This is a genomic window from Nocardia sp. CA-107356 (assembly GCF_050946365.1).
In the GTDB taxonomy this organism is placed as follows: Bacteria; Actinomycetota; Actinomycetes; order Mycobacteriales; family Mycobacteriaceae; genus Nocardia.
In genome coordinates this window covers 288358-344751 of record NZ_CP191992.1, presented here as the reverse complement: position 1 = coordinate 344751, position 56394 = coordinate 288358, and the positions used below count along the sequence as shown (strand labels likewise).

At 66.0% G+C, this 56394-nt stretch carries 55 protein-coding genes, 4 tRNA genes and 1 pseudogene (2 of these 60 cut by a window edge); 30 read left to right on the top strand and 30 right to left on the bottom strand.

Translation table 11 applies throughout. From position 1 onward, the window contains the following. A protein-coding gene (locus ACQP1G_RS01585; RefSeq protein WP_433197639.1) for a TetR/AcrR family transcriptional regulator crosses the window boundary here: on the bottom strand, positions 1-216 show its 5' portion. The gene continues 378 nt to the left of window position 1, outside the view; the window shows 216 of its 594 coding nt (coding positions 1-216); the start codon lies at positions 214-216; its stop codon lies off the left edge, out of view. A 241-nt stretch (positions 217-457) separates the two neighbouring features. Between ACQP1G_RS01585 and ACQP1G_RS01580 the strand changes: the two genes are divergently transcribed. Both ACQP1G_RS01580 and ACQP1G_RS01575 read left to right on the top strand, forming a co-directional pair. Next, entirely contained in the window at positions 458-2755 is a 2298-nt protein-coding gene (locus ACQP1G_RS01580; RefSeq protein WP_433197637.1) for an MMPL family transporter, read from the top strand. Positions 2756-2807: 52 nt separating this feature from the next. Then, a complete protein-coding gene (locus ACQP1G_RS01575) occupies positions 2808-2960 on the top strand; it encodes a hypothetical protein (RefSeq protein WP_433197635.1) in 153 nt (50 codons plus the stop codon). Positions 2961-3032: 72 nt separating this feature from the next. Here ACQP1G_RS01575 and ACQP1G_RS01570 read toward each other — a convergent pair whose 3' ends face one another. The 3 genes from ACQP1G_RS01570 to ACQP1G_RS01560 all read right to left on the bottom strand — a co-directional run bounded on the left by ACQP1G_RS01570 (position 3033) and on the right by ACQP1G_RS01560 (position 3989). After that, positions 3033-3284, bottom strand: a complete 252-nt coding sequence (locus tag ACQP1G_RS01570) for a hypothetical protein (protein WP_433197633.1) — start codon at positions 3282-3284, stop codon at positions 3033-3035. An 81-nt stretch (positions 3285-3365) separates the two neighbouring features. Further along, the gene (locus ACQP1G_RS01565) at positions 3366-3566 is read right to left on the bottom strand and encodes a hypothetical protein (RefSeq protein ID WP_433197631.1); all 201 of its coding nucleotides are present in this window, start codon (positions 3564-3566) and stop codon (positions 3366-3368) included. Between the two features lie 207 nt (positions 3567-3773). After that, the gene (locus tag ACQP1G_RS01560; protein ID WP_433197629.1) at positions 3774-3989 is read right to left on the bottom strand and encodes a hypothetical protein; all 216 of its coding nucleotides are present in this window, start codon (positions 3987-3989) and stop codon (positions 3774-3776) included. A 145-nt stretch (positions 3990-4134) separates the two neighbouring features. Between ACQP1G_RS01560 and ACQP1G_RS01555 the strand changes: the two genes are divergently transcribed. Further along, positions 4135-4422, top strand: coding sequence for a DUF6191 domain-containing protein (locus ACQP1G_RS01555; RefSeq protein WP_433197627.1), 288 nt, complete (start codon positions 4135-4137; stop codon positions 4420-4422). A 15-nt stretch (positions 4423-4437) separates the two neighbouring features. After that, a pseudogene (locus tag ACQP1G_RS01550) lies at positions 4438-4560 on the top strand (type II toxin-antitoxin system death-on-curing family toxin); the annotation flags it as partial. A gap of 95 nt (positions 4561-4655) precedes the next feature. Here the strand turns inward: ACQP1G_RS01550 and ACQP1G_RS01545 are convergent. From ACQP1G_RS01545 to ACQP1G_RS01535, 3 genes are all read right to left on the bottom strand, one after another. Beyond that, positions 4656-4746 (bottom strand) — tRNA-Ser (locus ACQP1G_RS01545). A gap of 111 nt (positions 4747-4857) precedes the next feature. Beyond that, complete coding sequence (locus ACQP1G_RS01540) at positions 4858-5292, bottom strand: nucleoside deaminase (RefSeq protein WP_433209519.1); 435 nt, start codon at positions 5290-5292, stop codon at positions 4858-4860. A 37-nt stretch (positions 5293-5329) separates the two neighbouring features. Further along, entirely contained in the window at positions 5330-5869 is a 540-nt protein-coding gene (locus ACQP1G_RS01535; protein ID WP_433197625.1) for a tRNA adenosine deaminase-associated protein, read from the bottom strand. 58 nt (positions 5870-5927) lie between these two features. Between ACQP1G_RS01535 and ACQP1G_RS01530 the strand changes: the two genes are divergently transcribed. After that, entirely contained in the window at positions 5928-6878 is a 951-nt protein-coding gene (locus tag ACQP1G_RS01530) for a prephenate dehydrogenase (RefSeq protein WP_433197623.1), read from the top strand. Between the two features lie 115 nt (positions 6879-6993). Here the strand turns inward: ACQP1G_RS01530 and ACQP1G_RS01525 are convergent, their stop codons facing one another. The 5 genes from ACQP1G_RS01525 to ACQP1G_RS01505 all read right to left on the bottom strand — a co-directional run bounded on the left by ACQP1G_RS01525 (position 6994) and on the right by ACQP1G_RS01505 (position 15069). Beyond that, positions 6994-7599 (bottom strand): putative glycolipid-binding domain-containing protein, encoded by a 606-nt coding sequence (locus tag ACQP1G_RS01525; RefSeq protein ID WP_433197621.1) that lies wholly within the window; start codon positions 7597-7599, stop codon positions 6994-6996. 36 nt (positions 7600-7635) lie between these two features. Then, complete coding sequence (locus ACQP1G_RS01520) at positions 7636-9687, bottom strand: ABC transporter ATP-binding protein (protein WP_433197619.1); 2052 nt, start codon at positions 9685-9687, stop codon at positions 7636-7638. After that, complete coding sequence (locus tag ACQP1G_RS01515; protein WP_433197617.1) at positions 9684-11504, bottom strand: ABC transporter ATP-binding protein; 1821 nt, start codon at positions 11502-11504, stop codon at positions 9684-9686. The genes ACQP1G_RS01520 and ACQP1G_RS01515 overlap by 4 nt, the downstream gene beginning before the upstream one ends. Before the next feature lie 288 nt (positions 11505-11792). Beyond that, positions 11793-13712, bottom strand: coding sequence for a long-chain-fatty-acid--AMP ligase FadD32 (gene fadD32, locus ACQP1G_RS01510; RefSeq protein ID WP_433197615.1), 1920 nt, complete (start codon positions 13710-13712; stop codon positions 11793-11795). Between the two features lie 106 nt (positions 13713-13818). After that, positions 13819-15069, bottom strand: a complete 1251-nt coding sequence (locus ACQP1G_RS01505; RefSeq protein WP_433197613.1) for a KasA/KasB family beta-ketoacyl-ACP synthase — start codon at positions 15067-15069, stop codon at positions 13819-13821. A 308-nt stretch (positions 15070-15377) separates the two neighbouring features. On the opposite strand from ACQP1G_RS01505, the gene ACQP1G_RS01500 reads away from it, so the two are divergent. The 3 genes from ACQP1G_RS01500 to ACQP1G_RS01490 all read left to right on the top strand — a co-directional run bounded on the left by ACQP1G_RS01500 (position 15378) and on the right by ACQP1G_RS01490 (position 18064). Next, a complete protein-coding gene (locus ACQP1G_RS01500) occupies positions 15378-16511 on the top strand; it encodes a DNA cytosine methyltransferase (RefSeq protein WP_433209516.1) in 1134 nt (377 codons plus the stop codon). Positions 16512-16524: 13 nt separating this feature from the next. Next, the gene (locus tag ACQP1G_RS01495) at positions 16525-16947 is read left to right on the top strand and encodes a very short patch repair endonuclease (protein ID WP_433197611.1); all 423 of its coding nucleotides are present in this window, start codon (positions 16525-16527) and stop codon (positions 16945-16947) included. A 406-nt stretch (positions 16948-17353) separates the two neighbouring features. Then, positions 17354-18064 (top strand): DUF998 domain-containing protein, encoded by a 711-nt coding sequence (locus ACQP1G_RS01490; protein WP_433197609.1) that lies wholly within the window; start codon positions 17354-17356, stop codon positions 18062-18064. On the opposite strand, the gene ACQP1G_RS01485 is transcribed toward ACQP1G_RS01490, so the two are convergent. Then, on the bottom strand, positions 18061-19629 hold the full coding sequence (locus tag ACQP1G_RS01485) for an esterase-like activity of phytase family protein (RefSeq protein WP_433197607.1): 1569 nt from the start codon (positions 19627-19629) through the stop codon (positions 18061-18063). The two genes, ACQP1G_RS01490 and ACQP1G_RS01485, sit on opposite strands and share 4 nt — an antisense overlap. 168 nt (positions 19630-19797) lie before the next feature. Here ACQP1G_RS01485 and ACQP1G_RS01480 point away from each other — a divergent pair, with 168 nt between their 5' ends. Then, positions 19798-20526, top strand: coding sequence for a maleylpyruvate isomerase family mycothiol-dependent enzyme (locus tag ACQP1G_RS01480; protein WP_433197606.1), 729 nt, complete (start codon positions 19798-19800; stop codon positions 20524-20526). Positions 20527-20537: 11 nt separating this feature from the next. Here ACQP1G_RS01480 and ACQP1G_RS01475 read toward each other — a convergent pair whose 3' ends face one another. From ACQP1G_RS01475 to ACQP1G_RS01455, 5 genes are read right to left on the bottom strand one after another with little or no spacing between them, the layout of a single operon-like run. Beyond that, a complete protein-coding gene (locus ACQP1G_RS01475) occupies positions 20538-21002 on the bottom strand; it encodes a hypothetical protein (RefSeq protein ID WP_433197604.1) in 465 nt (154 codons plus the stop codon). After that, positions 20999-22300, bottom strand: coding sequence for a molybdopterin-dependent oxidoreductase (locus ACQP1G_RS01470; RefSeq protein ID WP_433197602.1), 1302 nt, complete (start codon positions 22298-22300; stop codon positions 20999-21001). The genes ACQP1G_RS01475 and ACQP1G_RS01470 overlap by 4 nt, the downstream gene beginning before the upstream one ends. 19 nt (positions 22301-22319) lie before the next feature. Next, a complete protein-coding gene (locus ACQP1G_RS01465) occupies positions 22320-22985 on the bottom strand; it encodes an SAM-dependent methyltransferase (RefSeq protein WP_433197600.1) in 666 nt (221 codons plus the stop codon). Further along, the gene (locus ACQP1G_RS01460; protein WP_433197598.1) at positions 22982-23677 is read right to left on the bottom strand and encodes a TIGR04282 family arsenosugar biosynthesis glycosyltransferase; all 696 of its coding nucleotides are present in this window, start codon (positions 23675-23677) and stop codon (positions 22982-22984) included. Before ACQP1G_RS01460 ends, ACQP1G_RS01465 begins: the two co-directional genes overlap by 4 nt. Further along, complete coding sequence (locus ACQP1G_RS01455; protein WP_433197596.1) at positions 23674-24345, bottom strand: glycosyltransferase family 2 protein; 672 nt, start codon at positions 24343-24345, stop codon at positions 23674-23676. Before ACQP1G_RS01455 ends, ACQP1G_RS01460 begins: the two co-directional genes overlap by 4 nt. Before the next feature lie 123 nt (positions 24346-24468). Here ACQP1G_RS01455 and ACQP1G_RS01450 point away from each other — a divergent pair, with 123 nt between their 5' ends. Genes ACQP1G_RS01450 through ACQP1G_RS01440 form a run of 3 tightly spaced genes read left to right on the top strand, consistent with a single transcriptional unit; the run spans position 24469 to position 27526 of the window. Beyond that, entirely contained in the window at positions 24469-25809 is a 1341-nt protein-coding gene (locus ACQP1G_RS01450; RefSeq protein ID WP_433197594.1) for a hypothetical protein, read from the top strand. A 3-nt stretch (positions 25810-25812) separates the two neighbouring features. After that, on the top strand, positions 25813-26508 hold the full coding sequence (locus ACQP1G_RS01445) for a response regulator transcription factor (RefSeq protein ID WP_433197592.1): 696 nt from the start codon (positions 25813-25815) through the stop codon (positions 26506-26508). After that, positions 26501-27526: a sensor histidine kinase gene (locus ACQP1G_RS01440; RefSeq protein ID WP_433197590.1), complete on the top strand. Its 1026-nt coding sequence runs from the start codon at positions 26501-26503 to the stop codon at positions 27524-27526. The genes ACQP1G_RS01445 and ACQP1G_RS01440 overlap by 8 nt, the downstream gene beginning before the upstream one ends. A 1-nt stretch (position 27527) precedes the next feature. Here ACQP1G_RS01440 and ACQP1G_RS01435 read toward each other — a convergent pair whose 3' ends face one another. From ACQP1G_RS01435 to ACQP1G_RS01420, 4 genes are all read right to left on the bottom strand, one after another. Then, positions 27528-28586, bottom strand: a complete 1059-nt coding sequence (locus ACQP1G_RS01435; RefSeq protein ID WP_433197588.1) for an NAD-dependent epimerase/dehydratase family protein — start codon at positions 28584-28586, stop codon at positions 27528-27530. A gap of 167 nt (positions 28587-28753) precedes the next feature. Then, the gene (locus ACQP1G_RS01430; RefSeq protein ID WP_433197586.1) at positions 28754-29371 is read right to left on the bottom strand and encodes a carboxymuconolactone decarboxylase family protein; all 618 of its coding nucleotides are present in this window, start codon (positions 29369-29371) and stop codon (positions 28754-28756) included. A gap of 1 nt (position 29372) precedes the next feature. Then, positions 29373-29783 carry a hypothetical protein gene (locus ACQP1G_RS01425; RefSeq protein WP_433197584.1) on the bottom strand — a complete coding sequence of 137 codons (411 nt, stop codon included), beginning with the start codon at positions 29781-29783 and terminating at the stop codon, positions 29373-29375. 48 nt (positions 29784-29831) lie between these two features. Then, positions 29832-30905: a nitric oxide synthase oxygenase gene (locus ACQP1G_RS01420; protein WP_433197582.1), complete on the bottom strand. Its 1074-nt coding sequence runs from the start codon at positions 30903-30905 to the stop codon at positions 29832-29834. 784 nt (positions 30906-31689) lie between these two features. On the opposite strand from ACQP1G_RS01420, the gene ACQP1G_RS01415 reads away from it, so the two are divergent. Next, the gene (locus ACQP1G_RS01415) at positions 31690-32754 is read left to right on the top strand and encodes an alpha/beta hydrolase (protein ID WP_433197580.1); all 1065 of its coding nucleotides are present in this window, start codon (positions 31690-31692) and stop codon (positions 32752-32754) included. A gap of 76 nt (positions 32755-32830) precedes the next feature. Here the strand turns inward: ACQP1G_RS01415 and hisC are convergent, their stop codons facing one another. Continuing rightward, the gene (gene hisC / locus ACQP1G_RS01410; RefSeq protein ID WP_433197578.1) at positions 32831-33913 is read right to left on the bottom strand and encodes a histidinol-phosphate transaminase; all 1083 of its coding nucleotides are present in this window, start codon (positions 33911-33913) and stop codon (positions 32831-32833) included. Positions 33914-34009: 96 nt separating this feature from the next. Between hisC and ACQP1G_RS01405 the strand changes: the two genes are divergently transcribed. The 4 genes from ACQP1G_RS01405 to ACQP1G_RS01390 all read left to right on the top strand — a co-directional run bounded on the left by ACQP1G_RS01405 (position 34010) and on the right by ACQP1G_RS01390 (position 35701). Next, a complete protein-coding gene (locus ACQP1G_RS01405; RefSeq protein ID WP_433197576.1) occupies positions 34010-34750 on the top strand; it encodes a dienelactone hydrolase family protein in 741 nt (246 codons plus the stop codon). Positions 34751-34841: 91 nt separating this feature from the next. After that, positions 34842-34931: transfer RNA gene (locus ACQP1G_RS01400), tRNA-Ser, on the top strand. Positions 34932-34971: 40 nt separating this feature from the next. Then, positions 34972-35044: transfer RNA gene (locus ACQP1G_RS01395), tRNA-Arg, on the top strand. A gap of 60 nt (positions 35045-35104) precedes the next feature. Continuing rightward, positions 35105-35701 (top strand): Uma2 family endonuclease, encoded by a 597-nt coding sequence (locus ACQP1G_RS01390; protein ID WP_433197574.1) that lies wholly within the window; start codon positions 35105-35107, stop codon positions 35699-35701. 32 nt (positions 35702-35733) lie between these two features. Here the strand turns inward: ACQP1G_RS01390 and ACQP1G_RS01385 are convergent. The 3 genes from ACQP1G_RS01385 to ACQP1G_RS01375 form a co-directional block, all read right to left on the bottom strand. After that, a tRNA-Ser gene (locus tag ACQP1G_RS01385) sits at positions 35734-35818 on the bottom strand. Between the two features lie 59 nt (positions 35819-35877). Continuing rightward, complete coding sequence (locus tag ACQP1G_RS01380) at positions 35878-36378, bottom strand: MarR family winged helix-turn-helix transcriptional regulator (RefSeq protein WP_433197572.1); 501 nt, start codon at positions 36376-36378, stop codon at positions 35878-35880. A gap of 273 nt (positions 36379-36651) precedes the next feature. Then, positions 36652-37827: a lactate 2-monooxygenase gene (locus ACQP1G_RS01375; protein WP_433197570.1), complete on the bottom strand. Its 1176-nt coding sequence runs from the start codon at positions 37825-37827 to the stop codon at positions 36652-36654. A gap of 119 nt (positions 37828-37946) precedes the next feature. On the opposite strand from ACQP1G_RS01375, the gene ACQP1G_RS01370 reads away from it, so the two are divergent. Next, the gene (locus ACQP1G_RS01370; protein WP_433197568.1) at positions 37947-38951 is read left to right on the top strand and encodes an NAD(P)H-quinone oxidoreductase; all 1005 of its coding nucleotides are present in this window, start codon (positions 37947-37949) and stop codon (positions 38949-38951) included. A gap of 77 nt (positions 38952-39028) precedes the next feature. On the opposite strand, the gene ACQP1G_RS01365 is transcribed toward ACQP1G_RS01370, so the two are convergent. Beyond that, a complete protein-coding gene (locus ACQP1G_RS01365; protein WP_433197566.1) occupies positions 39029-40231 on the bottom strand; it encodes a cysteine desulfurase-like protein in 1203 nt (400 codons plus the stop codon). A gap of 228 nt (positions 40232-40459) precedes the next feature. On the opposite strand from ACQP1G_RS01365, the gene ACQP1G_RS01360 reads away from it, so the two are divergent. The 8 genes from ACQP1G_RS01360 to ACQP1G_RS01325 all read left to right on the top strand — a co-directional run bounded on the left by ACQP1G_RS01360 (position 40460) and on the right by ACQP1G_RS01325 (position 48336). Beyond that, entirely contained in the window at positions 40460-41059 is a 600-nt protein-coding gene (locus tag ACQP1G_RS01360; RefSeq protein WP_433197564.1) for a bacterial proteasome activator family protein, read from the top strand. A 295-nt stretch (positions 41060-41354) separates the two neighbouring features. Then, positions 41355-42194: a galactan export ABC transporter permease subunit Wzm/RfbD gene (gene wzm, locus ACQP1G_RS01355; RefSeq protein WP_433209513.1), complete on the top strand. Its 840-nt coding sequence runs from the start codon at positions 41355-41357 to the stop codon at positions 42192-42194. Between the two features lie 13 nt (positions 42195-42207). Further along, entirely contained in the window at positions 42208-43047 is an 840-nt protein-coding gene (gene wzt, locus ACQP1G_RS01350) for a galactan export ABC transporter ATP-binding subunit Wzt/RfbE (RefSeq protein WP_433197562.1), read from the top strand. Positions 43048-43118: 71 nt separating this feature from the next. Further along, complete coding sequence (gene glfT1 / locus ACQP1G_RS01345; RefSeq protein ID WP_433197560.1) at positions 43119-44240, top strand: galactofuranosyltransferase GlfT1; 1122 nt, start codon at positions 43119-43121, stop codon at positions 44238-44240. 203 nt (positions 44241-44443) lie between these two features. Continuing rightward, a complete protein-coding gene (gene rsgA, locus ACQP1G_RS01340; RefSeq protein ID WP_433197558.1) occupies positions 44444-45499 on the top strand; it encodes a ribosome small subunit-dependent GTPase A in 1056 nt (351 codons plus the stop codon). 124 nt (positions 45500-45623) lie between these two features. Then, positions 45624-46358 carry a hypothetical protein gene (locus ACQP1G_RS01335; RefSeq protein ID WP_433197556.1) on the top strand — a complete coding sequence of 245 codons (735 nt, stop codon included), beginning with the start codon at positions 45624-45626 and terminating at the stop codon, positions 46356-46358. 186 nt (positions 46359-46544) lie between these two features. Then, a complete protein-coding gene (locus tag ACQP1G_RS01330) occupies positions 46545-47396 on the top strand; it encodes an SDR family oxidoreductase (RefSeq protein WP_433197554.1) in 852 nt (283 codons plus the stop codon). A 436-nt stretch (positions 47397-47832) separates the two neighbouring features. After that, entirely contained in the window at positions 47833-48336 is a 504-nt protein-coding gene (locus ACQP1G_RS01325) for an O-acetyl-ADP-ribose deacetylase (protein ID WP_433209510.1), read from the top strand. Positions 48337-48444: 108 nt separating this feature from the next. On the opposite strand, the gene ACQP1G_RS01320 is transcribed toward ACQP1G_RS01325, so the two are convergent. After that, a complete protein-coding gene (locus ACQP1G_RS01320; protein ID WP_433197552.1) occupies positions 48445-50340 on the bottom strand; it encodes a glycosyltransferase in 1896 nt (631 codons plus the stop codon). A 119-nt stretch (positions 50341-50459) separates the two neighbouring features. After that, the gene (locus ACQP1G_RS01315) at positions 50460-50987 is read right to left on the bottom strand and encodes a GtrA family protein (protein WP_433197550.1); all 528 of its coding nucleotides are present in this window, start codon (positions 50985-50987) and stop codon (positions 50460-50462) included. Between the two features lie 129 nt (positions 50988-51116). Here ACQP1G_RS01315 and ACQP1G_RS01310 point away from each other — a divergent pair, with 129 nt between their 5' ends. Both ACQP1G_RS01310 and ACQP1G_RS01305 read left to right on the top strand, forming a co-directional pair. Then, entirely contained in the window at positions 51117-52169 is a 1053-nt protein-coding gene (locus tag ACQP1G_RS01310; RefSeq protein ID WP_433197548.1) for a glycosyltransferase, read from the top strand. Further along, entirely contained in the window at positions 52166-53815 is a 1650-nt protein-coding gene (locus ACQP1G_RS01305; RefSeq protein ID WP_433197546.1) for a DUF2142 domain-containing protein, read from the top strand. The genes ACQP1G_RS01310 and ACQP1G_RS01305 overlap by 4 nt, the downstream gene beginning before the upstream one ends. A gap of 48 nt (positions 53816-53863) precedes the next feature. On the opposite strand, the gene rfbB is transcribed toward ACQP1G_RS01305, so the two are convergent. Continuing rightward, the gene (rfbB, locus tag ACQP1G_RS01300; RefSeq protein ID WP_433197544.1) at positions 53864-54871 is read right to left on the bottom strand and encodes a dTDP-glucose 4,6-dehydratase; all 1008 of its coding nucleotides are present in this window, start codon (positions 54869-54871) and stop codon (positions 53864-53866) included. 306 nt (positions 54872-55177) lie between these two features. Here rfbB and ACQP1G_RS01295 point away from each other — a divergent pair, with 306 nt between their 5' ends. Together ACQP1G_RS01295 and ACQP1G_RS01290 are read left to right on the top strand one after the other, a co-directional pair. Beyond that, on the top strand, positions 55178-55891 hold the full coding sequence (locus ACQP1G_RS01295; RefSeq protein WP_433197542.1) for a hypothetical protein: 714 nt from the start codon (positions 55178-55180) through the stop codon (positions 55889-55891). Positions 55892-56065: 174 nt separating this feature from the next. Then, positions 56066-56394, top strand: partial view of a hypothetical protein gene (locus ACQP1G_RS01290; protein WP_433197540.1) — the beginning only. 373 nt of this gene lie beyond the right edge of the window; 329 of the gene's 702 nt are visible here — the first part of the coding sequence; the start codon lies at positions 56066-56068; its stop codon lies off the right edge, out of view.

The following is a 56394-nucleotide window of genomic DNA, read 5'->3' as shown; positions in this document are numbered from 1 at the left end:
ATCGATGATCGGATCGACGATCGCCAGGAGCAGATCGAGCTTCGAGGCGTAGTGATAGTAGAGCGAAGCCTTTGTGATTCCTACCGCATCTGCGACTTCGCGCAGGCTCGTCTGCTCGAATCCCTTGGCGCCGAATAGCTTCACCGCGGCATCGCGAATTGCCAGTTTTGTGCCGCCACCTGCGACAACAGTGTCGCTTGCGTCGCGAACAGTCATGGGATGATCCTCTCATCGCTCCTGCGCTGAGCTAACGTTGCCACCAGAATTGAGGTTGTACCTCCGCTTAGCTCCTAGGTAGTCTACCTACCGCACGGTAGGCAGAAAGCGTCAATTGGAGGCGGGGTACAGCAGGGCAACCCCGCGGAGTGCTGTCTACGTGCCCGAACCAGCACGTACCCAGCCATCACGCGCGACTGCTTTGCCGGTCGCTCGCAAAGGTCCGCTTAGGAGACCCCTCGTGTCCGTTTATCTCTATAGATGGGGAAAGTTCGCTTTCCGAAGAAAATGGATAGTGCTTCCGGTCTGGCTTGTCCTGTTCCTGCTGCTCGGCGGTCTCGGCGCGCAGCTGAAGGAGCCGATGACCAATGACTTCAGCATGCCGGAGCTGCCGTCCGCGCGTGCCAATGACATTCTCGACAAGCACTTTCCCGGCGCCTCGGACGCATTCAAGTTCGACGCCGTCACCGGAACCTATGTCATCGCCGCGCCCGAAGGTCAGAAGCTGACCGATCCGGCGAACCGTGCGTCGCTGGACGCGTTCATCGCCGAACTCGGCACGCTCGACATCGTCGACCACAGCAAGCCGGTGATGAATCCCATCGAGGCCGCGGAGAAGTCGGGCTGCATCGCGGATCCGGACCCATCCAAGTGCAGCGGCGCACCGTTGAACGTGCTGAGCAAGACCGATCCGGATTCGGTCGCCTTCTTCAGCGTCCCGTTCGCCATCAAGAAGTTCACCGACGTCACCGACGCGCAGCGCGAGGCGGCCTACAACGTCGCGAGCGACGCCCGCAACGCCGGGCTGCAGGTGGAGATGAGCGGTTCGATCGCGCAGAAGAACGAGGGGCCCAGCGGTAAGTCCGAGCAGATCGGCATGGGTATCGCGCTGATCGTCATGATCATCGCGTTCGGCGCCATCGTGGCCGCCTTCGTGCCGATCATCACCGCGATCATCGGCCTCGGCGCGGCCACCTCGCTGATCTTCCTCGGCACCTCGATCATCGAGGTGCCCAGCTTCACGACCTTCCTCGCGTCCATGATCGGCATCGCCCTGTCGATCGACTACGCGTTGTTCATCGTGTCGCGCTACAAACATGAACTGGCAGTGCAGGATTCGCCGGAAGAGGCGGCCGGAACCGCACTCGGCACAGCGGGTTCCGCGGTGGTGTTCGCCGGTCTGACCGTCATCATCGCCCTCGGCGGCCTCAGCATCGTCGGCGTGCAGTTCATGACGTTCATGGGTCTGGGTGGTGCGATCGCCGCCGGATTCGCGGTGCTCACCGCCATCACGCTGATGCCAGCGCTGCTCGGTGCGTTCGGCCGATTCCTGTTCAAGCCGAAGCTGCCGATCGTCGCCCAGCACGATCCCGAGGACGATAAGTCGGTCACCAACGGTATGCGCTTCGGCCGCCTGATCGGCAAGGCGCCCGCGGTGACCCTGCTGCTCAGCGTGGTCGTGCTCGGCCTACTCGCCGCACCGGCCGCCGGCCTGAACCTGGGCCTGCCCGGCGACGACAGCCAGCCGAAGACCTCCACCATCCGCAAGGCCTACGAGCTGCGCACCGAGGGCTTCGGCGAGGGCAGCAACGGCGTACTGAACGTCGCGGTCGACCTCACCAAGGTGCCCGCCGAGCGCCGCGAGGCCGCCGTCGACGCGCTGCGATCCAAGCTCGCGTCCTACTCGGGCATGGATTACGTGACCGAGCCGAAGTGGAGTGGCGAGGACAAGGCCGGTGCGCTGCTCGACGGCGTGCCGAAGTCGGGCCCGAACAACCAGGCAACCAAGGATCTGGTCAGTGACGCCCGCGAGGCCGAAGCACAGATGCAGACCGAGTACGGCATCGAATACGGCATCACCGGCACCACGGCGATCTTCGCCGATGTCGACCACGTGCTGCTCAGCAAGATCGTGCCGTATCTGGCAATCGTGGCCGGTGCCGCGTTCCTGCTGCTGATCCTGGTGTTCCGCTCGATCCTGGTACCGCTCACCGCGGCACTCGGGTTCCTGCTGTCCATGGCGGCCACCTTCGGTGCGACCGTGCTGATCTTCCAGCAGGGCAAGCTCGGCCTGATCGAGGATCCGCATCCGCTGGTCAGCTTCCTGCCGATCATGCTGATCGGTCTGGTGTTCGGCCTGGCCATGGATTACCAGGTGTTCCTGGTGACCCGGATGCGCGAGGAGTTCGTCAACGGCAAGTCGCCGAAGGAGGCGATGGTCGCCGGTTATCACCACGGCGCCCGGGTCGTCACCTCGGCCGCGGTCATCATGATCTCGGTATTCGGTTCGTTCCTGCTGGAAACCGATGTCACGGCGAAGTCGTTCGGCTTCGCGCTGGCGGCGGGTGTGCTGATCGACGCGTTCATCGTCCGGATGGTCGTGATCCCGTCGCTGCTGGTGCTGATGGGCAAGTGGTCCTGGTGGATTCCGAAGTGGCTGGACCGGATCCTGCCGGATATCGACGTCGAGGGCGCGAAGCTGCGTGAGCTGCAGCAGCGGTCCGCGGAGACGGTGAAGGTGCCGGTCGGCGTCAGCTGATCGGAGTTGATCGACCGCTCGGCCCCGCACCCGGATTCGAGTGCGGGGCCGAATGCGTTTCGGGACTGCCCCTGGTGACGCGGATGCGCGAGGAGTAGGGCTGGACAAGATCGTGCTCGATATCGATGTGGAAGGGGCCGAGTTGCACGAACTCCGGGGGCAGCCGGTGCCCGATGCGGGGCGGCAGCCGGTGCGGGGCGGCTGAGCTTCGAATTCACCGCGCTTCCACTGGAATTCGGACCGGTGTCGGAATTCCAGTGGGGGCGTATCTATTTCATCACTGGCTCGGCTGCGGCAGATTACATTCGGCAACCTTTGGGTTAACCCCCATATAGTTGAGTGGACCGGCCAGCGCCGTCACCGCGATGGTGCCGTAGCCAGCACAGTCGATCGGGCCACTGTCGAAGTTGTGACGCTGCCCCGCGGCGACCATGCCGGTCACCAGCCAGGCCATCAGCAGTAATCCTATGAGTCGCGCACCGGCGGGGTGCGCGGGTCTGCGTTCGGTTGCACGCTCGCGCATCGTCATCGCTTCCTTTCGCACTCGCGTACCAGAGGGGATACCCGGATGCTGGGAGATAACTCAAACCAGGCGCTACCGGCTCGACCGCTAGGGGCTCGGCTGCGGCACGTTGCAGTCGGCGATCTTCGGATTCACGCCCATATAGTTGAGCGGACCAGCGAGAACGGTGAGGGCGATGGTGCCGAATCCGGCGCAATTGATCGGGCCGCTGTCGAAATAGTTGCGCTGTCCAGCCGCGATAACGCCGACGACCAACCAGATCACGATCAGCACGGTGCCAAGTTTCATCAAGGGCTCGCTCATATGTCTCCCGCGGAGCATGCTCGCACGGTTGGTTATGCGCCGAATTATCGCATCGCACCCGACCCGCACTCAGTCATTCGGCACATACCCGCGTGCGGACGGGCGCGCCCTACCGCACGGCATGTCGCCGCCCGGCAGAGCACGCCCCGAGCATCCGAGGTCGGCCAGATCCCCGGCGCTCAGCCGTGGTGGTTACGGACTAGGTTGCGGCACATTGCAATCCGCGATCTTCGGATTCACACCCATATAGTTGAGCGGACCGGCCAGCGTGGTCACCGCGATCGTGCCGAATCCGGCGCAATTGATCGGACCGCTGTCGAAATAGTGCCGCTGGCCCGCGGCGACCACCCCGATCACCAGCCAGATCAGGACCAGCAGACTGCCAAATCGGAAATAGGGCTCGTTCATATGACTCTCACGCATCAAATCCCGCGCGGCTGGTCACGCGACACATCTTCGCATCGCGTCCCCGCCGCACTCGCTTAGTCGGCGTATACCCGCTCCCGGCCCATCTACCCAGGAACTCCCGAGCTTGCGGAATCGTTTGTGCGACATGGCGGATTTGCTGGCATGGAGCATCCCCAGCTGGGTCCTGGCGCTGATGGCGGTCGCACTCTACGAGGCACTGACCCGAAAGCGCCGCAAACGCCGAACCCCGGTCTCCGGCACCTTCACCGACGAGTTCACCGCGATGTTCTACGGCACCAAACGCATGGAACTCGACCACCGAGATTCGGTATCGATGCTGCGTGACGAACAGAACCAGGGCGCTCCGCCACAGGTCGGCGTGGACCTGGACCGCCAAACCGCCGTCCTGCGGCGGAACGATCCCGAGGAGTGACCCAAACGAATTCGAGCGGCCGTGTTCCGTTATCGGACAACTGTTTTCGGCGAAGATGCTTATCCGAGTGTGTTCGACAAGGCCGCCGACTCGCTCGAGTCGCTGGCCCGCAATCGCGCGCTGGTCGATGGCAACAAGCCATCGAAGAGATCGCCGCACGCCCGGCGAAGTTCGCCGGACCGGCACAACCGCATGAAAAAGGCTCTGACTTGGACTTACCAAGTCAGAGCCTGTGGCGGTGGCGGAGGGATTTGAACCCTCGGAGGGGGGTTACCCCTCACACGCTTTCGAGGCGTGCTCCTTAGGCCGCTCGGACACGCCACCGCCGACAACCATACCGGACGGGGGGCGGATCGCTAAATCGGCTGTAGGGGCGGTCGGAGCGGTGATCCAGGTGGGTGTTGGGAGCGGAAGGTGCGGCCATTGGGCGGCTGCTCAGCGTTGGGCACGGAAGAATTCGTCGAGCAGCGCTGCGCATTCGGCTTCCAGCACGCCGCCGCGCACTTCGGGGCGGTGATTGAGGCGGCGGTCGCGGACCACGTCCCAGAGGGAGCCGACGGCTCCGGTCTTCGGCTCCCAGGCACCGAACACCAAGCGGCCGACGCGGGCGAGTACCAAGGCGCCGGCGCACATGGTGCACGGCTCCAGCGTTACCGCGAGCGTGGTGTCTTCCAGGCGCCAACCGTCCCCGACGACCGCGGCGGCGCGGCGTAGGGCGAGGATCTCCGCGTGGGCGGTCGGGTCGCCGAGGGCTTCCCTGGCATTGGCCGCGCGAGCGAGTTCGCGTCCGGTGGCATCGAAGACGACGGCGCCGACCGGCACATCGCGATCGCCCGCATCGGCCGCCGCGGCGATCGCGGCACGGACCATATCGGTGTCGGAAAGTCCGTCGGCGAGCAGACCCACGTCAGCGGGGCAGCTTGTCCAGCACCGCCGAGAGTTCATTGGCGAAGCCGAGCCGCTGGGCGATCATGCCGAGCTGCTCATCCGGATACAGGTCGGTTTCGGCGAGGATCACGCTGAGCACCGGTTCGGGTAGGCCGAGATCGGCGAGGACACCGAGGTCGCCCTCCTCCCATGGCTCGATATCGTCGAGTTCGTCCGGGTCGATGTCGGGAATGTCGACATTGAGGGCCTCGAGTACGTCGGCGGCGATGTCGTAATCGATCGCGGCCGTCGCATCCGAGACCAGCATCCGGGTGCCGCTCGGCGCGGGCCGGAGGACGATGAAGAATTCGTCATCGATATCGAGCAATCCGAACACCGCACCGGAACTGCGTAATGCCTTGAGTTCTGTTTCCGCCGCGGACAAGTCGGTGAGCGCGGCCTGACTCAACGGACTACACCGCCATTGTCCTTCTTCGCGGACAACCGCCACTGCGAACCCATCCACGTCGTCGTAATCATCCGACGCAGCCTTGTTCGTGCCCGAGCGCTGTGCTGCCATGGCCGCAACGGTAGTCGGCTCGAGCCGAAATGTTGAAGTCGTATGCGAATCTGTTCCGATGACTCGTGACCAGAAAGCACCGGTGTGTGTCCTCGGGACGGGCTTGATCGGTGGATCGCTGCTACGCGCTGCCGTCGGCGCGGGCTATAACGCCTGGGGTTACAACAGGTCAGAAGGGGGTGCGCGGGCCGCGCGCAGTGACGGATTCGATGTCACGGGTGATCTGCTCGGGGTGCTGACGCGGGCCGCCGATACCGATGCGCTGATCGTCGTCTCGGTGCCGATGCCCGCGGTGGACCACATCCTCGCCGCGGTGGCGAGCTTCGCGCCGCGCTGTCCGCTCACCGATGTGGTGAGCGTCAAGGCGCCGGTGGCCGAGGCGGTGCACCGACATGGGCTCGCGGCCCGCTACGTCGGCGGCCATCCGATGGCCGGTACCTCCGAATCCGGTTGGGCGGCTACCGATCCCGGCCTGTTCCGAAATGCGGTGTGGGCGGTCGGGGTGGACGAGGGCACCCACCCCGAGCCGTGGCGCCAGGTGGTGCGGCTCGCGCTGGCCTGCGGCGCGGTGGTCACCCCGGTGGTCGCCGACGAGCACGATCGTGCGGTGGCCCGGATCTCGCATCTGCCGCATGTGCTGGCGGAGGCGCTGGCAGCGTCCGGTGCGGCGGGCGGCGACCTGGCACTCGGTCTGGCAGCTGGTTCGTTCCGCGACGGCACCCGCGTGGCCGCCACCGCCCCCGACCTGGTCCGCGCCATCTGCGAGCCCAATGCCGCAGCCCTGCTGGACGTGCTGGAGGAGACGCTCACCGTACTGAGCGCGGCACGCGACAGCCTGCGCGACGAGGGCACCCTGGTCGACCTCGTCGAAGCCGGGCACGACGGCCGCGAACGCTACGAAACCACGCAGCGCTGGGAAATCACCGACATCCACCCCGGCGACCACAACTGGCTGGCAGCTTTGCGCGACGCAGGCCAGCGTGGCGGAGTAATCACCGAGCTTGAGTGACCCGCCCCCGCGCTGCGCACGACTTCGCCTGCCGCGCATCAATGTGCCCGGCGAATGTGTGCGCGGCGCGTGAAAAGACTGCGCGGCAACGCACGGATGCCTTCGGACTCGGTGCTCAGATGCGTTCGGCGAGACCGGGATAGTCGAGGAGGAAGCCGTCGGCGTCGACTGTGACGGTGGCGCTGGAGACGGGGGAAAGGACGCTGATGCCGGTGGCGCCGCTGCTGTAGGTGAGGCTGGCTTCCTGGACCAGCAGGTCGGGGAGGCGGACGTAGACCACCGGGACCTGGATGTTGTCGACGGCGTTCTGCAGGGCGAAGCGGCGGATGGGGAGGGTGTTGAAGAACGGGCTGAGGACGACATCGACGTCGAGGGCGCCCCCGAAGGTGGAGCGGACGTGACTGCCGCCCGCATCGACGAGCCAGTAGTTCTCCTCATCCCTGGCGATCGAGGCCTGACGTTCCCCGGCGGCGGTGGTGCTGCGCAGGGACAGGCGCTTGGTGACGCCGTTCTCGTCGGTGACCAGGTCATAGGAGGCGCTGAACGCGGGATGGTCCGCGCACGCGCCGCCGATCATGCGACCGGCGGCGCGAATCCGGTTGCCATTGAGAGTCACGCGGACGGACTCCATCCGCGACGCGTTGTGCGCGCGCCACGTCAGGATCGCCGGCCACCGGGATGCCGCCGGATGGCTGTCGGGGCCGAGGGCTGGGTTCGTCACCTATCTACCGTAAGCGACGCAGCCGATGCGCCCGCATCACACCAGCGACTCGCGCCACGCCGCGTGCAGACTGGCGAACCGGCCGGTGCCCGCGATGAGCTCGCTCGGCGAGCCGTCCTCGACGATCCGGCCGGACTCCAGCACCAGGACCCGGTCGGCGATCGCGACGGTGGAGAGCCGGTGCGCGATGATCACCGCGGTGCGATCGTGCAGCACCGTTTCCAGTGCTCGCTGGATGAGCCGCTCACTGGGAATGTCCAGGCTCGAGGTTGCCTCGTCCAGCACGATCACCGCCGGATCGGCGAGGAACACCCTGGCGAACGCGACCAGCTGACGCTGGCCCGCCGACAATCGCCCGCCGCGCTTGCGCACGTCGGTGTCGAAACCCTCCGGCAGTGCGGTGACGAAGTCGTACAGGCCGACCGCGCGTGCCGCGGCGAACACCTCGGCATCGCTGGCATCCGGTCGTCCGAGCCGAATGTTGTCGGCCACCGACCCGGAGAACAAATACGACTCCTGCGTGACCATCACGACATTGCGCCGCAGATCCACATCCGAGAGACGACGCAGGTCGATGCCGTCCAAACTCACCGTGCCGCCGGAGGGGTCGTAGAACCGCGTCAGCAGCTTGGCCAGCGTGGACTTGCCCGCACCGGTCGCACCGACCAGCGCTATCACCTGCCCGGCCGGGATCTCCAGTGAGAACTCCGGTAACACCGGACGACGTGCCCTACCGCGCTCCCCGGCCTGCGGCGCAATGACTTCGAGATCGGCCACCGCCCCGTCACCCCGCGTTGCCCCGGCCACGCTCGACTCCACCGCATCAGGGCGCTGCGACACCTGACCAGTGCGTCCAGCGGAATCCAACACTTCGAGCACGGCTTCCGACGGCTCGGGTACCGGCGGGCCACCGGCAGGCGATCCGTAGCCGAACCACACGTGGTCCATCCCGACCGCGCCGGTTGCCTTGGCCAATGCGATCGGGTCCGTGGGTTCCTCGACCGAAGGCTCCTCCTCGAGGACGCCGGAGATCTTTTCCAGGGCGGCGGCCGCGGACTGGTAGGCGTTGAATACCTGGGCCAGTTCGTCGAGGGGGCCGTAGAACTCGTTGAGGTACAACAGGTATGCCGCGAGGACGCCGACGGCGAGGTTGCCCTCGATCACCTGCCAGGCGCCGACCACGATGACGATCACCGTGGTCAGATTGCCGAGCAGCCGGGTGAGTCCGGCGTAGTCGCCCATACCGCGCATGGCGGCGGTGGTCGCCTGGAAGTATTCGGCGTCCTCGGCGGCCAGTACGGATTCATTGCGGGCCTCGCGCCGGAAGGCCTGCACGGCGCGCATGCCGCCCATCGACTCGACGAATTGCACGACCACCTTCGCGATGGCGCCGCGAGTGCGCCGGTACCCGGCCCGCTGCCTGCGCTGCGCCCAGCGGGTGACCAGCGCCAACGGCACGAATCCGAGCAGCACGATGGCGGCGAGCGTCTGATCGAGGTAGACCAGCAGCACCGCGATGGTCAGTACCGAAAGGATGGCGCTCAGTGCCTGATTCAGCGCACTTTCCAGCAACTGCTGCAGCGTCTCGATATCTCCGGTCAGCCGAGCGACCACCTTGCCGGAGGTGTACTGCTCGTGGAAGGCGACGCTGAGCTGCTGCATATGCGCGAACAGCCGGACCCGCAGATCGAAAAGCACACTCTGGCTGAGCCTTCCGGAGATCCGCAGGAAGACGAAGGTGGTGCAGACGCCGAGCGCGATCGCACCCAGGTAGCCGGTGACGGTGAGCGCCAAGGGCACCCAGTTCCCCGCGACCCCCTCGGCGATACCGGTGTCGAGCCCGTGCGCGACGAATAGCGGCGCCGAGACCATCGCGGCGTTATCGAGCACGATCAGCACCATGGCCAGGATCGCGAGCTTGCGATACGGCCGGACCAGGCTCAGCAGTAACCGCCGGGATCGACCGGCGAGCACCAGATTTCCGGTCTCGGTCACCTCCTTGTCCTCATTGGCGATGCCGCGCCAGTCGGTGACCTCGTCGCGGTCGGCCGAATCGTCAGCGGGGACAGCGGTTTCGGCTGTGGTCATGATTCACCTCCCATCAGTTCGCGGTAGCGACTGCTGGTCTCGAGCAGTCGGTCGTGCGCGCCCTCCGCGACGATCCGGCCGTCCGCGAGCAGCGCCACCCGGTCGGCGAGTGCCGCGGTCGAAGGCCGGTGCGCCACCAGCAGAGTGGTGGCACCCGCCAGCACCGTGCGCAACCGTTCCTGCACGCGTTCCTCGGTCTCCACATCGAGTGCGGAGAGCGGGTCGTCGAGCACCATGATGCGAGTCCGCTCGTGCGTACCCTCGCGAGCGAGCACCGCGCGGGCCAGGGCCAGCCGCTGACGCTGACCACCGGACAGGCTCAGCCCCTGCTCGCCGATCCTGGTGTCCAGACCCCACGGCAGGTCCTGCACGAAATCGGTGGCCTGGGCGACATCGAGCGCCCGCCACACGTCGTCGTCGCTGGCCGCCGGATCGCCGAGCGCGACGTTCTCCCGCACACTCGCGGAGAAGAGCACCGGCTCCTCGAACGCCACCGAGACCAGCGAGCGCAGGTCGGCGACCCGCATGGACGCGATATCGATACCGTCGATGGTGATGGCGCCGTCGGTCACGTCGTAGAGCCGCGGAATCAGGTTGAGCAGCGCCGTCTTTCCACTGCCGGTCGCACCGACGAGCGCCACCATCTCGCCAGGGCGCACTTTCAGCGAAATATCATGCAGTACTTCACCTTTCGCTTCCGGGAAAGCGAAACGCACACCGTGCAGCGCCAATTCACCGACGATCCGCTCCGGCAGCGCCACCGGATCCGCGGGATCGGTGATATCGACCGGGGTGTCGATGATCTCCCAGAACCGGTCGGCGGCGGTGCGCGCGTCGTTCCACTCGGCGAGCAGGAACCCGGTCCAGATGATCGGCCATTGCAGGAAGGTCGCCAGGGTGATGGCCGCGACCAGGGTGCCGAGCGTCATCGTGTGCTGCGCGACGGCGTAGCCGCCGTAGCCGAGCGCGAAGGCGATGGCCAGTTGCGGCAGGCTCACCATCGCCGACCAGAGCGTGGCGTCCAGCCGCACCTTGAGCAGTTCGGTCTGTTGCAGCTCACGCGACTGCGCGGTGAACCGCCCGCCGAAGAACGCGCCGCGACCGAATGCCTTCAGCACCCGGATGCCCTGCGCCGACTCCTCGGCGGTGGTGGCCAGATCGCCGGACTGATCCTGTGACCGCCGCGAGGCCACCGCGTAGCGCCGCTCGAACCGCAAGCAGACATAGGTCAGCGGCAGCGCGACCAGCGCGAAGATCAGCCCGATCCGCCAGCTCAGCGCGAACAGCACCAGCAGACCGACCGGGATCACTATGCAGTGGATGATCAGGAACGGCCCCGCGAACGCGACGAACCGCTTCATGGTGCCCATATCGTCGATCGCGCGCGACAGCAGCTGGCCGGACTCCCAGGCGTCGTGGCGTCCGATCGACAGCGTCTGCAGCTTGCGGAAGATCTTGGCACGCATGGCGATCTCGAACTGGGCCGCCGGTCTCGCGATGAGCCACCGGCGTCCCCATACGCCGAACGCCTCCAGCAGACCGAGCAGCAGCACCATCAGCACCGGCACCACGACACCCGCGAAATCGCGCCGCTGGATCGGACCGTCGATGATCCGCGCGATGACCAGCGGGATCATGATCGCCGTCAAGGCGGCCGCCGCCGCGAGTGCGGTCGCGCCGAGCAGTGCGGCCCGATGCGGCCGCAGGTACGGCAGGAACCGGCGTAGCGATTGCAGGCGACCCGACGCCGCGGCGGCAGGTCGCTCGGGTCTGTCGACCTCGGTGTCGACCGACGGCGTATCGAGTGTGACGGACAAAGCTCCCCCTCGTAGTCCCGTGGTTTGGCTGGTGTCGCGAACGGATCTCGCGGCGATGTTCGCACCGGGGTCCGACATTCCAGCGTGGCATCGGTCCCGAAATCGGCCAACCGATTTTCCGCCACGCCCACAGCCAACAACCTCGAGCAACCTCGAGGTCAAGAAACCCCCGGCAACACCCCCGATCAGCACCCGGTCGCCCCACCCGCAGACGATATCGGCGCCCGGATCCCGGGCGCCGATATCCGTTATTCGATTGTACCGAGGGGAGTCACCGCCAGCCCACGCTCAGAGGGTCGCGTGCTCGTGCTCCGCCGGGGCATCCGGGAAGTCCTGCTGCCGATACCCCCCGCGCAACGTGCCCTCCAGATATGCGGCGCGGCAGGCCCGTCGGGCGATCTTGCCGCTGGAGGTGCGCGGAATCGAACCAGCCGGGACCAGCAATATGTCGCGCACGGTGACGCCGTGGCGCTGTGCGATGGCGCCGCGCACGATATCGGCGATCGGCTCCGGATCCAGTTTCGCCGCACCGGTGCCACGCTCGGCCACGATGACCAACTGCTCCGAGGTGTCATCGGCGTCGAAAGTGAGCCCCGAACGACTGCCCTGCTCGAAGACCAACGGGGGCAACTGATTCGCGGGCACCGAGAACGCCGCGATGAATCCGGGCCGCAGCGCGGTGCTGGATTCCTGGGCCGAGAACTCCAGATCCTGCGGATAGTGGTTGCGTCCGTCGACGATCACCAGATCCTTGACCCGGCCGGTGATATACAGCTCGCCATCGAGGTAGACGCCGAAATCGCCGGTGCGCATCCACTTCGCGTCCGGATCGGTGCCCTGTGCGTGACTGTCCTGCGGCAGTCGCCGCGTAAGCCTGTTGTGGAAGGTCGCCGCGGTCTCCTCCGGCCGACCCCAGTATCCGATGCCCATATTGTCGCCGTGCAACCAGATCTCGCCGACCTCGCCGTTACCGCGCTCGATACCGGTCTCCGGATCGACGATCACCGCCCACTGCGATAGCGCGACATAACCGCACGACACCTGCGCGATCGAATTCTCGGCGCCCTTGGGCACTTCGACCATGCGGCCCGCGTTGAGCTCACTGCGATCGGCATAGACGACCTTCGCCGCATCCTCGGCCTTGGTCGCCGAGACGAACAGCGTCGCCTCGGCCATGCCGTAACAGGGCTTCAGCGCGGTCTCGGGCAGGCCGTACGGCGCGAACGCCTCGTTGAACTTCTGCATCGACGACACCGACACCGGCTCACTGCCGTTGATCAACCCGATCACATTCGAAAGGTCGAGTTCCTCACCGGCTTTCGGTTTACCACGGGCCGCGGCATGCTCGTACGCGAAATTCGGTGCGGCGGCGAAGGTTCCGGCACCGTCGGAGGCGGCGGCCAGTTCCTTGATCCAGCGGTAGGGCCGTCGCACGAACGCACTCGGCGACATGATCGTGATGAAGCCACCGCCGACGGTCGGCAGGATCACCGACAGCAGACCCATATCGTGGAACAGCGGCAGCCAGGTGACGCCGCGTGAATTCTCTTGTACGCCAATGGCATCGATCATCTGCAGCAGATTGGTGCCGACCGCGCGGTGGGTGATCTCGACACCGGCCGGTGTCCGGGTGGACCCCGAGGTGTACTGCAGGTACGCGACACTATCGATATTGATCTCCGGCCGTACCCAGGTGGATCCGACGCTATCGGGAATGGCGTCCACCGCGATGATGCGCGGACGCTGTGCCGCCGGGAGGTGCCGGAAGAAGTTCCGCACACCCGCCGCGGCCGAGCCGACGGTCAGAATGGCCGATGGCGTGCAGTCGTTCAGCACCGCACGCAGGCGATCGGTATGGCCCTGCTCCTCCGGATCGAACAGCGGGACCGCGATATTGCCCGCGTAGACCGCCGCGAAGATCGAGACGACATAGTCCAGCCCCTGCGGGGCGAGGACGGCCACCCGATCGCCCGGCCGCGTGACCTGCTGCAGCCGAGCCGCGACGGCCCGCAGCCGTACGCCGAATTCGTGCCAGGTGAGCTCGACGTACTCGCCATCGCGTTCGCGCGAGTAGTCGATGTAGCGGTAGGCGAGGCCATCGCCGTTCTCCGCGCTGTGCTTGTCGACGAAGTCGATCAGTGTCTTGTCGTCACGGATCCTGATGTTGCCCTGATCGTCCAAATAGTCGTCGAAGGTCTCGTCGATCATCGCCTTATCCTTTTGCCATCGCAGGCACTCAGGCCGTGCGGTTACACCGAACACAGGTCGATAACGAAGCGTCGGGAAGGCTAGCAGGTGCGCCGACCCTACGTGCTCAGTAGCGCCCGAAGGCGATCGCCACGTTGTGTCCGCCGAAACCGAACGAGTTGTTGACGGCGTAATCGATCCGACCGGGTCGGGCCTGTCCCTTGACCACGTCGAGTTCGATCTCCGGGTCCTGATTGTCCAGATTCAGCGTCGGCGGCACGATGCTGTCACGCACCGTGAGCACCGTGAGCACCGATTCGAGGGCCCCGACCGCGCCGATCGAATGGCCGAGCGCGGATTTCGGCGCGTACACCGATGCGTGATCGCCGACGGCGGCATTGATGGCCTGCGCCTCGGCGGTATCGCCGATCGGGGTGGCGGTCGCATGCGCGTTGACATGGGTGACATCGCGTTTGGAGATTCCGGCCTTCTGCATGGCGCGTGTCATCGCACGCGCGGCACCCTTACCCTCCAGATCGGGTGCGACCAGATGGAAAGCGTCAGAGGTGATTCCGGCGCCCATCAACCGGGCGTGGATGGTCGCGCCGCGCGCCCTGGCATGCTCTTCGGTCTCGATGACCATCATCGCGCCCGCCTCGCCGAAGACGAATCCGTCGCGATCCTTGTCGAACGGTCGCGAGGCGGCCCTCGGATCCTCGTTGCGGGTGCTCATCGCACGCATCATGGTGAACGCCGCGATCGGCACCGCCTGGATGGAGCCCTCGACACCGCCGGTGACCACCATGTCGGCATCGCCCATGACGATCATCTGCCAGGCGTTGGCTATCGCCTCCGAACCCGACGAGCAGGCCGAGACCGGGGTGACTACGCCCGCCCGCGCACCGAGTTCCAAGCCGACGCAGGCGGCCGAACCGTTCGGCATGATGCGCTGCACCGTCAGCGGCGACACCTTGCGGTAGCCGCCGTTCTGCAGTCGGTCCCGCGCGTCGGTAATGAATTCGCCGCCGCCGAGTCCGGTGCCGATGGCGACGGCGAGCCGCTCCTTGTCCACCTCCGGACTGCCCGCATTGCGCCAGACCTCACGGGCCAGCACCACGGCCATCTGTTCGACGTAGGACAGTTGTTGCGTCTCCTGCCGGGTGAGATTTTCCGACGGCTTGACCTTCAGGTGTCCGCCGATGCGCACCGGTAGTTCGAACTGCTCGATGAAGCCGTCGTCGAGCACATCGATACCGCTCTCACCGTTGAGCAGTCCCTTCCACGTCGAGTCGACATCACCGGCGATCGAAGTGGTCGCCGCCAGACTGGTCACGACAATGTCGGGATAGTTCCCGTTCTTGGTAGACGGAATCTGCATTTCGCTCACTTTCCTGGCGTCACACTGTGGGATAAACCGGGAACTGCGCGTCGACGCTGGAGCGCCGGAGGGTCAGCAAGAGCGAGAGCTCGGAGAATGCCTGCTGCCGTCGAACGGTCGTGCACACGCGATTTCGACCGTGAGCATTTGTGGGCATCCGGTCGGATCGGGTGCATGACACACTACCGTGGCCGTCGCCGGTCGTCGCGAGGACTTCTCGAGTAACCTGCTCAGCGGATACGCAGCGCTGGTGGTTCCGAGCGATCCGCGAGCAATCATGAGAAGGGAAGACTGTGACGGGCGGGCGGATGGTCGGGCTGTTCGCCGGTATCGGCGGGCTGGAGCTCGGCCTCGGCAGCCACGGCTGGCATACCGAGTTGCTCTGCGAAATCGATCCCGGTGCGCAGGCGGTGCTCGCGGCGCGCTTTCCCGGAATCCCGTTGCACGCCGACATCACTCGGCTGCGCGCCCTGCCCGCCGGCACCGAACTGGTCGCCGCCGGATTTCCCTGCCAGGACCTTTCGCAGGCCGGGCGCACCGCTGGCATCACCGGAAAACGCTCCGGATTGGTGGACGAGGTGTTCCGCCTGGTGCGCCGACAGCGCGGGCCGCGCTGGCTGTTGATCGAGAACGTGCCGTTCATGCTGCAGTTGGGGCGCGGTGCGGCCATGCGGCATATCACCGAGGCGCTGGAGGAGCTCGGCTACACCTGGGCATACCGGGTGGTGGACGCGCGCGCGTTCGGGCTGCCACAGCGCCGCCAGCGGGTGCTGATGCTGGCCTCGCGCACCGAGGATCCGCGCCGGGTGCTGTTCGGCGACGATGCCGGATCGCTCGATCTCGGTGACCCGGAACAGGATCCGTGCGGCTTCTACTGGACCGAGGGGGTGCGCGGGCTCGGCTGGGCGGTGAACGCGATCCCGACGCTCAAGGGCGGTTCCGCTCTCGGCATCGCGAGTCCGCCCGCGGTGCGGTTGCCCTCGGGCGAGATCGTCACGCCGGGCATCGTCGACGGTGAGCGCTTACAGGGCTTCACCGCAGACTGGACCGAACCGGCGACCTCCGTGCCAGGGATTCGGCACGGACATCGGTGGAAGCTGATCGGTAATGCGGTGAGTGTGCGGATGGCGTCCTGGATCGGCTCCCGGCTGGCCGACCCGCTCGATCCGATTCCCGGCGACGAGCCGCTGCCGCCAGGACGGCCGTGGCCGGTCGCCGCGTGGGGCCGGGCGGGCGCCGCCTACCGGGTACCGGTCTCGACCTGGCCGGTGCACCAGCCGTACGAGGATCTGCACCACTTCCTCACCGACTCGCGGCTGCTCTCCGCCCGCGCGACCGCCGGATTCCTGCGTCGCACCGGAATGGGCAATCTACGGTTCCCGCCCGGATTTCTGACCGATGTGGAGAGTCATCTCGATCGGATGGGCGGCTGGGCGGCATGAGGTTCGGCTCGTCATGAACCCACCTCGGCGTCCACCGACCAACGCCGCGACGAGCGCGCGGATGGCCCGCCAGCGGCGCAGCGGAACCAAACCCGAGCTCGCGCTGCGGCGGGAATTGCACCGGCGCGGGTTGCGCTACTTCGTCGACCGCGCGCCGCTGCGCGGGCAGCGAAGGCGAGCGGATCTGGTATTTCCACGGCTGCGTGTCGCGGTCTATGTCGACGGGTGCTTCTGGCATCGCTGCCCGCAACACGCGACCGACCCGAAGAACAATTCGCAGTGGTGGGCGGATAAGTTACGCGGCAATGTGGCTCGTGACCGGGCCACCGATGCGGCACTGGTCGCCGCGGGCTGGCAGGTGATCCGGGTGTGGGAGCACGAGGACGCCGCCGCGGCCGCGGACCGGGTCCAGGCCGTACTGGCCGAGCGACGCTAGTGGCCGACCCTTTCGAGCGACCTGCAAGCAGTCGCTAGCCGACCTTTTCGAGCGACCTGCAAGCAGTCGCTAGCCGACCCTTTCGAGCGACCTGCGAGCAGTCGCTAGCCGACCCTTTCGAGCGACCTGCGAGCAGTCGCTAGCGGCGCTGCCGCACCCGAACCACCGACCGCGGGGCGTGCGCGGCCAGATAACCCGACACCGCCATTACCGTCAGCACCATCAACCCGGCGATGGCCGTTGCCAATCCGATCATGGGAACCTCCTTAGGTCTTGTCAGCATCGCGAACGGACCTGACAGAACCCTGTGCGCGGGTTGGTAATGAGGTGTGCGAAAGAGCTGTCGGTTAGGACACACTGACCTACTGTTGAACACCGGACCAGCGAGGAGGCGGAGAATGGTCCAGTGATTGATCGCCGGAGGATCGCCGAACGACACGTCCGGGTGGCCTGCGGGCTCATCGCCGCGGCGATCGCGATCGCCGGACTCTGCTATTCGTCCTGGCTGCTGGAATTCATACTGAAGATCGACGTCGATCCGGTGAACTCGTTCCTCAGTGAGCTCGATGCCGAGGGCAAGCCGCACCGCGCGGTATTCGCCACCGCCGACAAGATCGTCGGTGCGCTGCTGATGCCAGCGGCGATCGCCGGCCTGCTGTTATTTCCGCGCCGCAGATTCACCACCATCGGCTGGGTGGCGCTGTTCTGCTTCGGCGCCGCGACCATCGGCGACGTGCTGCTGCCGCTGCGCGATTGCACCCCGCAGAACAACACCGAATGCGGCGGCGGTGGCAGCGAACTGTTCCCGCAGTTACACCAACCGCACGCGCTGACCAGCACCATCGCGGTTACCGCGATCGCCGTCGCGACCTTCGCGTTCAGCGTGGCCGCCTTCCGCTATCACCGCTGGCGGATCCTGCGCGAGGCCGGCCTGGTGGTACTGGTGATCGGATCGGCGGCGACCGTGTGGATGTTGGTCGCCGACAACCTGACCGGCAATTACGCGCTCGGGATCGCCCAGCGGATCCAGGTCGGATCGATGTCGCTGTGGTTGATCACGTTGGCGGCGGCGGTGATCCTGGAAGGCCGCGAATGGATCGAAAGCGATTCCCGCTAGCCGACCTTGATCTCGACGGTGTGTGAGTTCACCTTCGCGGGCAGTTTGGTGGTGTCGACCTCGAGGATTTCGCCGGAGTCCTGCAGGCCGTTGGGCAGTGTCTTGGGCTTCAGGCCGAACGGCGGCTGGTCGCCCGTGCTGGCTGCGAGGCCGAAATCGCTGTCGTTGGCGATATAGAGGGTCTTACCGCCGTCCAGCGTGGCGACGCCTTCGATCTTGTCGTGGCCGTAGAACTTGCCGTCCGCGTTCAGGCCGGTGATCAGCGCGGTGAAGTCCAGGTTCGCGGTCTTCGCGACGGGGGTGATACCCGCCTTCCGCAATGCCGCGACGCCGTCATTCGTCGAGCCGGTGCCGACCAGCGTCTCCAGCGGCTTGCCATTGATCTGCAGGCCGCCGCGTTCCGGATCGTATTGCGCGCCCGCAACCTTCGACTCCGGACCGACGTCGGTAGCGCCGGAGATATCGATGGTCCACAGTTTCTTGTCGGCCTTCGGGGGCAGGTTGCCATCGCGTTCGTCGACCAGGAAGGTGGTAGCGCTGAGCGCGGTGATCTCGGAGTCGGCGACCTTGGTGCTCTTCGGATCCTGTAGCGGGAGTACGAATTCCTTGACCGCCTTGGTCTTCAGGTCGACGGTGACGATGCGGGTCATCGGCACCTCCTTGGCCGAACCGTCCAGGCCGGGGGTTTTCAGGGCGCTCTGCACCACGCCGACGAGGGTGCCGCCGTCGGGGGTGCTGGTCAGGCCCTCCATGCCCTGGTTCGGGGTGCGCAGCGAAAGTTCCTTGGGCAGGCCCGATCCCGGACCGAGGCGCTCGAGTTCGGTGCCCTTGGCGTCGAAATGCACCAGGAACGGGCCATACTCGTCGGAGACCCAGAAGGTGCCGTCCGGCAGTGCGACCAGCCCCTCGGGATCGAGGCCGTGGTCGGTGGGCGGCAAGATATTTCCGGCGAGGTCCTTGATGGTCTCGCCGGTGCTGGCCGCGACGTCGACCTGACCGTTGAACGGGGTGCCATTGGCGGTGCGCAACTCGATCGTGGACCGCAGCACCGCACGATTGCCGACCAGTTCGAACCGGCCGATCTTGGGCACGAAACCCGGTGTCGGCGAAAGCTTCTCGTTCTTGCCGGGACCATCCACATTGGGGCCGCGGTCGGTGAGGCCATAGAACGCGCCGGGCGCGCCGGGCACCGGCGTCCACGCGGAGCCATAGCCGCTCGCCTGCACAGTGGTTCCGCCGAATTCGCCGAGCGGCGGAATATCGGTGGTGTACAGGCGCACCGCGTCGGTGGTGCTGACCTTCACCTCATCCGTACCGGTGAAGCCCGCCTTCGGCTGGTAGACCAGCGCGCCGTCGAGGCGACGGGTCAGCGAGCCGTGTTCCGGATCGGCGATGGTTACGGCGGCGCGGCCACCCGTGGCGGCCAGCAGATCGTCCAGGGAGATCACCAGCGGCTGATCCTTGGCCACGGTGAAGTCGGCCTTGCCGCCCGCGGACGAGCAGCCTGCGGCCAGTACGCCGATACAGAGGACGGCGACGGCGGTGATACGGGGGTGCGCTTTCACCGTGTCTGCTTACCTCGTACATCCGACAAAAGCCCTACAGCCGAATGACCAGTTGATGTCATGCTGTCTGATCGTGTGAATATCGCGTCGGGTTCGGAGTTCGAGGATAACGTCGGCGAATAGGTATTTGTCCGACGGGGCGACGCGCGGATGGCTAGGGTCGGTCTGGTGACCAGCGACGCTCCGGAAACCACCGTTCAGCTCGACACCGTCGCCGCGGCGACGAGCCGTCTGCTCGACACCATTCGCGGGCTCGACGATGACATGACCGTGCCGTCGCTGCTGCCGGGCTGGACCCGAGGCCACCTGCTCGCCCATGTGGCGCGCAATGCCGACAGCCTGGTCAACCTGTTGCTGTGGGCGCGCACCGGAATCGAGACACCGCAGTACGCGAGCATGTTCATCAGGGACGCCGATATCGATGCGGGCGCGCCGCGGCCTCTCGCCGATCAGCTGACCGATAACGAGGCCGCCGCGAATCGCTGGCTCGGCCTGGCTCAGACCACTCCCGCGGAGGCCTGGGCGGCTACCGTCCGGACCAGGCAGGGCAGGCCGATTCCGGCAACCGAGGTCATTTGGATGCGGTTACAAGAGGTGGAGATCCACCATGTCGATCTGGCCGCCGATTACCAACCTACCGACTGGCCAGGCGATTTCGTCGCCAGGCTGCTCCCACGTGCGGCCGCGGATCTGACCAAAGCCATGGCCGCGGCAGCTGATCCGGCACCCGCGTTCGAAGTCCACACCACCGGTACCGATTTCACTGCCACCATTGGCACCGGGTCCCCCGATCACACGATCACCGGCTCCGCCGCCGGGGTGCTCGCCTGGCTCCTCGGGCGATCCGAAGGGGCGGATCTGAGTGGGGCGCTCCCCACCCTTCCCTCCTGGAAATGAGCGGCACCTCGCTACGGTCCGGTCTTCGCCTGTCGAGGAGTCCTGATGCCTCGTTCCTGGTTGCGGGCCGGCCGTTGGACCGACCGGTTCGCCACGGCATAGGCAATGACGACCAACGACCACACGAGGGTCAGCGCGACAGTCAATCCGACGGGGTAGTTGCGGTCCAGGACGGTCGGGTTGCTCGGCATGGCGTTGCGACGGTCGAGAACCGGAAGGGCGATCAGGACGAGGGCCACTGAGCAGATGGCGCCGCAGGCGGTGACCGCCCACCAGGTAGGTGGCAGGAGGTGGCGGGCGGTCAGTCCGAAAGCGGCGCAGACCGGGGCGAAGACCGCGTCGTGGAGCAGAATGCCGCCCGCGAACCAGATCGCGACGGAGGCCAGATCGGTTGGGGGCAGCTCGAATAGCGCGCTGATGCCGAACCAGCCGAACCCGAGACCGACGAGAAGCAGCAGTATGCGGGCCGCGGTCATGGCAGAACCTCGATTTCGGACAGCCACTTGGTCTGCAGGACGCCGGGCCGGTTGGGGGCGATGAGGCGGCAGGGGTAGCCATGGTCGAGGTCGAGGGTTTCGCCGTTGATGGTCAGGGCGACCAAAGTGCTCGAATCGACAACATGACGTTGCGGGAGAACGGAACTGCCGTAGATACCGGTCTGCTCCAGGGACCGGAATCGGACATCGCCACCGGGATAAGCCCCAACCGCCGCGAAGAGATCCAGCAGGCGGACGCCGGACCAGTCGGCACCCGCACTCCAGCCTTCGACGCACGCAATGGGCAGGCTGGCCCGAGTCTGCGGCAGGGAGAGCAGTTCGTCTCGGGTGAACTGACGCTTGCGATCACCCACCGTGACCGTCAACCGGTAGCCGGCATCGCGGGCCCGATCACCGACTCCCGCTGCCGCCGCCGATCGGTTGACCGGAACACCCTGCGGCCCATGCCCACTGCGCGGCGCGAGTACGGCGGCCCACCGCAGAAACGGGACGGTCTGTCCTGCGACGGCCAAGCCTGCGGCCACGGCGGCAATTCCCGCGCCGGTCAACACCGCGCGCCGCGAAATATGATTTCGGGGCGCGGTTTCGGTGGTCGGTCCACTCTCGGCCGCAGTCCTGGCCCTGGCCGCGGATTCGGCTCCGATATGGGATACGGTCCCGGCCTTGTGCTCGGCTCCTACCACTGCCCGAGCGACACTCTCGGACCTGACCTGCACCTGAGTCGCGGTCTTTGCCGGCGCCCCGGATTCGGCAGGGGATTGCGTGAACTCGGTCGAAGGTTCGACTTCGGGGTCGGTCAGTGGGCGTTGCAGTGCGTCGCGGATGACGGGCAGTTTGACGGCCACATGGACGGCCAGCGCACCGATGGCGATGTAGGCCATGGCGTAGTGCGCGGTGGGGAAGAAGAATTTCCATGGGTAGTACTGGGCGATATTGATGAGTCCGGTGGACAGTTGGAAGATCACCGCACCGACGAGCACGGCGATGGAACCGCGTTCGAGCATTCGCAATGGCGAGCCGATGATCGGGCGCCGAAACAGTCTGGGGTACACCGCCCACAGCTTCACCAGTAACAACGGGATGGCGGCGACACCCGAGATCACATGGGTACCTTGGGTGACCCGATACAGCCAGACGGGATGGGCGGGCCACCAGAACCAGCTCGGCGGATGCTGGATCCAGTGGCTCAGCAGGCCGGTGACGAAGCATACGAGGATCGCGGCGCCCAAGGCGATCCCCACGCGACTCGCGACCTCGGGGCCACGCGCGGTTGTCATGCCGCCCACCAACTGCTCCTCATGACAATGCCCACCGACTGCTCGATGGATACCCGCCCCAACGCAACCATGCGATATGCCGACCGGACACCTCCACTGCCGCCAACATGCGGAACCCGGCCGCGGTGGCCACATCTTCGGCGTGATCCACCCCCACGCGCGCCCACGGAAACCATTCCCCGACTCGGGTTCTCGTCTCCAGCCGTATCGGATGCGACACCACACCGGTTCCGGGTCGGGCGAATTCGACCACCGCGATGCCGTCGCGGGCGAGCAGTTCACCCGCACGGGTCAGCATGCGCACCGGATCACCACCGATGCCGATATTGCCGTCCGCCAGAATCGCGTAGGACCAGCGGCCCGAGCCGGGTAGCGGCCCGAACAGGTCGCGCTGCAATGCCGGTGCACCCCGAAATCTGGTGGTCGCCACGGCCATCGGCGAGATGTCGACCCCGAGTGCGACGACGCCGCGCCGCAGTAGTGCCGTCACCAGCCGTCCCGGGCCGCATCCCATATCCACCGTCGGACCGTCGCAGCAGCAGGTCAGCGCGGTATCGGCGCGGCGGTCGGCGGCATCGAAACCCAACCAGCGCCGGGTCCGCAGGCGATGGCGCCGTCCGTCGGTATCGCGCACCCAACAGTCCTCGCCCGCCAGCGCCAGATCGAAGATATCCACACCGCTCATCGGGGTGCCAATACGCAGCGGTGCAGTTGCTGAACCAACCGCGCGAACCGACCGTCGGATGCGGCGGCCACCGCCACGGCGTCGGCGAAGGTATCGACATCGTTGTAGTGCGGCAGTTGGCGCACTCGAAGATCGCAGTGCAGCATGGCGTCTCGGGTGAGTTCGCCGGTCCGGTCCGTCGACATGGGCACCTCGACCAGCGTGCGGGCCGCTTGCGGCGTCGGCAGCCCGAGCGCCCACCAGCCGCCGTCGTCGGCAGGGCCGAGTAGCGCATCGCCGCGTAGCACGAGTTCGCGGGCGGCCCAGGTCAGTACGTCCGGGCCGATCTGCGGTGTGTCCATGCCGATCTGCAGCACCGGCAGTCCGTACCGCGCGGCATCGGCGTGGGCATTGGCCAGGCGCTCACCGAAGGATGCGCCGCGCTGCGGGATAACCTCGAAATCAGTGAGCGCCCTGTCTACTTCATCCGCGTACTCAGCGTCGGCAAGCGCACCGGTGAAGGCGACGACATGGTGCGCGACGGGACTGCGCGACATCGATTCCAGCGTGTCCAGTAGCGACACCGCGGCGACTCGGGCCGCGTCGCGCGGCGTAAGCGGCGGTGTCAGACGAGTTTTCGCGAGTCCGGCGATCGGGGCCTTGGCCAGCACGAGCAGTGTCGCGGCAACGGGCGATGGGCGAGAGTGGGTCATCGCAGCACCGCCAGGAAGTCGCGGGTGGCACGCAGGGTGCCGAGCCAGGATCCGGAGACCTTCGAAACGCCGCCTGCCCGCGGCCGATACGCGATATCGCGCTCGACCACGCGCCAGCCCGCATCCGCCGCACCGATCAGCAGTTGCAGTGGATAGCCGGAGCGGCTGTGCAGCGGGCCGAGAGATAGCAGCGCGGCGCGGCGGGCCACCCGCATGGCACCGATATCGTGCACGGGCAGCCCGTATCGGCGGCGCAGCCGCCCGGCGATGACGCGGTTGCCGAGCCGCGCATGCCACGGCCACGCACCCCGGCGTACCGGCTTGCGCCGTCCGACGGCGAGATCGGCACCCGCACGAACCAATTCGACCAACTGTGGCAGCTCGCCCGGATCCATCGATCCGTCACCGTCCAGCACGGCGACCAGATCCGTACTGGCGGAGGCGATTCCGGCCTGCACCGCAGCGCCGTACCCGGGCCGCGCTTCGGATACCACGGCGGCACCGCACCGGCGCGCCACCGCGGCCGTCGCATCGGTCGAGCCATTGTCCACGACCAGCGCATCGAACCCCGCCGGGATGGCGGCGAGCACGGCTGGCAACGCTTCAGCTTCATCTCGGCACGGGATGACCACGGTCACGCCGCCCGGGTTGTGGAGGGTCTCGGTCACGTTTTCGACGCTAGGCCAACCAGACCGAATCGTTGCGGCGAAACTCCTGACGAAACGGTGACGTCAGTGCGCGAAACCGCTCGAGCACCGGCTTTCTCCGCACTGCCGCCCTATCGTGAGTTCGTGCATGACGTGAAGGAGGCCGTGCCGCGCTCGCGCGGCCCGGTATCGAGCGAGTTGATCGGAGCGGGCATCGCCGCCGCGCTCGTGCTGGCAGCGTTCATTGTTCCGCGAATTGCCAGCGAACGGTGGCGCAGCAAGCTCTACGCGGGCGCCGCCCCGCTCTTCGGCGACTGGCTCTCGCACGTCGGCTGGGGTTCGGTACCGGCCATCGCCATCGCGATACTGGTGATCCGGTTCGGTCCCGCGCTGGCCGAGCGGTTGCCCTGGCGACACCTGCTGGTCGTGTCCTGGGTGACCGCCGCGACCTGGGCATTCGCCTTGGCCATGATCGATGGCTGGCAGCGGGGATTCGCGGGTCGGCTCACCACCTCGCACGAGTATTTGCACGAAGTGCCCGGTGTCCGCGATATCCCGGCGATGCTGCGCGGTTTCTCCGGCCGCATCCTGGATTTCCAACCGGATTCGTGGACCACCCACGTCTCTGGGCATCCACCTGGCGCGCTGCTGTTCTTCGTGCTGCTCGATCGCATCGGCTTGGGCGGCGGAGGCTGGGCCGGGCTGGCCTGCCTGCTCATCGGCTCGAGTGCGATTGTCGCTGTCGCCGTCACACTGCGGGCGCTCGACGCCGCGGATCGGGCCCGAAAGGCCTTGCCGTTCTTGACGTTAGCGCCAGCCGCGGTATGGATCGCGGTCTCCGCCGATGCCATATTCGCTGGTGTCGCGGCATGGGCGGTCGCGCTGCTTGCCATCGCCGCCCGGCAGCCGCGAGGCTGGGCGATCGCCGTGGTCTCCGGTGTGCTCTTCGGCCTCGGCAGCTATCTCAGCTACGGCCTCGTGATCATGGCCGTACCCGCCGCCGCGGTGCTGAGCGCGGGTCGGACCGTCCGACCGCTGCTGCTCGCGCTGCTCGGCGCGCTGCTCGTCGCGGCGGCCTTCACCATGGCCGGTTTCTGGTGGCTGGACGGATATCACCTGGTGGTCGAGCGCTACTACCAGGGCATCGCCTCCGAGCGGCCCTACGCGTACTGGGTGTGGGCGAACCTCGCCGCCACCATCTGCGCCGTCGGCCTGGCCACCGCCGCCGGTCTGCCGCGCGCGCTGTCACATCTGCGCAAACCATTCGATCCGACCGCGCTCTTGGTGGCGGCGGGTTTGTGCGCGATATTGGTGGCAGACCTCAGTGGCCTGAGCAAAGCGGAGACCGAGCGCATCTGGCTGCCGTTCGACGTCTGGCTAATGGCCGCGACCGCGTTTCTGCCGCGGTCCACCGTCCGAGTCTGGCTGTTCGTACAGGCGCTCGGCACCCTGGTACTCGCCCATACGATCCTGACGAATTGGTAACCGATGTGCATTCTGATCGCAGACGACGACCCGCTGGTCCGTGATGTGGTGCGGCGCTATCTCGAACGTGACGGCCTGACCGTCGTGGAAACCACGGACGGTCCATCGACCTTGGCGCAGCTCACCGACCCCACCGCGGACCCCGTCGAACTGGCCGTCCTCGATGTCATGATGCCCGCCCCCGACGGCATCGAGATCTGCCGCCTGGTGCGCTCGGGTCCGCGGCCGGATATCCCGATCATCCTGCTCACCGCCCTCGGCGATGAGGACGATCGAGTGCTCGGCCTGGAGGCGGGCGCCGACGACTACGTCACCAAACCGTTCAGCGCCCGCGAGCTCGCGCTGCGGGTCGCCTCGGTGCTGCGGCGTTCGCAGGCGACCCGGCAGCCGGGCACGCAGGTGCTGCGCGACGGTGCCGTCGAGGTTCGGCCGGATTCGCAGTCGGCACTGGTGGACGGCATGCCGGTCGACCTGACCGCGCGCGAATACGATCTGCTCGTCTTCCTGCTGCGCCATCCACACCAGGTGTTCAGCCGAGAGGAACTGCTGGCCAAGGTGTGGGGCTGGGATTTCGGCGACTTGTCCACCGTCACTGTGCATATCAAGCGGCTGCGCGCGAAACTCGGTGATCGGCACCGGATCGAGACGGTGTGGGGGCGGGGCTACATCTGGGGTCGAAATGGAGAATCCAGTGCCTGAAGACACCGTCCAACTGATCGGCTACGCGCTGGCCTGTTCGCTCCCGATCGTCGCCATCGGCGCGGTGATCCTGCGCGCCACCAGCAATCGTTCCCTGACCACCAGCATGGCCGTGCTGGTGTTGATTCCGACGCTGTCCACGCTTGCGGGCATCATCGGGGTCAGCGGGTTGATGTTCACCGACGAGCTGGAGCGCACCGCCGTGGTACTGGCGGTGGTCGCGGCGGTCACCGTGCCCGCCGCCCTGCTGCTCGGGCGGGAACAGGCCCGAAAGACCGTCTGGGAGAAGCAGATCCGCGAACAGGAGCGGATGGCGGAACGCTCGCGCCGCGAACTCGTCGCCTGGGTGAGCCACGACCTGCGGACCCCGCTGGCGGGCATTCGCGCCATGGCCGAGGGGCTTTCGGATGGCGTGCTCACCGGCACCGCCGAGGTGGCCCGCTACGCCGAACAGATCGTGCGCGAGACGGATCGGCTCTCGGTCATGGTCGACGACCTGTTCGAGATGTCGAAGATCAACGCGGGTGCATTGCGATTAGAACTGGAGCCGGTCGATCTGCGTGAACTGATCGATGAAGTGCTCGCCGCCAACCGCCCGAACGCCGAACGTGCCGAAGTCCAGCTTCGCGCCGAACAACCCGACTCCGAAATCGTCGTCGCGGCCAGCGACCGAGCCCTCGGGCGCGTACTGACCAACCTCGTCTCCAATGCCATTGCCCACACACCGCCGGGCGGCCAGGTCGCGATCTCCGCTGGCACCGCCGACGGACAGGCATGGGCGCGGGTCGACGACACCGGACCGGGTATCGCCGAGGCCGACCTGCCGCGAATCTTCGAGGTCGCCTACCGCGGCACCGCCGCGCGCTCCCCCGTCGCCTCCGACGGAGTGTCCTCCGGCAGCGGTATGGGCCTGGCGATCGCCGCCGGGCTGGTCGAAGCCCACCACGGCGATATCACCGCCGAGAACCGAGACCAGGGCTGCCGCTTCGAAGTTCGACTGCCCCTCAGCGGAAACTGAGTCACATCAGCGGCGCACCCGCCCCCGCGACCGCGCGCAGCGGTGCGAAGGCGAATTCGGCAAGGCCGTCGAGCGGATCCACCTGCGCGGTGAATCCCAGAATGCGTTGTGCCTGTTCGGGACTGGCGACAATATGCCGCACATCGCTGGGCCGATAGCATCCGGTGATCACCGGTTCGGGACCACCGCGAGCCGCGGCAAGGGCCGTGGCGACCGCGCCGATGGTGATCGGCCGTCCCGAGGCGATATTGAGCGGCAGGAACCCGGTATGCGGATATTCGACCGCCGCGAGATTTGCCGCCGCGATATCGCTGACATGTACGAAATCCCTGGCCTGTCTGCCGTCTTCGAATACCTGCGGCGATTCTCCGGCCTCCAGCGCGGACCGGAAAATTGCCGCGACACCGGAATACGGTGTATCCCTTGGCATATCGGGGCCATAGACATTGTGATAGCGCAGCGCGGTCACCCCGGAATCGGTCACCGCGGCCCACGCGGCCGCATAGTGCTCCTGCGCCACCTTCGCCGCCGCATAAAGACTGCGCGGCCGCAACGGCGCACTTTCGGGTACCGCCTCCCATGTCAACACCTCATCCGAATCCGGATCCCGATGCTCGAACATCCCATTCTCGAGATCCCCCCGCCGGCGCACCCCGACCTCGACCGACCCCGGCCGCGCTCCCCGATACCGCCCCTCCCCATAAACCACCATCGACGAAGCCGATACCAACCGCCGACACCCCGCCCGATCCATCGCCGCCAACAGCACAGCCGTCCCCAGGTCGTTATGGCTCGCATACGCGGGCGCATCCTGTGCACTGACCCCCGCCCCCACCACCGCAGCCTGATGACACACCACATCGACCCCACGCAATACCGAATCCAACGCATCCGGATCCCGCACATCGACCATGTGCACGTCCTGCGGTACTCGGGCACCGACCCCATGCGCCGCTGCCAACATCACATCGATGGCGACCACCTCATGCCCCGCATCGGCCAACGCCCGATGCACCCGCGACCCGATAAACCCAGCCGCGCCGGTCAATAACACCCGCATATCAACACCGCCCCGAGCGCAGCAGCGATCCCCGACCCACTCCACGGTTTTGCAAGGTCATAAAGCAGATTCTGCTGCCAGCGCCCCGATATTTCGCCCAACCGGGCCGCCACGTCAGACTTTCGTCATGATCATCCGGCCCCGGGCGAATACTCGACCGGACAGCTTCAAGCGCCGCGGGAAAAGTAACGCACCGGGGGCGGAGTTCGGTAGCCGAACGCCTTGATGAAGCGGGCGCCGACGCGGCTTTGGTGGTCTTCCAGCGCCTCGGCGCCGACGGTGTTCATTATTCGGTTGATCACGTTGAAAAGGGTTGCTACCCACATGGCTTCGTCGAAGGCCTCGGCTGTGACGCCCGCTCGGCGAATCTTGTCGGCATCGCCGGGGGTGAGGCCGTCGGGGTCACGGACCATCTTTCCGACGAATTCGAGCATGGCGCGCGCTTCGGGACGAAGGGGTGAGTCGTCGCCATCGGCCAGGGCTTCGTCGACCAGATCGGTGGCGAGATAGGCGCCCGCGATACCGCGGTGGGCGGAGTGGCAGAACGGGCATTCATTGGATTGTGATGCTCGGGTCGCGAATATTTCGCGTTCGGCGACGGTCCAGCAGGACGGCCCGCGCATGGCGTCCTGGATGAGGTCGGATAGTGGGGTGCCGAAGTAACGGTGGCGGTAGCAGAGGACCTTCATAACTGCCGGTACCTCGGTGCGGCCGAACCGCTCCATGCCCGCGAACATGATTCGGGCCGGGCGGTCCTGGCCGGATTCGACTGCATTCAGCCACATTTCAGAGCCCTTCCCAGCAGCGGCGCGCGGCGCGGTAGCGCCGGTCGGCGGCGCCGTAGGCCGCGACGATCGCCGCCTCGAAGATCTCGTCGTCGCTGTGACCGGCTTCGGAGAGCGTCGTGATGTTCTTCTCGGTGATCCGATATGAGCGTTCGGCGACCAGATCGACGAAGGCGGCGAGCTCATCGGGGAGCGTGGCGCCCAGGGCCGTATCGCCCTGACCCGTATCGCCCTGACTCGTATCGCCCTGACTCGTATCGCCCCGACTCGTATCGACCGAGCCATCTTCCATGGCCGAACCATCGACCCGCGCCCGAATCGACCGCCGTACCTCGACCGGCAGCCGACCCGGCGCACTGTCCAGATGCGCGCCGAAGCTATCCCATTTCGAGCCCATAGAGCGCCGTGCCATGGCGTCATTCTTGCCGATCGACGGCACTATCCGCTGGCAAAATGACGATCAGATTCCGGCCTCACCGCCGAAATCCCGGCCCACGAAGTTGGGCCGCAGGTCCGGTTCTGGTTCGTCGTAGTAGCGGTGGAAGGTCGGGGTCAGACCGGATGAGATCGGCGGGTTGACCCAACTCCAGTCCGTCGGGCATTTCCGGCCCGCGGCCTGCTCCCGGTTGACGTGGTCGCAGAACTGTTTGGCGACGGTGTGATGGTCGACGATGTACACCCCCGACTTCCGGTAGCTGTGCAGCACTGCGCGATTCAGTTCTACCAGTGCTCGATCGCGCCACAGTGAGCGTTCGCTCCTGGTGTCCAGGCACATCATTTCGGCGATGAGCGGCAGCATGTTGTAGCGGGTGGTATCGCTGAGATTGCGCGCGCCGATCTCGGCACCCATGTACCAGCCGTTGAACGGCGCGAACGGGTAGGTGATGCCGCCGATTTCCAGGTTCATATTCGAAACCGCGGGCAGTGCGTGCCATTTCAGGCCGAGTCCGGCGAACCAGTCGAACTCCGGATGCTCCAGCTCGACCTCGCGGGCCAACTCGGGCGGGATGTCGAACCAGCGGATCGGCTCGTCCGGCGTGCTGATCAGCACCGGCAGGATGTCGAAGGGGGTGCCCGCGCCGCGCCAGCCGAGTTTCATGGCGAATTCGGTGATCGCGATATTGGCTGGGTCGCCGGTCACCGTCCCGTCACCGTTGCGGTATCCGGCGTAGCGGATGAGTTGTGGGCTGACGATCCGGAATTCGCGGCCATCGGCCTGGCGCGGTGGTCCGACGGTGATCATCGATTGGATGGCGCCGCCGTTGGTCGCCATATGCAGGTGCTGCCAGCAGACCTCGGCGAGGTCGCGGGCCGAGCGCACCCGCCGTGCGTCGAGCAACTTCAGTGATCGCCAGTGTTTTCGCCCGACGCAGCGGGCGTGATTGCGCCACGCGAGCTTGGCGCCGATGAGGATCTCCTCGGCGGTCTGCACGTAGCTGCCGGTTTGTTGGAGCTGTTCCAACGCGGTGCGGCGGCGTTGCGGAGATAAGTGCGCGAGTTCGGGCAATCGGAAGAACTCATCGCATTCACGCATTCGCCTTTTCAGATCGAGACCGAAAGGCTTTGTGTCAGCGGCGCTTTCGAGCGACACGACTGGTAACGCTTGGTTCACGGTACTTCTCCGGTCGGGCATCAGGTACTGCGGCTACACAGACAGGCATTGATCGAGCAGAGAATTCGCGCGCGGAGCGCAGCTGACACCGGCCGCACGGGAGGGCCGCGAGTTAGCTTCCACGTTGCGGGGCCTCCGAAGACGGGAGACCGATCGGTAGGCGGGGCCGAGCAGGCCGACGAGTTGCCGTCCGCGCGCACAGCAGCATGACCTGGCTGCTGATGTTTGCTGTCAACGATCATGCCCGCCCTCATCGACGCCCGAGAAGACCCGTATAGAAGGGTAGGACCGGTGTGCTGGCCGTGTGCCTGAATTCGACGTATTGCCTGTTCGAAATCTGCCGACGCATGCTCGAAACACTGCCCGACACTGGCAACCAATTGCCGATCCGACTGAACCCGACCGACCTGTACGTTGTTGCCGCAGTAGGGTTATCGGTTCGGTTCGTCCAGCAGTGGGGCCGGACGAACTCGGGATCGTCACACGGATCGGAAATCTCGAGCTGGGTGATCTCGGCTACATCGTGGTCGGACTGTTAGCGGCGACGTGGGCGATCGCCGCGGGGGTGTGACCCTTCGCCGGAGTAGAACGCTGCCGGCAGCGTGACCTACCACGGACCAGCGCGCAACAGTGGCGCGGATCACACACTGACCGGCGCGGCCATGGGTGGCGTGCCGTCCGTCGCGTTTCTGGCAGGATGGTCGCCATGCTGTCTCGACGCGAGGTGCGGCGTTGGGTCTCCAGCGCAATCGTGAGCATCGCACTGATTGCCGGTGTGGCCGTATTCGGTGCCCCGCAGGGACTAGCAGCTCCCGGGAACAGCCTCCGACCCAATACCGGATCGGCCGACGGTCCGGATCCCGCGGCGCCGACCGTCCCAGGCGTGACGCAACTCTCGATCGATCACATCGTGCCCATCAACGACCGATGGCTGCGGGTATGGGTGAACTCACCGGCGATGAGCCGCGCCGTCGAGGTGCAGGTACTGCTCCCGCGCGAGCAGAATCACCCGCGGCCCACCGTGTACATGCTCGACGGGCGCAGCGCCGAGGCGGAGAGCAATAACTGGACCGAACTCGGCCACGCGGTCCAGTTCTTCGAGGACAAAGACGTCAATGTGGTGCTGACGGTCGGCGGCCCGGCCAGTTTCTACACCGACTGGAAGCACCCGGATCCGGTGCTCGGCACCAATATGTGGGAAACCTTCCTGACCCGCGAACTTCCGCCGCTCATCGACGCGAAGTTCAACGGCAACGGGCGCAATGCCGTCATGGGCGTCTCGATGGGCGCCGAGGCCGCCATGATGCTGGCCTTCCGGCAGCCGAAGCTGTACACGGCGGTGGCCGGGCACAGTGGCTGCTTCTCCATGGGCACCGATCTCGGACAGGCGCAGGCCCGCGCGGTGGTGGCGACCTATGGCGGCGCGCCGAACAATATGTTCGGCGATCAGCGCGATCCCACCTGGCTCGACCACGACGTGCTGCTGCACGCGGAAGCGTTGCGCGGCAAGGCGATCTATCTGTCGGTAGGCAGCGGTATGCCCGGCCGATACGACACTCCGAACAACCCGGACGTGGTCAGCACCATCGGTTTCGGCGGCCCGCTCGAGGCTGCGACCAATCTCTGCACCCGCAGGCTGGTCGACCGGCTCACCACGCTCGGGATTCCGGTGACCGCCAACTTCCGGGCGACCGGAACCCACTCGTGGCCGTACTGGGCCGACGAGCTGGGCCAATCGTGGCCGACGATCTCGCGAGCGCTCGGCGTGTGACGCTTGTGCGGCTGCTGGGCGGTTCGAGGCTGCTGTATGTCTCGAGGCTGCTGGGCAGTCCGAGAATTCTGGGCGTCTAGCTGATTCCGAAGCGCGCCAGCACATCCGGATCGGTCGCGAACCGCAGGAACTGGTCGTTCTCGTGCGAATCACCGGTGGTCACCCGCACGCCGTCGGTGCTGTACGGCCGCAACAACACACCCGCCTCCGCGCTGACCTCACCGTATTCGGCACTGCGCTCGCCCAGCGGCAGCCACAGGAAGTTCGACTCGCTCGGCGGCACCTGGTAGCCCACCGTGAGCAGCGCGTCGCGCACCCGGTCACGTTCGACGACGAGATTGTCGGTGCGGTCGAGCAGTTCGTGCCGCGCCTCCAGCGAGGCGATCGCGGCGGCCTGCGCGACCCGGTTCACGCTGAACGGGATGTGCACCTTCATCAGCGCCGTGATCACGGCCGGATCGCCGACCGCATAGCCCGCGCGCAATCCGGCCAGACCGTACGCCTTGGAGAAGGTCCGCAGCACAACGACATTGGGCCGATTCCGCCCGAGCTCCACACCATTCGGACGCTGCTCGGGCGTGAGTCGCATGTACTCGAAATACGCCTCGTCCAACACGATCAGCACATGCTCCGGAATCGCGTCCAGGAAACGCACCAGCTCGGCCGCGCCGATCGCGGTGCCGGTCGGATTGTTCGGATTGCAGACGAAGATCAGCTTGGTGCGCTCGGTGACCGCGGCGGCCATCGCATCCAGATCGTGCACATGCCCCGGGGTGAGCGGCACCTGCACGGCGGTCGCATTGCCGACCTGGGTGACGATCGGATACGCCTCGAACGAGCGCCAGGCGAAGAGCACCTCGTCGGTCGGTGCGTCACAGGTGATCTGCACCAACTCCTGACACAGCGCGACACTGCCGCAGCCGACCGCGACGTTCGCCGAAGAGACGCCGAGAAAGTCCGCGATGGCGGCACGCAGTTCGGTGGCCTGATTATCCGGATACCGATTGGCCAATTCGGCGGCCTCGGCAATGGCCTTCGCGGCGGCCGGAAGCGGACCGAAGGTGGTCTCGTTGCTGGCGAGCTTGACCGCGCCGGGATGGTTGCGGCCGGGGACGTACGCCGGGATCGAATCGAGGTCCGGCCGGATGTGCGCTGTCACGCTTCAACCATAGGCCGCGTACCGGAAATTCTCGGCCTCAGGGCCGCTCACGTGCAATTTCTCGCGAAGATCAGCAGATCCACCTACCCTGGTTCCATGTCGGGTATTTACGACGATATTGCGCTACTACGTAGTCGCGACGACATCATTTCCGGTTCGGACTCACATTCATCGACCGACGATCCACGCCGGACCGCCAACGTTCAGGTGCCCATCACCGTGGCGGAGCCGGAGGGCAACGCGCGCGGCGGCATCGTGGTGCTGCACGAAGCCCGGGAGTTCACCGGGCCATTGCTGGAACTCATGAAATCCCTGGCGACCGAGGGCTGGACGGTCGTCGCGCCCAACCTGTTCCATCGCGTGAACGGCGAACCCGCAGACGAAGTATTCGGCGACGAACTCTTCGACGACTTCGACGCCTGCTTCGACTGGCTCACCCGCCGCGGCGTCTTCCCCGACTGCATCGGCGTACTCGGCTTCGATCACGCCGGCACCGCGGCCTTCCTCGTCGCGACCAACCGCCCGGTCGGGGCCGCGGTCAGTGTCGCCGCATCCGGCATCATCGAACCGCTCACCGACCAAGCCGATGCCCTCATCCGCGCGGCCCCGAACCTGCAGGCGCCCTGGCTCGGCCTCTTCGGCTCCGACGATCCGGACACCCCGCCCAGCCAGGTCGACCAACTCCGCGATGCCACCGCCCGCGCGGCAGTCGCCAGCCTCGTCGTGACCTATCCCGGCCTGCACCACCGTGCCGACCGATCCGGCCCCGACGAAGACTACGAACACAGCGATTCCCAGAGCCGGATCTTCGACTGGTTCGATAGCAATCTTCGGTGATTACCTGGCGTTTTGCGATCTGGACGGTGGCTGCTGTAACCTTCGTGATCGGCGGTTCGAAAGGACCGGTGCCCTCGAAGAGAAGGCTCCAGGAGGCGTGCCAGAGCGGCCGAATGGGACTCACTGCTAATGAGTTGTCCCTTCACGGGGACCGGAGGTTCAAATCCTCTCGCCTCCGCCACACCCCGGTTCGCCGGGTCTATATAACTGAACACAGGCATGCGCCCGTAGCTCAACGGATAGAGCATCTGACTACGGATCAGAAGGTTAGGGGTTCGAATCCCTTCGGGCGCACTTTTATTTACACATGGGTGCCCATCGCCCTGGAGGCTGTGTGACCCTCAGCTGGCATGGATGACAGCCTCGGCCCACACCTGGGAGCAATACCTCGACCTCGATGAGGCCATCCGGCGCGACCTAGAGATCGTTGACGGTTTCATCGTGCCTCGTGAGCAGCGGAGCCGGGAACACCAGAAGGTCGGTACGCGGTTATCCCTCGCTCTGGAGGGCGCTGCGGTAGCCGAGATGCGTACCGGCAACGACTCCTGCTACGAGACCAACACCGAAGTGGATGTGTTGCTCTGGGAGGTTCCACCCACCGCGCGCAAGCCAGATGTGGTGCTGCACAGATATATACCCGGGTGCGAGCAACTCGCGGCCGAGCACTGTGTGATCGTCGCCGAAGTGCTGTCCACCTGGTCGGTCCGTCGAGATCGTGTCCACAAGATGAGCGACTACGGTGACGCAGGCATTCCGCACTACTGGCTCATCAGCGTCGACAAGGTCAGAGCTTTAACCATCGAGCGCTACGCGCTGTCCGGCCGCAAAGGCCGTTACACCCATATCGGCACCACCCACCGGGACATGGGGCCGGTGGCCGTCTCCCTCACCGATCCGTTTCCGCTCGAGATCCTGTGGCAAGATCTCGAAGTCGCACCGTCGGTGGTTTGATTCTTGCTGGGAATACCCCACGAAAACTGTTGCGGAGACGGAGGGATTTGAACCCCCGGTCGCTCTCGCGACGCTCGCTTTCAAGGCGAGTGCATTCGGCCGCTCTGCCACGTCTCCAGATCCACGAGAGTACCTGCCGCGCTGAAGCTCTTGGCGATCGGTAGGGCGTCGTGAGGTCAGTCGGCGTTGCCGTCGATCGTTCGGTCGACTCGAGTGAAGACGTCGCCGACGATCTCGAGCTGTTGCGGGTCGATCAGATCGATGAAGTTGCGGTGGACGGCCTCGACGTGGCCGGGGGCGGCGGCCTCCAAGCGGCGCATGCCCTCGTCGGTGAGTTCGGCGAGTACGCCGCGGCCGTCCTCGAGGCAGGTGTTGCGCCGCACCATCCGCTGCGACTCCAGGCGGCGGATCTGGTGGGTGAGCCGACTGCGGGAGGACAGCACGCCGTCGGCCAGTTCACTCATGCGCAGTGAGCGGTCGGGGGCCTCGGACAGTAGGACGAGAATTCGGTATTCGGCGAGGGTGAGATCGGAATCGCGTTGCAGCTGACGGTTGAGCGCCGTCGCCAAGCGCTGGTTGCCGTCCATGTATGCCCGCCAGGCACGTTGCTGTGACGATGAGAGCCATCTCGGCTCGACGGACGCGTCACTGCTTGGTTCGGGTTGCACGTGTTCCATTCTAAACCCGTCTGAACTGGGGAAACGCCTGCCCTGAATCACCTGGACGCGCGATCGAACAAACCCGCCGAACCTGCAGACTCCGGCGATCCGCGCAGTCGCCTGATCCGGCACGCGACGCGCTGACCAAGCGAACCGACACACAATCGAACAAACTCGGCAAGCCTGCACCTCGCCGAATCCGGCACATGTCGCACAGACCGAGCGAACCGATACGCAATCGTCCTGGCTCGGGGGCCAGCGACGGAGCAGTCCGATACCCGATGTCGCGACTCAGCGCATTGTCGCGATCAGCGAGCGGTCCAGCCCGGCCGGGTTCGCGCAGCCGGACAACCCCATTGCGGCATCGAAGTCCGCGAGCAACAGCCGCAGCGCGTGCCGCACCCCCGCGCGACCGGCGATGCCGAGACCGTACGCCCACGGTCGCCCGTACAGCACCGCCTTCGCGCCGAGTGCCAGCGCGATGAGCACATCCGAGCCGGTGCGGATCCCGGAGTCGAACAGCACGTCCGCGCGATCGCCGACGGTGGCGACCACGGCGGGTAGAGCGTCGAGCGCGGCGATGGCGCCGTCCACCTGACGGCCGCCGTGATTGCTGACCACCACAGCGTCGGCGCCCGCGTCCACCACCTGGCGGGCGTCGTCCGGGTGCAGGATGCCCTTCACCGCAATCGGCAGATCGGTCCATTCCCGCAGGCGGGCGAGGTCCGCGGGGCGCAGCGCGTGGTTGCCGAACAGGCCGGTCCAGGTGAGGATCGCGGCCCGCATCGCGTCCTCGCTCTGCTGCGGCGGTGTCGACAGCTTCGCGAGGAACACCGGATCCGACAAATAGTTGGCCATGCCCTTGCCGTGCAGGAACGGCAGATGCGCCAGCTCCAGATCGCGCGGCCGCCAGCCGAGGCTCGGGGTGTCGACGGTGACGACGATCGCCGTCGCGCCCGCTCGCTCGGCGCGTTCGACGAAGGATCTGGCCAGTTCGTCGTCGGCGGGCCAGTACAGCTGATACCACCAGTCACCGGCCGCGGCACCGACGTCCTCGATGGTGGACGAGGACGCCGTGGACAGTACGGTGCCGATGCCGAGTTCCTTGGTGACCTCCGCGACGATCACCTCGCCGTCTTTGTGCAGCAGTTCCAGCACACCGACCGGTGCGGTCAGTACCGGCGCGGCCAGCCGCGTCCCGAGCACCTCCACCGATAGATCGCGGGCACCAGGGCCCGAGGTGCCGCGCAGCATTCGCGGCACGATCCGATACCGGTCGAACGCGGCCCGATTGGCCGCCGCCGTCCGCTCCGCCGACGCACTCCCCGCGACATAGGCGAAGGCGTCCGCATCGACAACTTCGCGCGCCCGCTCTTCCAAACCCGCGGCCGTCACCGGCAGTTCGGGCACCGTCCCACCCAGCCCGCCCAGGTAGATCTCGTTCTGGAAGTCGACGAAGCTGCTCACGCCGGGAACGCTAGTCCCCCACCCTCATTTCCGCAGCGTGCTCACCGTATTTCCGCCGCAGCGGGCAGCGTTGCCAGGGTTCGGATGCGGGCCGGCGGCGGCGGGGGCAGGATAGGGCGGTGCGCGCTATCAAGCTGAACGGGTTCGGTGGGCCCGAGGTGATGGAGTGGGGCGAGGCGGCGGATCCGGTGCCGGGGCACGGGGAGGTGCTGATCGAGGTTGCCGCGGCCGGAGTCAACCGCGCGGATCTACTGCAGCGGCAGGGGTTCTATCCGCCACCGCCGGGGGCCAGCGAGGTCATGGGGTTGGAGTGTTCGGGCGTTATCGCCGAAGTCGGCGACGGCGTGCGGGAGTGGCGGGTCGGCGACCGGGTGTGCGCGCTGCTGTCCGGGGGCGGATATGCCGAGAAGGTCGTGGTCGCCGCGACCCAGGTGCTGGCGGTGCCCGATGGGCTCGATCTGGCCGCCGCGGCCGCGCTGCCCGAGGCGGCCGCGACGGTATGGTCGAACCTCGCGATGACCGCCGGCCTACATGCCGGTCAGCTGGTGTTGATCCACGGCGGTGGCAGCGGAATCGGCACGCACGCCATCCAGGTCGCGGTGAGCCTCGGCGCGCGCGTCGCGGTGACCGCGGGTTCGACCGAGAAGCTGAAGCGGTGCCGCGAATTGGGCGCGAGCGTGCTGATCAATTACCGCGAGGACGATTTCGTGGCCGCGATCCGCGCCGAGGAGTCCGGCGCGGGCGGCCCCGGCGCGGACATCATCCTCGACATCATGGGCGCCGCCTATCTCTCGCGCAACGTCGAGGCACTCGCCCAGCACGGCCGCCTGGTTGTGATCGGCATGCAGGGCGGCATCACCGCCGAACTGAATCTCGCTGTGCTGCTGTCCAAATGGGGCACCATCCATGCCAACAACGTCCGCAACCGCCCCACCACCGGCGCCAACAGCAAGGCGACCATCATCGCCGACCTGAACCGCCACGTCTGGCCCCTGATCGCCGACGGCACAATAGCTCCGGTCATCCACGCCGAACTCCCCATCACCGAAGCCCCCGAAGCACACCGCCTCCTGGACTCCCCCGAAACCTTCGGCAAGGTAGTCCTGAACATCCACGACGCCTAGAAATTTCGAGCGCAGTCGAAGAGTCGCTCTCGAGCCGGCAGGGGGCCACCCTGTGACTACCGTCGACGGATGGCAGGTCACTCCAAGGCGGCGAGGGCGCGGCCCAGTTGGTCGATTTCGAAATTTGTTGTGTAGGGGGCCAAGCCGACGGTTACGGCGCCACCCTCGTCGTTGACGCCAAGGGCGTCGAGTAGGCGGCTGCCGCCGTGTACGCCGCTGAGGGTGCCGATGCGGGCGTCGGCGAGTTTGGCGGCGACCTTCTCTGCCTGCATACCCGCCAAGGTGAAACTGACGGTCGGGATGCGAGTGGAGGCGCGACCGATCACGGTCAGATTGGCGATCTTGTCGAGCACATCCATCAGATGCTCGAAGAGTTGATCGTGATAGTCCTGCAGCGAGGTGATGGAGATTTCGAGCCGCTCGCGCCGCGAACCCCTGGCGCGTTCGTCCAGACCCGCGAGGAAATCAATGGAGGTGGTCAGCCCGGCGAGCAGTGCGTATTGATGGCCGCCGACCTCGAGGCGCTCGGCGCCTTTCGCGTACGGGTTCAACGACATCGACGGAATCCGGTCCAGGAAGGCCGGATCTCGGAAGACCAGCGCGCCGATCTGCGGACCACCCCATGCGGGTGCGCTCAACGCGACCACATCGGCATTGAGTTCGTCGATATCAATGAGGGCATAGGGTGCGGCGCCGAAGCAGTCGGCCACGAGCAGCCCACCCACCTCGTGCACCCGATCCGCCGCGACCCGCACTGCGGGCGCGGAACCGACGATCGGCGACGCGGCGGTCAGCGCGACCAGCCGGGCGGTCGGGCCGATCAATTCCTCGAACTGCCACGACGGCATCTCACAGGTCTCGATTTCGACCTCGGCCCAGCGCACATGGGCGCCGTAGCGATTCGCGATCCGCAACCACGGCGCGACATTGGCCTCATCGTCCAACCGCGACAGCACAATCCCGGTGCCGAGACCCAGGCGCGAGCTCAGCGACTCCGCCAACCAGGCCAACAAAACCGCGCGGTCCGGTCCGAGAACGACACCCGCCGGATCACCGCCGACCAGATCCGCGACGGCCTCGCGGGCCGCGTCCAGAATCGCGGCACTGCGCACGGCGGCACCGTTGCGGCCGATATGGGAAAACGAGGAGGTTCGGAAACCTGTTGATACGGCACGAGATACCGAATCCGGGACCAGCATTCCGGCCTGCGGGTCCAGATGGATCCAGCCGTCGCCCAGGGACGGTATCAGGCCCCGAACCCTCGCGACGTCGTAAGTCATGTTGGCCACTCTAAGGGCAGCGGGCGAGCCTGGGTAACCGCGTTCCCCCTCACCGGCAGGCGGAGGTGCAGTGAACTGGGACTCAGCATGGCAACCGACTTTCAGCAAATCCGAACCACACGACCCGAACAGAATAGACGCCGCCTCGCGGCCGCGGCATCGACCCGGTGACCTGATCGAACGCGACCGACTTAGCGCGTTCGCGGTGGACGCGACATGATGGGGACCATGACGCAATCGGACGGAGCACCGGAATCCATTGTCGTGATCGGGCCCGACGGCAGGCCGCTGGCCATCCCGGCGGAGTCCGGCTCGGATACGCCTTTCACGGCGCAGGTCGTCACCGACGGCGGCGAGAAATCCGGCAATACGGACGATAAGGACGACGCCGAGGAGTCGCTGGCCGATATGGTCGAGCAGCCCGCGAAGGTCATGCGTATCGGCACCATGATCAAGCAGCTGCTGGAGGAGGTGCGCGCGGCTCCGCTGGACGACGCCAGCCGTACCCGGCTGCGCGAGATCCACAAATCCTCGGTGCGCGAACTCGAACAGGGCCTGGCGCCGGAGCTGCGCGAGGAGCTCGAGCGGCTCACCCTGCCGTTCACCGATGACGCCATCCCCTCCGATGCCGAACTGCGCATCGCTCAGGCCCAGCTCGTCGGCTGGTTGGAGGGTCTGTTCCACGGCATTCAGACGGCACTGTTCGCACAGCAGATGGCGGCGCGGGCGCAGTTGGAGCAGATGCGTCAGGGTGCGCTGCCGCCCGGCATCCACGCCACCGACCCACGCGGGAACCCGGCGACAGGTGGCGCCGGACAATATCTCTAAGCGTCGCTGAGCCCCGGCCAGCGTGTGCCAGCCGGGTCGGTCGGAATTTACGAGGGTAGTGTCGTGCAGCGTGCCGTCCGCTGCCGCTCGCCCCGACTCGGTTCCCGACGTGAGTACGGCGCGTCCTGAAGAGAGCCCGGATCGTCCTGAAGAGAGTTCAGTGCGTTCAGATACCAGCCAAGCACGTTCCGACGAAAGTCCCGAAGCCGTGCGACCTGACCAGAACACCGCAGCAGCGGATGAGAACCCGGTCGATCCGTCGACCGAGCACGCCGATGACGCACAGCCCGCGGCGATCGAAACACCGATCATCTCGGACTCGCAGACCTTCGGGCGCGCGTTCAAGGACTTCCGCGGCGGCTTCACCCAGCGCGAACTATGGCTCTCCCTCGGTTGGCAGGACATCAAGCAGCGCTACCGGCGATCGGTGCTCGGTCCGTTCTGGATCACCATCGCGACCGGTGTGCAGGCCACCGCGATCGGCATTCTGTACGCGGCGCTGCTCGACCAGTCGATCAAGGCCTATCTGCCATATGTGGCGGTCGGCATCATCGTCTGGAATGTGATCCAGGCCAGCATCCTCGAGGGCTCGGAGGTGTTCATCGCCAACGAGGGGCTGATCAAACAGCTGCCATCGGCGCTGAGCGTGCACGTCTATCGCCTGGTCTGGCGGCAGCTGCTGTTCTTCGCGCACAACATGCTGATCTATCTGGTGGTGCTCGTCGCGTTCGGCGTCTGGGAAAATCTGCACTGGACCGCCATTTTCGCCATTCCCGCGCTCGGGCTGCTGTTCCTCAACTCGATGTGGGTCTCGATCGTGTTCGGCATCTTCAGCACCCGCTACCGCGATATCGCGCCGATCCTCGGCAGCCTCACCCTGATGCTGTTCGTGCTGACTCCGGTCATGTGGAATACGAAAAGTCTCCACGCGCAGGGCGGGCAGGTGAGTGAGCGCGCGAAGCTGGCCGAAATCGTGCCGACCTTCCACTATCTGGAGATCGTCCGGGCACCGCTGCTCGGCGACGATCAGCATCTGTATCACTGGGTGATCGTCGGCGCCATCACCGTGGTCGGCTGGATCGTGGCGATCTTCGCGATGAAGCAGTACCGTTCGCGCGTGCCGTACTGGGTATAGGAGATCGGGCCCGATGACCGACCATGTGAGTATCGAAACCCGCCAGGCGTGGGTCGAATTCCCGATCTTCGACGCGAAATCGCGGTCGCTGAAAAAGGCGTTCCTGGGCAAGGCGGGCGGCGCGATCGGCCGCAATCAGTCCGATGTGGTGGTGGTCGAGGCGCTGCGCGACATCACCCTTTCGCTGAAAGAGGGCGACCGGGTCGGCCTGGTCGGGCATAACGGCGCGGGCAAATCGACACTGCTGCGGCTGCTTTCGGGAATCTATGAACCCTCGCGCGGCAGTGCGCGGATCCGCGGCCGGGTGGCGCCGGTATTCGATCTCGGCGTCGGCATGGATCCGGAGATCTCGGGCTTCGAGAACATCATCATCCGTGGGCTTTTCCTCGGACAGACGCGCAAACAGATGATGTCGAAGATCGATGAGATCGCGGATTTCACCGAACTCGGCGAATATCTGTCCATGCCGCTGCGCACCTATTCGACGGGTATGCGGGTGCGGCTCGCAATGGGCGTGGTGACCTCGATCGATCCGGAGATCCTGCTGCTCGACGAGGGTATCGGCGCGGTGGACGCCGAATTCATGAAGAAGGCCCGCATCCGGTTGCAATCACTGGTGGCCCGCTCGGGCATCCTGGTATTCGCCAGCCATTCCAACGAATTTCTCGCCCAACTCTGCGATACCGCCATGTGGATCGACCACGGGCAGATCCGTTTGCGCGGCGGTATCGAAGAAGTGGTGCGTGCCTATGAGGGCCCGGAGGCGGGCAATCATGTGGCCACCGTGCTGCGGGAAATGGAAGCGGAACGGACAATGGGGGCTGAACGAGAATTGGAGCGGAATCAGGCATGAGCGGTCAGGGCCCGGAGGAGGCAGCCCGCGTAACCACGGAGGGCCCCCCGATCATGCCACATGGTTACAGCATGGGTGAGCGGCAGAACGCCCCGATCGACGGCGGGGCCGCGGCCCCGATCGACTCCGTGCCCCCGACTGATTCCGCGCAGGTCCCCGATGCGTCAACGGAGTCGAACACCCCGGCACCGCAGGACTCGAACGACGCGCTCGACGACTCCGACGACCCCTCGCCCGCACAGATCGAGGCCGCTCGCACCCCGGCCGGCACCGGCCCCGATGCCAAGATCATCGCCGTCGTGGTCACCCACAAGCGCCGCGAACTGCTCGCCGAATCGCTGAAAGTCCTTACCTCCCAGACCCGTCCGGTGGACCACCTGATCGTGGTCGACAACGCCAACGAACCCGAGGTCGCGGATCTGGTCGCCCAGCAGCCGCTCGAATGCACCTACCTCGGCTCGGCCCATAATCTCGGCGGCGCGGGCGGTTTCGCGCTCGGCATGCTGCACGCGCTGACCCTCGGCGCGGACTGGGTGTGGCTGGCCGACGACGACGGCCGCCCCGACGGTTCGGAAGTCCTTGCCACCCTGCTCGATTGCGCCGGACGGTACGGCCTCGTCGAGGTATCGCCGGTGGTCTGCGATATCGACGAACCCGACCGCCTCGCCTTCCCGCTGCGCCGCGGCGTGGTCTGGCGGCGGCTACGTTCCGAACTGGGCGATGAGGATTTCCTGCCCGGCATCGCCTCACTGTTCAACGGCGCACTGGTCTCCGCCAAGGCCGTCGACCTGATCGGCGTTCCCGACCTGCGGCTATTCGTGCGCGGCGATGAGGTCGAGGTGCACCGCAGGCTGGTCCGCTCCGGATTGCCCTTCGGCACCTGCCTACAGACGGCCTATCTGCATCCCAATGGCGCCGCCGAGTTCAAACCGATCCTCGGTGGCCGCATGCACACGCAATACCCGGACGACCCGGTCAAGCGCTACTTCACCTACCGCAACCGCGGCTATCTGATGTCCCAGCCCGGTATGCGCAAACTGCTCCCCCAGGAATGGATCCGCTTCTCCTGGTTCTTCCTCGTCACCCGCCGCGATCCGGCCGGTCTGCGCGAATGGTTCCACCTGCGCAGCCTGGGCCGCAACGAGCAGTTCGGCAAGCCCGATCCGGGCGCGAAGACCCCCGACGAAAAATAGGTTGCGCGAGTTTTCCGCGCTGTGCCAAGGTGGGCGAACAACGTCGAGAGATGAGTGAGGAGGTGGAGATCGTGACACGCAACGTTCGGATTGTCGTGCCCGGGTCAGCAGTGCGAACGCACGCTGCCGCACGAACTTCCACCTCGGATACCTCTCGCTGAGTCCGGTTCGGGCTCGGCGCTCGACGAAGGACTCCTTCCATCATGGTCGACTACGACCTTCTTATCCCTTACGGCTGGACCGAAGCCGTCGCCAATGACTATGACTCGCTCATCGAGGATGAGTGTGTCCCCGCGCGGGTGATCCGGATGGATCGCAGCGAATGCGATGTCGCGACGCCGACTGGACCCGCACGCGCCCGCTGTCCACGTCCGAATTCACCGGATTCCGAGATCAGCGGGTTGTGCACCGGTGATTGGGTCAGCATCGATGCCGAACTGAATGTGCGACAACTGCTGCCGCGCCGCGGCGCGATCATGCGCTCGGCTGTGGACCGACGTGCACAGGGACAGGTGCTCGCCGCCAACGTCGATACCGTACTGATCTGCAGTGCCGCCGATGGCGATATCGATCTCGGCCGCATCGAGCGGATGCTCGCACTGGCCTGGGAGAGCAACGCACAGCCGATCGTGGTGCTCACCAAAGCGGATGCGGCGCTGGATATTCCGCTCGACGAGGTGCAGGCCGTCGCGCCCGGCGCGGTCGCGCTCGCGGTCAGCGCGGATAACGGGTTCGGACTCGATGTGCTCACCGCGATGCTCGACGGTACCGTCGCACTGATCGGTCCGTCGGGCGTCGGAAAATCGACGCTCGCCAATGCCCTGCTCGGCCAGGAAGTCTTTGCCACCAACGCCATTCGCGCGGTGGACAAGAAGGGCAGGCATACCACCGTGCATCGGGAGTTGCGGCCGCTGCCCGGCGGCGGCACGCTGATCGATACACCTGGACTTCGTGGCATCGGACTGTGGGACGCGGCCGAAGGCATCGAGAAAGCCTTCAGCGATATCGAATCCCTCGCGGCGAGGTGCCGATTCGACGACTGCGCGCACAATGGGGAACCCGGCTGCGCGGTACGCGAAGCCATCGACAACGGCGTGCTCACCCAGCGCCGCTTCGACAGCTACCGCAAGCTCGAACGCGAAAACGCCTGGAATGCGGCGCGATCGGATAAGCGACTGCAGGCCGAACGCGCGAAGGTGTGGCGCGATATCCGTAAGCAGCAGCGGCAGTTCTACCAGGAGCGAAGCGCGCGGCGCTGATTCGACCGAATCCCGGCGCAGAGCGGCAGACCCCATGGCGGCAGCCTGCGAAATATCGGGCCCAGCGGATGGCGCAGCAACACGGTAGGGTCGGCACGCACAAATCGCTAACGGGAGGGTTCCGATGAGTTACCCCGGCGGGTATCCGCCTCAGGGCCAACCCGGGCAATGGCCCGGGCAGCCCGCATATGGTCAGCCCGCGCCGCAGGGCGCGCCGAACCCCTACGGTGCGCCACCGCAGTATGCGCCGCCCGCGGGGCAACCACCGGTCAGCCAACCGCAGGTGCCGCAACCGCCGTACGGCAGCCAGCCGCATATTCCGCAACCGCAGTACGGCAGCCAGCCGCACCTCGCGCAGCCACAGCCATATGGTCAGCCCGCTGCGCCCTATGGGCAGCAGCCCTACGGCCAGCAACCCGCGCCCTATGGGCAGGCAGGTCCGCAGCAGGCGGCCTACGGTGCGCCCCCGGCCCCGCCCGGAATCACCGTCGACGCCTCCTATGAATGGTTCTCCTTCCTGCTGGCGATCACCAAGCCGAAGATTCTGGTGAACGGTCAGCGGGTACCGAATACGCGGTGGGGTCAGAACCACATTCCGGTCGGTCCTGGTCAGTACCACGTGCGGGTGACCACGCCCTGGCTGTTCGATATGGGCCCGGCGAATGCGACGGCGGTGATCCAGGAAGGTCAGGGCGCGCGATTCTACTACAAGCCGCCCGCGATCATCTTCCTCAACGGCGCGATCGGCCCGGTTCCGCAGAAGACGCCCGGCGTCGTCTTCATCTACATCACCTGGGCCTTCGCGGCATTGATCATCCTGCTGAACATCCTGTTGATCGCTGGAGCCTCCAGCATCTGACAGCCGCGATAGCAGGGGCGTCGGGTTCCGACGCCCCTGCTTCGATCTACCTATGCAACTGGTTGCATAGGAACCTGGGTTACGCTTTATCTGCACAACACCCGCTGGCGACTGCTCGCAGGTCGCCCGCACGGGTCAGCACGGCCGCGGGCGCACCCACCCGCGGCACGACGACAGGAGCAGGTCATGACGGAACCGGGATCCAAGCCGCTCGCGGGCAGGACGATGATCATGTCGGGCGGCAGCCGTGGCATCGGTCTGGAGATCGCGAAGCGGGCCGCGGCCGACGGCGCGAATATCACCCTGATCGCGAAGACCGACCAGCCGCATCCCAAACTTCCCGGCACCATCCATACCGCGGCGGCGGAACTCGAGGCGGCCGGCGGCGCGGTGCTGCCGTTCGTCGGCGATGTGCGGATCGATGAGTCGGTCGCCGAGGCCGTGCGGCAGACGGTCGAGCGCTTCGGCGGTATCGATATCGTCGTCAATAACGCGTCGGCGATCGATCTGTCCCCCACCGACGCCATCTCCATGAAGAAGTACGACCTCATGCAGGACATCAACTGCCGAGGCAGCTTCCTGCTGTCCAAGCTCAGCATTCCGGCGCTGCGCGAATCGGCCGCGGCAGGCCGCAACCCGCACATCCTGACGCTGTCCCCGCCGCTCAACCTGGACCCGAAGTGGGCGGGCATGGCACTGGGCTACACCATCGCCAAGTACGGAATGTCGCTCACCACACTGGGTTTGGCCGAGGAACTCAAGGGTGACGGCATCGCCGTCAACTCGCTGTGGCCGCGCACCACCATCGCCACCGCCGCCGTGAAGAATCTGCTCGGCGGCGAGGAGATGATCGCCACCTCCCGCACCCCCGATATTTACGCCGACGCCGCCTACCTGGTCCTCACCTCCCCTTCGAAGGAGACCAGCGGCAACTTCTTCCTCGATGACGAAGTCCTTGCCGCGCACGGCATCACCGACCTCGACAAGTACCGGGTCGTCCCCGGCGACACCGAACTGACCACCGACCTGTTCCTCTGACGTTCCGACTGCGGGCCACCCTCGACACGCCACATGGGGCCGAGGGTGGGCCATCAGTCCGTAAATGGTCGAGCGGGCCGCTACCGTCGCTTTCGTGACCGGTAAACCAACATTGGCGGTGCTCTTCGAACCAGAGCCCGAAGGATGGGGACTGCGCGGAGATCCCTTTGTCTGGCAGGAAATGCGCAGGCGGGTTGAAGGTCTCGACCCGCCATCGGCATCGACCGAGTTGATCGCACTGCTGCACAACACCTTCGAGCAGGTCGTCGGGTTGCGTCTCGATGCGAAAGACGCACCGGACAGCGTGCACCGACCGGAGTTCGCGCACGGCGGCATGTCGAGCGGAATGGTAAGTCTCGGCGCTTGGCGGCAGGCGTTGATGCCGCTATTGGAAGGGCGCGCTCGGCACCTGATCTCAGGCGGCCCCGGTACTGCCATGATTGTCTTGCACCGCGGTGATATCACCGAGCAACGGGTCGACGCGATCGTCAACGCGGCCAACTCTTCGCTGCTCGGCGGTGGCGGGGTCGATGGCGCAATCCACCGCGCGGGTGGGCCCGCGATTCTCGACGCCTGTCGCGATCTGCGCGCATCGCACTACGGCAAAGGGCTGCCCACCGGCCGAGCGGTCGCCACTACCGCGGGTGACCTGCGGGCTCGATGGGTGATCCACACGGTCGGCCCCGTCTGGTCCGCCACCGAGGACCGCTCCGCCCTGCTCGCCTCCTGCTACCGCGAATCACTGCGGGTGGCAGACGAATTGGGCGCACGCACCGTCGCCTTCCCCGCCATCTCGACCGGCATCTACGGCTGGCCGCTGGACGACGGCGCCCGCATCGCTACCGAAACCGTGCGCCACACACAAACATCCGTACAAGAAGCGCGCTTCGTCCTCTTCGACGACCGCGCGTACACCGCATTCGAAACCGCACTCCCCTGAACACTCGGGTCGCCGGTCATCCGTCGCCGCGCGCACCAACTGGTGCGCCGCGCGTGGATTCGCCCGGTCACTTCGTGCGCGGCGGGCAACGATGCGCGCGGCGCTGGCTCAGTTCGACTCGATGCCGTAGAGGCGTTCCCAGTTCTCGCGGCTGGTCAGTTCGGGGACGGCGGCGCGATACTGCCGAGTGAGGGTCGGCAGTTCGCGACACAACCGGCGCAGCACCCGGATGGTTCGGATCAGCAGCGCGCGGGCACGGGCCTTATCGCGCTGGCGGATTCGGACACCGGACTGTGAGGCATCGGTGACGACGACATGGTCGAAGAGCGCGACGTGCCACCAGTGCGCGTCCTCGCGGGTGACGCCGATCAGGCCGCGCTGGGTGCGGCCGGTCCACTGGGTGATGGCCCGCTTGATCAGAACCGCGGTCACCCGGCTCGGTTCGCCACCGGCGCGGCGCAATTGGATATCCGCCGAGCGGACCGGCGGGGTCGCGGCCGGATGTTTGATCGTCTCCGGATAGTCGGCACGGCTGGTGCGGGCGGCCGCCAGGGCCGCGATACCACCGTCGCGCAGGATCTTCGGACCCTGGAGGAAATCCTCGATGCCCTGCAACGTGGTGTGCACCAGGCCGTACTGCATGGCGACCAGATGTTCGGCCAGACTGCGGAACAGCTGGCGGGTAATGGCCTTGCCGTCGAGATCGGTGTGCAGCGAGCCGACGATGAGCGAGTTGCGCGTACTGAAGTAGCGCGCCCAGTCGTCGTAGTCCTTCCAGTAGAAGTCGGCATGCCACACCGCCGCGTTCGGCAGCGTGACCGTGACGAACCCGTTCTCGCGGGCGCGGACGCCGTATTCGACATCGTCCCATTGGAAGAAGATCGGTACCGGCAGGCCGATCTTGGCAACCACCTCGGCCGGGATCAGGCAGGTCCACCAGGCGTTGTATCCCGCGTCGACGCGGCGCTCCTGGTTCTTCTTCAGCATGCTGGTGTTGCGCAACGCCTTCGGCACCTTCTGGCCGTGCTTGAGTTCGTGCAGATGCACTTCCTCGGCGCCGACGTTCAGGTAGTCCGGGTTGAGCAGGAACAGCATCTGCGCGCCGACCAGGGTCGGTTCCACGGTCATATTGGCAAAGGCGTTGAGCCGCAATACCGTTTCCGGTTCGCAGAGGATGTCATCGTCCATCAGGATGACGTCGGCGTGCTCGTTGACCGCGGACACCTCGTAGAGACCGCGGGTGAATCCGCCGGCCCCACCGAGATTCGGCTGACGGATGTATCGCAGCTTGTCACCGAAGACCGGCAGTGTCTGCTGGAAGCGCGGCTGATTCTGCACCAGATCGGTGCCCTGATCGACCACGTACACCGCGTCGATGGCCTCGAGTATCGGTGCGTCGGAGGCCAGTGCGGCCACTGTTTCGGCGCAGTCCGCGGCTCGGTTGAAGGTACAGATCGCAATGGCGACCGGGCGCATGTGATCGGGCGCGGTCGAGGTCCAGGTCTGCGCGGAGATGCCGAGTTCGCCGCCGATCGCATCGAATTCGAGCCACAACGCGCCGCCGTCGACGTACTGGTCCAGCGGTGCGGTCAAAGTCAGGGGGCCGCTCTCGGTAACCTCGGCGGTCTCGATGATCCGGCGATGCCCGGCGATATCGGAGGCGACGATGCGCACCCTGGCCCGCTCGGTCACGTCGAGCGCCATGCTCGCCCACACCTCGGTGACAGTGGTCCAGCGCTGCCAGTAGCTGGCCGCGAACCGCCCGAAATAGGTGTTGGTGTGCGCGGACGCGCCCTTCTCCAGCCGCAGTTCCAGACGTTCCCGATGTGCGCGGCCCTTGACGACGGCGTACAGCTCGTCGCTCACCTTCGCCGACGGCCCGGTGAAGATGCCGCGCTGCAGCACCAGCCGATCGGGCGCCTGATGATCGGCGCGCAGTGAAGCGGGCGCGGTCGAAGGGCGGTCATTCGTCTCGGTAACGGCCTGGGTAGCCGACTGATCCATGAAGTCCTCGAAATCGTTTTATGCCGACGGGACAGACCCGCCCCTGGATGCCGTTCGCGGCGGGCCGAGGATATCAACCGGACTCGGGAACTGCCTGTCCAGTAACCCGGCGACCGCCACTATTTATGTTGCTCGTCATTAGCTGATTGGTTCGCCGAATCAACGAAGACGAATTTGTCGTAAGCCCAATAGCGGAATACCACCGCGACAATCTGGCCGATGAGCGTGCCGGATATGTTATCCGACAGCGGTGACGACAGGTCGAGAACGTAGCGGGAGAAGCCGAGACACCCCAGTTGCAGACCGATAGCGACCACGTTGAACACGGCATACAACAGATACTCGCGACCGGGGTTGTCGGATTTCTTGTGCGCGAAGGTCCACCACTTGTTACCGAAGTAGGTCACCACCGTGGCCACGGCGATCGCGATGATCTTGGCGGGCAACGGCGCGTGGTACAGCACACCCTCGCCGCCCCAGAACACCAGCAGGTTGTAGGTGCCCGCATCGACGAGGAACCCGATCGCGCCGACCACCAGGAACGCACCACCACGCCGCAGCGCGGCAATCACCTTCGCGGCCAGCGGCTCGTCCACCGCAGGCCCCGGATCGACCGTCGGCGAACCGGACCGCTCAGAGAATGACACGGGCTGCTCCGGATAAGACACCCGGCGACGGTACCCCAGTAGGCTCGGTGAACCGAGTGAGCACCAATAGGTACAGCCCTGTACCCTCCCGGTGTTCCCCATTCACCGCCGACATCGAGGATTGACCGGGTGGACTCCACCGAGCTCCGAATTGCCGCAGTGGTGCCGTGCCACAACGAGGAGGCTTCGGTCGCCAAGGTCGTCGCCGACCTGCAGGCCGCCGTGCCGGGAATCGTCGTCTACGTCTACGACAACCTCAGCACCGACGCGACCGCCGAGCGGGCCCGTGCCGCCGGTGCGATCGTGCGCCACGAACACACCAAGGGCAAGGGCAATGTAGTGCGCCGCGCCTTCGCCGATATCGAGGCCGATATCTATCTGATGATCGACGGCGACGACACCTACGAGGCGTCGGCCGCACCGCTGATGATCAAGACGCTGCTCGACGGTCCCTACGACCATGTGCTCGGCGTGCGTAAACAGGACGAGGGCCCATCGGCCTACCGCTCCGGCCACGAGACCGGCAACAAGGTGCTCAACGGCGTCGTCGGAAAGGTGTTCGGCGAGAACGTCGACGATATGCTCAGCGGATTCCGGGTGTTCTCCCGCAGGTTCGTCAAGAGCTTCCCGGCCGTCTCGCGCGAATTCGAGATCGAGACCGAGTTGACGGTGCATTCCCTGCACCTGCGGGTGCCGAAGACCGCGGTTCCGGTCGGCTTCCGTGATCGGCCCGTGGGCAGCGAGAGCAAGCTGCGGACCTACCACGACGGGTTCAAGATCCTGGCGCTGATCATCGGATTGGCCAGACACGAGCGGCCGGTCGCGTTCTACGGACTGTTCGGCACGCTGAGCTGGCTGGTCTCGATAATCCTGACCATCCCGATCGTGATCGAGTTCTACAACACCCATGAGGTGCCGCGCTTCCCGACGCTGTTCCTCGGCTTCACCCTGCTGCTACTCGGCAGCCTGGCCTGGACCGCCGGCCTGATCCTGGATGGCATCCGGCGCTCCCGGCACGAGGCCGCACGACTGGTCTACCTGCGGTACTCGGCTGTCGGCGTGAACGATGTGCGCGGTGTCGTCTCGAGCGACCTGCAAGCAGTCGCCAGCGGTGGTGTTTCGAGCGACCTGCAAGCAGTCGCCAGCGGTGGTGACGCGGGCACCGGTGGAGCCGGGCGTTGACCACGTCGGCGGATCGGACCGCAACCGCCGCAACCGACTCGACTCCGGAACCGGTCCGGACCACGGATAGCGATGTCGCCGTCGGGAATTCGACGGCACTGTCGGCGACCACACCCGAATCCGGTGCCACCGAGCGGGATTCGAGCACCCCGGGCACCAACGACGTCGCGAACAAGGCGACGCGCGATCTCGGAGGCCGGATCGTGGCCCGCTTCGGCGGCGCGACTATCGCGTTCACCATCGTCGTCGCGGTCTTCGGCGCGCTGTTCGCCTGGATCACCCCGCCGTTCTGGGGCCATGACGAGATCACCCAGTTCGGTCGCGCCTACCAGGTCGCGCACGGCGGCTTCCTGCCCGAGCGGATTCATGACGATCGCGGCATCGCCTACGGCGGCGATGTGCCCGCCAGCATCACCGTGCTGATGGGCTACGCGCTGCACGATTACACCACCAATCCGGAAGAACCGGATCCGATGGTCGCCGATCCGGGCAGCTACGCCCGATTCGAGGGCGCCGCGGTGTCGAATACCGAGGAACCGGTCTGGTTCACCAATACCGCCGCCTACTCTCCGGTGCCGTATATCCCTGCCGCCATCGGCATTCGGCTCGCCGAGCTCTTCGGGCTCAATGTCGGCGCCATGATGCTACTGACCCGTCTGGCGGGTCTGGCGGCCTATCTCGCCCTCGTCGGATTCGGCCTCCACGCCCTGCGCGCGCACCGAGTGCAGTGGCTGGCGTTCACCGTCGCCGTACTGCCGATCGCAGTCTTCCAGGCGGGCACCGTCACCGCCGATACGATGACCAACGCACTGGCCATTCTGGTCTCCGCATTGCTCGTCAAGGCGCTGTTCCTGGGTGCGGGCCTGGGTCGGGTCGAGACCGCCGCGCTACTGGCCGCGACCGTCGCGCTGCCGGTCAGCAAGCCGACCTACGTACTGCTCGCCATGCTCGTGGTGCTGGTGCCGACGGACCGGTTCGCCTTCGGCGGCAATACCGGCTGGAAGCGTTTCATCCCCTGGGGTTTCGCGGCATCGGGCGCGGCGGCGTTCGCGGTCTGGATGAAGATCGCGGGACCGACCACCGACGGTATGGGCCTGATGCGCCCACAGCACCAGTGGAATTCGGTGCGGCCGAGCGATCAACTGCACGGAATCCTCAGCGATCCGGTGAATTTCGTGAACGTCTTCGGCGAGAGCATCGCACTGCGCGATCAGCGGTGGTTCATGCAGTTCTTCGGTGAACTCGGCTTCGCCTACATCGACGTGCCCGCCTTGTCGATACTGGCCTGCCTGCTCGCCTTCGCGGTGAGCATCGGCATCGCGGATCGGATGAACACCGCGACCGCCACCTTCCGGCGCACGCTGATCGTCGCGCTGACCGTGCTCGCGAGCGTCGCGATGATCTACGTGACCCTCTACATGTCGTTCACGCCGATCGACTACTACATCATCGATGGCGTACAGGGCCGGTACTTCGTGCCGCTGGCGATCGCCGCGCTGGCGGTGCTGCTGCGCTGGATGCCATTGCGGCTCACCGATGTCGGCGACCGGACCCCGACCAAGGGTCCGGCCATCACGATCATCGCGGCCACCCTGGTAGCCCTGATCGCCGCGCTGTGGAAGTACTACTCGATCGTCTGGGGCTGATGGACCCCTGCGCTCCCAACGTCCCCACAGGCTCGGGAGGCGGGGGGTTCAGTCGTTGATGGTCGTCTCGCCGGCGGCGGCGTAGGCGCGTTCGGTGCTGGCTTTGGCCGGACGCCACCAGCTCTCGTTATCGCGGTACCACTGGATAGTGGCGGCCAGCCCGGCACGGAAATCCGAATACCTCGGCTCCCAACCGACTTCGGCGCGCAGTAGCGACGCATCGATCGCGTAGCGCTGGTCGTGGCCGGCACGGTCGGTGACATGGTCGAAGTCGTCCGGATCGCGGTCGAAGGCCTCGAGGATCATCCGCACCACCGACTTGTTGTCGAGTTCACCGTCCGCACCGATCAGATAGGTCCGACCGATCCGGCCGCGCTCCAGGATGTCCCACACCGCCCGGTTGTGGTCGTCGACGTGGATCCAGTCGCGGACCTGGTGTCCGGCGCCGTAGAGCCGCGGCCGGACACCGTCGATGAGGTTGGTGATCTGGCGCGGGATGAACTTCTCCACATGCTGATACGGCCCATAGTTGTTGCTGCAGTTGGAGATTGTCGCGCGGACGCCGAACGAGCGGGTCCAGGCGCGCACCAGCAGGTCGCTCGAGGCCTTGGTGGCCGAGTAGGGGCTGGACGGGTTGTAGGGGGTGTTCTCGTCGAATGCGGGCCCGTCCGGGGCGAGATCGCCGTAGACCTCGTCGGTGGAGACATGGTGGTAGCGCACGTCGTGGCGGCGCACCGCTTGCAGCAGTGAGTAGGTACCGACGATATTGGTCTGCACGAACGGCCACGGTTCGGCGAGGGAGTTGTCGTTATGCGATTCGGCGGCGAAGTGCACCACGGCGTCGACACCGCTGACGAGTTCGTCGACCAGATCTAGATCGGCGATATCACCGTGCACGAAATCGATGCGGTCGGCCACCGACTCGAGCGACGCCCGATTTCCCGCGTAGGTCAAGGCGTCAAGGACGGTTACAGTGGCGTCGGGACGCTCGGCCACGGTCTGTTGGACGAAATTCGCACCGATGAACCCGGCCCCGCCGGTTACGAGCAATCGCACCCCCTGACCTTACGTCGCCACCGTGGCGTGCTGACGCCGGATCCGCTCCGCCGTCCTCACCTGCGCGGCGAGAGTTCTAATCTGTGAGCTTCATCACGCTATGTGAATGTAAAGAAGGACGAATAGTTCGAATTCCCGCGAAAAACCGTGGTCAACGTAGATATTTCAAAAAACCCACCAAGTCTCGGGTCTCAATGGTGAACAAAATTTGAATAAACGGTCACAAGCGGTTCACCACGCGTTAGCTGGTCTAGATTTCGATCGTCTAGTCCCCTCCGAACGCTTCACATCGAGGTCCAGAACAAAATGCTGATGAGGAAATTCGCCGCTACGTCGGCACTGCTGATCGCTGCCATCGGCGTCACCGCAGGTACCGTCAACGCGGCTCCGGCTGCCGAAGAAGCCCCGATCAACTTCACCGCGCACGCCACTGACACCCAGTCGATCATCTCGATCGATCAGGGCTCGCTAGTGGTCGAGGACAACGCCCTCAAGGTCAAGGCCGCCAACGGCACCACCGTCGCCGGCACCCCACTGACCTTCCGCGTCGATGACTTCGAATTCCCGATGGCGGCCGAAATCGCCGACCACACCGCCACTCTCACCCCGCAGCTCGACATGGCGCACGCCACCTACAAGCCCGTCGCCCTGCCCTACGAGGACAAGGCGCCGTTCAAGAACGAGTACGACCGTGAGCTGGCCGCCTTCAACCGCATGAAGGACACCATCGCCATGGGCGCCACCATCGGCACCCTGGTCGGCGGCCTCAGCGGCGGCGCCGTCGGTTGCGTCCTCGGCGGTATCGCCGGCGCGACGGTCGCCTCGGCCGCCATCATCGGCCTGTTCGGTGCGTTCATCCCGGCGGCCGCCATCGGCTGCCTCGGCGGCATCATCGCCGTCGGTGCGCTCGGCACCCTGGTCGGCCAGATCCTGATCACGGCTCCGGTCGCGATCGGTGCGGCGATCCAGTACTTCGCCACCACCTCCTCGCCGTTCGCCGCCCCGGCCCCGGCCAAGTAAGTCGAACGACGGCTCGGCACAACTGAACTCGCACAACTGAAGACGAGCCTGGAACCCCGCCCAGATACCAATCGCGCGGGGTTCCTGCCGTCGGGCCGAGTTACCGACAGTTCGCGAACTCAGTTTTCCGGCCAAACCACCTGCTGAACGCACCTGATAGAGGACCTGAAAACCATGCGTATCACCAAGTTTGCCGCCACCTCGGCGCTGCTGATCGCCGCCATCGGCGTCACCGCGGGCACCGTCAACGCCGCCCCGGCGCAGGACGCCCCCATCAACTTCACCGCCCACGCCACCGACACCCAGTCGATCATCTCGATCGATCAGGGCTCCCTGGTCGTCGAGGACAACACCCTCGAGATCAAGGCTGCCAACGGCACCACCGTCGCGGGCACCCCACTGACCTTCCGCGTCGATGACTTCGAATTCCCGATGGCGGCCGAAATCGCCGACCACACCGCTACTCTCACCCCGCAGCTCGACATGGCGCACGCCACCTACAA

Excerpts from the sequence above, each read along its gene's own strand:
- ACQP1G_RS01575 (WP_433197635.1), top strand. The coding sequence starts at position 2,808 with ATGCGTTTCGGGACTGCCCCTGGTGACGCGGATGCGCGAGGAGTAGGG.
- ACQP1G_RS01570 (WP_433197633.1), bottom strand. The coding sequence starts at position 3,284 with ATGACGATGCGCGAGCGTGCAACCGAACGCAGACCCGCGCACCCCGCC.
- ACQP1G_RS01565 (WP_433197631.1), bottom strand. The coding sequence starts at position 3,566 with ATGAAACTTGGCACCGTGCTGATCGTGATCTGGTTGGTCGTCGGCGTT.
- ACQP1G_RS01560 (WP_433197629.1), bottom strand. The coding sequence starts at position 3,989 with ATGAACGAGCCCTATTTCCGATTTGGCAGTCTGCTGGTCCTGATCTGG.
- ACQP1G_RS01555 (WP_433197627.1), top strand. The coding sequence starts at position 4,135 with ATGGCGGATTTGCTGGCATGGAGCATCCCCAGCTGGGTCCTGGCGCTG.
- ACQP1G_RS01540 (WP_433209519.1), bottom strand. The coding sequence starts at position 5,292 with ATGGTCCGTGCCGCGATCGCCGCGGCGGCCGATGCGGGCGATCGCGAT.
- ACQP1G_RS01535 (WP_433197625.1), bottom strand. The coding sequence starts at position 5,869 with ATGGCAGCACAGCGCTCGGGCACGAACAAGGCTGCGTCGGATGATTAC.
- ACQP1G_RS01530 (WP_433197623.1), top strand. The coding sequence starts at position 5,928 with ATGACTCGTGACCAGAAAGCACCGGTGTGTGTCCTCGGGACGGGCTTG.
- ACQP1G_RS01520 (WP_433197619.1), bottom strand. The coding sequence starts at position 9,687 with ATGACCACAGCCGAAACCGCTGTCCCCGCTGACGATTCGGCCGACCGC.
- fadD32 (WP_433197615.1), bottom strand. The coding sequence starts at position 13,712 with ATGATCGACGAGACCTTCGACGACTATTTGGACGATCAGGGCAACATC.
- ACQP1G_RS01505 (WP_433197613.1), bottom strand. The coding sequence starts at position 15,069 with ATGCAGATTCCGTCTACCAAGAACGGGAACTATCCCGACATTGTCGTG.
- ACQP1G_RS01500 (WP_433209516.1), top strand. The coding sequence starts at position 15,378 with ATGGTCGGGCTGTTCGCCGGTATCGGCGGGCTGGAGCTCGGCCTCGGC.
- ACQP1G_RS01495 (WP_433197611.1), top strand. The coding sequence starts at position 16,525 with ATGAACCCACCTCGGCGTCCACCGACCAACGCCGCGACGAGCGCGCGG.
- ACQP1G_RS01475 (WP_433197604.1), bottom strand. The coding sequence starts at position 21,002 with ATGACCGCGGCCCGCATACTGCTGCTTCTCGTCGGTCTCGGGTTCGGC.
- ACQP1G_RS01470 (WP_433197602.1), bottom strand. The coding sequence starts at position 22,300 with ATGACAACCGCGCGTGGCCCCGAGGTCGCGAGTCGCGTGGGGATCGCC.
- ACQP1G_RS01465 (WP_433197600.1), bottom strand. The coding sequence starts at position 22,985 with ATGAGCGGTGTGGATATCTTCGATCTGGCGCTGGCGGGCGAGGACTGT.
- ACQP1G_RS01460 (WP_433197598.1), bottom strand. The coding sequence starts at position 23,677 with ATGACCCACTCTCGCCCATCGCCCGTTGCCGCGACACTGCTCGTGCTG.
- ACQP1G_RS01445 (WP_433197592.1), top strand. The coding sequence starts at position 25,813 with ATGTGCATTCTGATCGCAGACGACGACCCGCTGGTCCGTGATGTGGTG.
- ACQP1G_RS01435 (WP_433197588.1), bottom strand. The coding sequence starts at position 28,586 with ATGCGGGTGTTATTGACCGGCGCGGCTGGGTTTATCGGGTCGCGGGTG.
- ACQP1G_RS01430 (WP_433197586.1), bottom strand. The coding sequence starts at position 29,371 with ATGTGGCTGAATGCAGTCGAATCCGGCCAGGACCGCCCGGCCCGAATC.
- ACQP1G_RS01425 (WP_433197584.1), bottom strand. The coding sequence starts at position 29,783 with ATGGCACGGCGCTCTATGGGCTCGAAATGGGATAGCTTCGGCGCGCAT.
- ACQP1G_RS01420 (WP_433197582.1), bottom strand. The coding sequence starts at position 30,905 with ATGCGTGAATGCGATGAGTTCTTCCGATTGCCCGAACTCGCGCACTTA.
- ACQP1G_RS01415 (WP_433197580.1), top strand. The coding sequence starts at position 31,690 with ATGCTGTCTCGACGCGAGGTGCGGCGTTGGGTCTCCAGCGCAATCGTG.
- ACQP1G_RS01405 (WP_433197576.1), top strand. The coding sequence starts at position 34,010 with ATGTCGGGTATTTACGACGATATTGCGCTACTACGTAGTCGCGACGAC.
- ACQP1G_RS01390 (WP_433197574.1), top strand. The coding sequence starts at position 35,105 with ATGACAGCCTCGGCCCACACCTGGGAGCAATACCTCGACCTCGATGAG.
- ACQP1G_RS01380 (WP_433197572.1), bottom strand. The coding sequence starts at position 36,378 with ATGGAACACGTGCAACCCGAACCAAGCAGTGACGCGTCCGTCGAGCCG.
- ACQP1G_RS01365 (WP_433197566.1), bottom strand. The coding sequence starts at position 40,231 with ATGACTTACGACGTCGCGAGGGTTCGGGGCCTGATACCGTCCCTGGGC.
- ACQP1G_RS01360 (WP_433197564.1), top strand. The coding sequence starts at position 40,460 with ATGACGCAATCGGACGGAGCACCGGAATCCATTGTCGTGATCGGGCCC.
- wzt (WP_433197562.1), top strand. The coding sequence starts at position 42,208 with ATGACCGACCATGTGAGTATCGAAACCCGCCAGGCGTGGGTCGAATTC.
- glfT1 (WP_433197560.1), top strand. The coding sequence starts at position 43,119 with ATGGGTGAGCGGCAGAACGCCCCGATCGACGGCGGGGCCGCGGCCCCG.
- rsgA (WP_433197558.1), top strand. The coding sequence starts at position 44,444 with ATGGTCGACTACGACCTTCTTATCCCTTACGGCTGGACCGAAGCCGTC.
- ACQP1G_RS01335 (WP_433197556.1), top strand. The coding sequence starts at position 45,624 with ATGAGTTACCCCGGCGGGTATCCGCCTCAGGGCCAACCCGGGCAATGG.
- ACQP1G_RS01330 (WP_433197554.1), top strand. The coding sequence starts at position 46,545 with ATGACGGAACCGGGATCCAAGCCGCTCGCGGGCAGGACGATGATCATG.
- ACQP1G_RS01325 (WP_433209510.1), top strand. The coding sequence starts at position 47,833 with ATGATTGTCTTGCACCGCGGTGATATCACCGAGCAACGGGTCGACGCG.
- ACQP1G_RS01320 (WP_433197552.1), bottom strand. The coding sequence starts at position 50,340 with ATGGATCAGTCGGCTACCCAGGCCGTTACCGAGACGAATGACCGCCCT.
- ACQP1G_RS01295 (WP_433197542.1), top strand. The coding sequence starts at position 55,178 with ATGCTGATGAGGAAATTCGCCGCTACGTCGGCACTGCTGATCGCTGCC.